Origin of the sequence: Rhodobacter sp. SY28-1 (assembly GCF_005222785.1) — a bacterium.
GTDB lineage: Bacteria > Pseudomonadota > Alphaproteobacteria > Rhodobacterales > Rhodobacteraceae > Tabrizicola.
The window spans coordinates 890337-945581 of the sequence record NZ_STGH01000001.1 but is presented as its reverse complement, the minus strand read 5'-3'; the positions used below and the strand labels follow the sequence as shown (position 1 = coordinate 945581).

At 66.1% G+C, this 55245-nt stretch carries 58 protein-coding genes (2 of these 58 running past the window's edge); 35 read left to right on the top strand and 23 right to left on the bottom strand.

Features of this window, described 5'->3' with window-relative positions; genetic code table 11:
• Nucleotides 1-616, bottom strand: the 5' portion of a protein-coding gene (locus E8M84_RS04630; RefSeq protein WP_137109988.1) for a phosphoribosyltransferase. The gene continues 62 nt to the left of window position 1, outside the view; the window shows 616 of its 678 coding nt (coding positions 1-616); it begins with the start codon at nt 614-616; its stop codon lies beyond the left edge, outside the window.
• 65 nt (nt 617-681) lie between these two features.
• Nucleotides 682-1998 (bottom strand): C13 family peptidase, encoded by a 1317-nt coding sequence (locus tag E8M84_RS04625; RefSeq protein WP_137109987.1) that lies wholly within the window; start codon nt 1996-1998, stop codon nt 682-684.
• 196 nt (nt 1999-2194) lie between these two features.
• Between E8M84_RS04625 and E8M84_RS04620 the strand changes: the two genes are divergently transcribed.
• The 3 genes from E8M84_RS04620 to E8M84_RS04610 all read left to right on the top strand — a co-directional run bounded on the left by E8M84_RS04620 (nt 2195) and on the right by E8M84_RS04610 (nt 5552).
• Complete coding sequence (locus tag E8M84_RS04620; protein ID WP_137109986.1) at nt 2195-4693, top strand: FAD-dependent oxidoreductase; 2499 nt, start codon at nt 2195-2197, stop codon at nt 4691-4693.
• A gap of 148 nt (nt 4694-4841) precedes the next feature.
• Nucleotides 4842-5168, top strand: coding sequence for a hypothetical protein (locus E8M84_RS04615; protein WP_137109985.1), 327 nt, complete (start codon nt 4842-4844; stop codon nt 5166-5168).
• A gap of 78 nt (nt 5169-5246) precedes the next feature.
• Nucleotides 5247-5552, top strand: coding sequence for a hypothetical protein (locus E8M84_RS04610; protein WP_137109984.1), 306 nt, complete (start codon nt 5247-5249; stop codon nt 5550-5552).
• On the opposite strand, the gene E8M84_RS04605 is transcribed toward E8M84_RS04610, so the two are convergent.
• Nucleotides 5549-5878, bottom strand: a complete 330-nt coding sequence (locus E8M84_RS04605) for a metalloregulator ArsR/SmtB family transcription factor (protein ID WP_137109983.1) — start codon at nt 5876-5878, stop codon at nt 5549-5551. The genes E8M84_RS04610 and E8M84_RS04605 overlap by 4 nt on opposite strands.
• A 193-nt stretch (nt 5879-6071) precedes the next feature.
• Between E8M84_RS04605 and E8M84_RS04600 the strand changes: the two genes are divergently transcribed.
• From E8M84_RS04600 to E8M84_RS04580, 5 genes are all read left to right on the top strand, one after another.
• Entirely contained in the window at nt 6072-6398 is a 327-nt protein-coding gene (locus E8M84_RS04600; protein ID WP_137109982.1) for an AtpZ/AtpI family protein, read from the top strand.
• Between the two features lie 2 nt (nt 6399-6400).
• Nucleotides 6401-7156: a F0F1 ATP synthase subunit A gene (locus E8M84_RS04595; RefSeq protein WP_137109981.1), complete on the top strand. Its 756-nt coding sequence runs from the start codon at nt 6401-6403 to the stop codon at nt 7154-7156.
• A gap of 40 nt (nt 7157-7196) precedes the next feature.
• Nucleotides 7197-7433 (top strand): F0F1 ATP synthase subunit C, encoded by a 237-nt coding sequence (locus E8M84_RS04590; protein ID WP_125325857.1) that lies wholly within the window; start codon nt 7197-7199, stop codon nt 7431-7433.
• 68 nt (nt 7434-7501) lie between these two features.
• Nucleotides 7502-8026: a F0F1 ATP synthase subunit B' gene (locus tag E8M84_RS04585; protein ID WP_137109980.1), complete on the top strand. Its 525-nt coding sequence runs from the start codon at nt 7502-7504 to the stop codon at nt 8024-8026.
• A 4-nt stretch (nt 8027-8030) separates the two neighbouring features.
• Nucleotides 8031-8585 carry a F0F1 ATP synthase subunit B gene (locus E8M84_RS04580; RefSeq protein WP_137109979.1) on the top strand — a complete coding sequence of 185 codons (555 nt, stop codon included), beginning with the start codon at nt 8031-8033 and terminating at the stop codon, nt 8583-8585.
• A gap of 146 nt (nt 8586-8731) precedes the next feature.
• On the opposite strand, the gene E8M84_RS04575 is transcribed toward E8M84_RS04580, so the two are convergent.
• From E8M84_RS04575 to dgcA, 5 genes are all read right to left on the bottom strand, one after another.
• Nucleotides 8732-9031 carry an AzlD family protein gene (locus E8M84_RS04575; protein ID WP_137109978.1) on the bottom strand — a complete coding sequence of 100 codons (300 nt, stop codon included), beginning with the start codon at nt 9029-9031 and terminating at the stop codon, nt 8732-8734.
• The gene (locus E8M84_RS04570; RefSeq protein ID WP_170971851.1) at nt 9028-9726 is read right to left on the bottom strand and encodes an AzlC family ABC transporter permease; all 699 of its coding nucleotides are present in this window, start codon (nt 9724-9726) and stop codon (nt 9028-9030) included. The genes E8M84_RS04575 and E8M84_RS04570 overlap by 4 nt, the downstream gene beginning before the upstream one ends.
• 144 nt (nt 9727-9870) lie before the next feature.
• Nucleotides 9871-10323 (bottom strand): YaiI/YqxD family protein, encoded by a 453-nt coding sequence (locus E8M84_RS04565; RefSeq protein ID WP_137109976.1) that lies wholly within the window; start codon nt 10321-10323, stop codon nt 9871-9873.
• 103 nt (nt 10324-10426) lie between these two features.
• Complete coding sequence (locus E8M84_RS04560; protein ID WP_137109975.1) at nt 10427-11290, bottom strand: D-amino-acid transaminase; 864 nt, start codon at nt 11288-11290, stop codon at nt 10427-10429.
• Nucleotides 11291-11294: 4 nt separating this feature from the next.
• Entirely contained in the window at nt 11295-12257 is a 963-nt protein-coding gene (gene dgcA / locus E8M84_RS04555; RefSeq protein ID WP_137109974.1) for an N-acetyl-D-Glu racemase DgcA, read from the bottom strand.
• Nucleotides 12258-12398: 141 nt separating this feature from the next.
• Here dgcA and E8M84_RS04550 point away from each other — a divergent pair, with 141 nt between their 5' ends.
• Nucleotides 12399-13355, top strand: coding sequence for an L-malyl-CoA/beta-methylmalyl-CoA lyase (locus E8M84_RS04550; RefSeq protein ID WP_137109973.1), 957 nt, complete (start codon nt 12399-12401; stop codon nt 13353-13355).
• Between the two features lie 3 nt (nt 13356-13358).
• On the opposite strand, the gene E8M84_RS04545 is transcribed toward E8M84_RS04550, so the two are convergent.
• The 5 genes from E8M84_RS04545 to trpS form a co-directional block, all read right to left on the bottom strand.
• Complete coding sequence (locus E8M84_RS04545) at nt 13359-14315, bottom strand: D-glycerate dehydrogenase (protein WP_137109972.1); 957 nt, start codon at nt 14313-14315, stop codon at nt 13359-13361.
• Nucleotides 14315-14650 (bottom strand): tRNA-binding protein, encoded by a 336-nt coding sequence (locus E8M84_RS04540; RefSeq protein WP_137109971.1) that lies wholly within the window; start codon nt 14648-14650, stop codon nt 14315-14317. Before E8M84_RS04540 ends, E8M84_RS04545 begins: the two co-directional genes overlap by 1 nt.
• The gene (gene proC, locus E8M84_RS04535; protein WP_137109970.1) at nt 14647-15459 is read right to left on the bottom strand and encodes a pyrroline-5-carboxylate reductase; all 813 of its coding nucleotides are present in this window, start codon (nt 15457-15459) and stop codon (nt 14647-14649) included. The genes E8M84_RS04540 and proC overlap by 4 nt, the downstream gene beginning before the upstream one ends.
• A 27-nt stretch (nt 15460-15486) precedes the next feature.
• Nucleotides 15487-15990 carry a YbjN domain-containing protein gene (locus E8M84_RS04530; protein ID WP_137109969.1) on the bottom strand — a complete coding sequence of 168 codons (504 nt, stop codon included), beginning with the start codon at nt 15988-15990 and terminating at the stop codon, nt 15487-15489.
• A 419-nt stretch (nt 15991-16409) separates the two neighbouring features.
• Nucleotides 16410-17465: a tryptophan--tRNA ligase gene (gene trpS, locus E8M84_RS04525; protein ID WP_137109968.1), complete on the bottom strand. Its 1056-nt coding sequence runs from the start codon at nt 17463-17465 to the stop codon at nt 16410-16412.
• Nucleotides 17466-17542: 77 nt separating this feature from the next.
• Here trpS and E8M84_RS04520 point away from each other — a divergent pair, with 77 nt between their 5' ends.
• Entirely contained in the window at nt 17543-18232 is a 690-nt protein-coding gene (locus E8M84_RS04520) for a rhomboid family intramembrane serine protease (protein WP_137109967.1), read from the top strand.
• Here the strand turns inward: E8M84_RS04520 and murJ are convergent.
• The 3 genes from murJ to E8M84_RS04505 are packed head-to-tail and all read right to left on the bottom strand — an operon-like array spanning nt 18223 to nt 23725.
• Complete coding sequence (gene murJ, locus E8M84_RS04515; protein ID WP_137109966.1) at nt 18223-19767, bottom strand: murein biosynthesis integral membrane protein MurJ; 1545 nt, start codon at nt 19765-19767, stop codon at nt 18223-18225. The genes E8M84_RS04520 and murJ overlap by 10 nt on opposite strands.
• A complete protein-coding gene (locus E8M84_RS04510) occupies nt 19764-22520 on the bottom strand; it encodes a [protein-PII] uridylyltransferase (protein ID WP_170971885.1) in 2757 nt (918 codons plus the stop codon). The genes murJ and E8M84_RS04510 overlap by 4 nt, the downstream gene beginning before the upstream one ends.
• Nucleotides 22521-22549: 29 nt before the next feature.
• On the bottom strand, nt 22550-23725 hold the full coding sequence (locus tag E8M84_RS04505; RefSeq protein ID WP_137109964.1) for a penicillin-binding protein activator: 1176 nt from the start codon (nt 23723-23725) through the stop codon (nt 22550-22552).
• A gap of 73 nt (nt 23726-23798) precedes the next feature.
• On the opposite strand from E8M84_RS04505, the gene rsmI reads away from it, so the two are divergent.
• The 3 genes from rsmI to gshB are packed head-to-tail and all read left to right on the top strand — an operon-like array spanning nt 23799 to nt 26091.
• The gene (gene rsmI, locus E8M84_RS04500) at nt 23799-24689 is read left to right on the top strand and encodes a 16S rRNA (cytidine(1402)-2'-O)-methyltransferase (RefSeq protein WP_240790282.1); all 891 of its coding nucleotides are present in this window, start codon (nt 23799-23801) and stop codon (nt 24687-24689) included.
• Between the two features lie 5 nt (nt 24690-24694).
• Complete coding sequence (locus E8M84_RS04495) at nt 24695-25093, top strand: YraN family protein (RefSeq protein ID WP_137109962.1); 399 nt, start codon at nt 24695-24697, stop codon at nt 25091-25093.
• A gap of 56 nt (nt 25094-25149) precedes the next feature.
• Complete coding sequence (gshB, locus tag E8M84_RS04490; protein ID WP_137109961.1) at nt 25150-26091, top strand: glutathione synthase; 942 nt, start codon at nt 25150-25152, stop codon at nt 26089-26091.
• Here the strand turns inward: gshB and E8M84_RS04485 are convergent.
• Together E8M84_RS04485 and E8M84_RS04480 are read right to left on the bottom strand one after the other, a co-directional pair.
• Nucleotides 26088-26981, bottom strand: coding sequence for a hypothetical protein (locus E8M84_RS04485; protein ID WP_137109960.1), 894 nt, complete (start codon nt 26979-26981; stop codon nt 26088-26090). The two genes, gshB and E8M84_RS04485, sit on opposite strands and share 4 nt — an antisense overlap.
• Before the next feature lie 334 nt (nt 26982-27315).
• Nucleotides 27316-28098: a CPBP family intramembrane glutamic endopeptidase gene (locus E8M84_RS04480; protein ID WP_137109959.1), complete on the bottom strand. Its 783-nt coding sequence runs from the start codon at nt 28096-28098 to the stop codon at nt 27316-27318.
• 224 nt (nt 28099-28322) lie between these two features.
• On the opposite strand from E8M84_RS04480, the gene E8M84_RS04475 reads away from it, so the two are divergent.
• The 7 genes from E8M84_RS04475 to E8M84_RS04445 all read left to right on the top strand — a co-directional run bounded on the left by E8M84_RS04475 (nt 28323) and on the right by E8M84_RS04445 (nt 36763).
• Nucleotides 28323-29018: a response regulator transcription factor gene (locus E8M84_RS04475; protein ID WP_240790281.1), complete on the top strand. Its 696-nt coding sequence runs from the start codon at nt 28323-28325 to the stop codon at nt 29016-29018.
• A gap of 67 nt (nt 29019-29085) precedes the next feature.
• Nucleotides 29086-30249, top strand: a complete 1164-nt coding sequence (locus E8M84_RS04470) for an FIST N-terminal domain-containing protein (protein ID WP_137109958.1) — start codon at nt 29086-29088, stop codon at nt 30247-30249.
• The gene (locus tag E8M84_RS04465) at nt 30246-32450 is read left to right on the top strand and encodes a PAS-domain containing protein (RefSeq protein WP_137109957.1); all 2205 of its coding nucleotides are present in this window, start codon (nt 30246-30248) and stop codon (nt 32448-32450) included. Before E8M84_RS04470 ends, E8M84_RS04465 begins: the two co-directional genes overlap by 4 nt.
• 60 nt (nt 32451-32510) lie before the next feature.
• Nucleotides 32511-33032, top strand: a complete 522-nt coding sequence (locus E8M84_RS04460) for a CoxG family protein (RefSeq protein ID WP_137109956.1) — start codon at nt 32511-32513, stop codon at nt 33030-33032.
• A 57-nt stretch (nt 33033-33089) separates the two neighbouring features.
• Entirely contained in the window at nt 33090-33575 is a 486-nt protein-coding gene (locus E8M84_RS04455) for a (2Fe-2S)-binding protein (RefSeq protein ID WP_137109955.1), read from the top strand.
• A gap of 10 nt (nt 33576-33585) precedes the next feature.
• Nucleotides 33586-35964: a xanthine dehydrogenase family protein molybdopterin-binding subunit gene (locus tag E8M84_RS04450; RefSeq protein ID WP_137109954.1), complete on the top strand. Its 2379-nt coding sequence runs from the start codon at nt 33586-33588 to the stop codon at nt 35962-35964.
• A 10-nt stretch (nt 35965-35974) separates the two neighbouring features.
• Nucleotides 35975-36763 carry a xanthine dehydrogenase family protein subunit M gene (locus E8M84_RS04445; protein ID WP_137109953.1) on the top strand — a complete coding sequence of 263 codons (789 nt, stop codon included), beginning with the start codon at nt 35975-35977 and terminating at the stop codon, nt 36761-36763.
• A 55-nt stretch (nt 36764-36818) separates the two neighbouring features.
• Here E8M84_RS04445 and E8M84_RS04440 read toward each other — a convergent pair whose 3' ends face one another.
• Nucleotides 36819-37466: a carbonic anhydrase gene (locus tag E8M84_RS04440; RefSeq protein ID WP_137109952.1), complete on the bottom strand. Its 648-nt coding sequence runs from the start codon at nt 37464-37466 to the stop codon at nt 36819-36821.
• Nucleotides 37467-37616: 150 nt separating this feature from the next.
• Between E8M84_RS04440 and E8M84_RS04435 the strand changes: the two genes are divergently transcribed.
• The 3 genes from E8M84_RS04435 (at nt 37617) to E8M84_RS04425 (ending at nt 40569) form a co-directional block, all read left to right on the top strand.
• Entirely contained in the window at nt 37617-37997 is a 381-nt protein-coding gene (locus E8M84_RS04435; RefSeq protein ID WP_137109951.1) for a hypothetical protein, read from the top strand.
• A gap of 295 nt (nt 37998-38292) precedes the next feature.
• A complete protein-coding gene (locus E8M84_RS04430; RefSeq protein WP_137110829.1) occupies nt 38293-39681 on the top strand; it encodes a M17 family metallopeptidase in 1389 nt (462 codons plus the stop codon).
• Between the two features lie 72 nt (nt 39682-39753).
• Nucleotides 39754-40569 (top strand): C40 family peptidase, encoded by an 816-nt coding sequence (locus tag E8M84_RS04425; protein ID WP_137109950.1) that lies wholly within the window; start codon nt 39754-39756, stop codon nt 40567-40569.
• 22 nt (nt 40570-40591) lie between these two features.
• On the opposite strand, the gene E8M84_RS04420 is transcribed toward E8M84_RS04425, so the two are convergent.
• Together E8M84_RS04420 and E8M84_RS04415 are read right to left on the bottom strand one after the other, a co-directional pair.
• Nucleotides 40592-40936, bottom strand: a complete 345-nt coding sequence (locus E8M84_RS04420) for a DUF2794 domain-containing protein (RefSeq protein WP_137109949.1) — start codon at nt 40934-40936, stop codon at nt 40592-40594.
• Nucleotides 40937-40966: 30 nt separating this feature from the next.
• Nucleotides 40967-41974, bottom strand: a complete 1008-nt coding sequence (locus tag E8M84_RS04415; protein ID WP_137109948.1) for an asparaginase — start codon at nt 41972-41974, stop codon at nt 40967-40969.
• A gap of 167 nt (nt 41975-42141) precedes the next feature.
• Between E8M84_RS04415 and E8M84_RS04410 the strand changes: the two genes are divergently transcribed.
• From E8M84_RS04410 to E8M84_RS04355, 12 genes are all read left to right on the top strand, one after another.
• Nucleotides 42142-42660 carry an invasion associated locus B family protein gene (locus tag E8M84_RS04410; protein WP_137109947.1) on the top strand — a complete coding sequence of 173 codons (519 nt, stop codon included), beginning with the start codon at nt 42142-42144 and terminating at the stop codon, nt 42658-42660.
• A 120-nt stretch (nt 42661-42780) separates the two neighbouring features.
• Nucleotides 42781-43956 carry a 23S rRNA (adenine(2503)-C(2))-methyltransferase RlmN gene (rlmN, locus tag E8M84_RS04405; RefSeq protein ID WP_137109946.1) on the top strand — a complete coding sequence of 392 codons (1176 nt, stop codon included), beginning with the start codon at nt 42781-42783 and terminating at the stop codon, nt 43954-43956.
• Nucleotides 43957-43986: 30 nt separating this feature from the next.
• On the top strand, nt 43987-44403 hold the full coding sequence (locus tag E8M84_RS04400; protein WP_394347396.1) for a DUF6173 family protein: 417 nt from the start codon (nt 43987-43989) through the stop codon (nt 44401-44403).
• Between the two features lie 160 nt (nt 44404-44563).
• A complete protein-coding gene (locus E8M84_RS04395) occupies nt 44564-44713 on the top strand; it encodes an aa3-type cytochrome c oxidase subunit IV (protein WP_137109944.1) in 150 nt (49 codons plus the stop codon).
• A gap of 14 nt (nt 44714-44727) precedes the next feature.
• Nucleotides 44728-45345 (top strand): hypothetical protein, encoded by a 618-nt coding sequence (locus E8M84_RS04390; RefSeq protein ID WP_346763679.1) that lies wholly within the window; start codon nt 44728-44730, stop codon nt 45343-45345.
• 74 nt (nt 45346-45419) lie between these two features.
• Nucleotides 45420-46007, top strand: a complete 588-nt coding sequence (gene mobA, locus E8M84_RS04385) for a molybdenum cofactor guanylyltransferase MobA (RefSeq protein ID WP_137110827.1) — start codon at nt 45420-45422, stop codon at nt 46005-46007.
• The gene (mobB, locus tag E8M84_RS04380; protein WP_137109943.1) at nt 46004-46495 is read left to right on the top strand and encodes a molybdopterin-guanine dinucleotide biosynthesis protein B; all 492 of its coding nucleotides are present in this window, start codon (nt 46004-46006) and stop codon (nt 46493-46495) included. Before mobA ends, mobB begins: the two co-directional genes overlap by 4 nt.
• Nucleotides 46488-47354, top strand: coding sequence for a molybdopterin guanine dinucleotide synthesis (locus E8M84_RS04375; protein WP_137109942.1), 867 nt, complete (start codon nt 46488-46490; stop codon nt 47352-47354). The genes mobB and E8M84_RS04375 overlap by 8 nt, the downstream gene beginning before the upstream one ends.
• The gene (locus E8M84_RS04370) at nt 47345-47932 is read left to right on the top strand and encodes a GNAT family N-acetyltransferase (RefSeq protein WP_137109941.1); all 588 of its coding nucleotides are present in this window, start codon (nt 47345-47347) and stop codon (nt 47930-47932) included. Before E8M84_RS04375 ends, E8M84_RS04370 begins: the two co-directional genes overlap by 10 nt.
• A gap of 149 nt (nt 47933-48081) precedes the next feature.
• The gene (locus tag E8M84_RS04365) at nt 48082-49527 is read left to right on the top strand and encodes an aldehyde dehydrogenase family protein (RefSeq protein ID WP_137109940.1); all 1446 of its coding nucleotides are present in this window, start codon (nt 48082-48084) and stop codon (nt 49525-49527) included.
• 141 nt (nt 49528-49668) lie between these two features.
• Nucleotides 49669-51645 (top strand): FAD-dependent oxidoreductase, encoded by a 1977-nt coding sequence (locus E8M84_RS04360; protein WP_137109939.1) that lies wholly within the window; start codon nt 49669-49671, stop codon nt 51643-51645.
• 122 nt (nt 51646-51767) lie between these two features.
• Nucleotides 51768-52313, top strand: coding sequence for a hypothetical protein (locus E8M84_RS04355; protein ID WP_137109938.1), 546 nt, complete (start codon nt 51768-51770; stop codon nt 52311-52313).
• 96 nt (nt 52314-52409) lie between these two features.
• On the opposite strand, the gene E8M84_RS04350 is transcribed toward E8M84_RS04355, so the two are convergent.
• Nucleotides 52410-53453, bottom strand: a complete 1044-nt coding sequence (locus tag E8M84_RS04350) for a serine protease (protein WP_137109937.1) — start codon at nt 53451-53453, stop codon at nt 52410-52412.
• A gap of 2 nt (nt 53454-53455) precedes the next feature.
• Nucleotides 53456-55245 carry the 3' portion of a caspase family protein gene (locus E8M84_RS04345; protein ID WP_137109936.1) on the bottom strand. 160 nt of this gene lie beyond the right edge of the window, so the window shows 1790 of its 1950 coding nt (coding positions 161-1950); its start codon lies off the right edge, out of view — the gene reads right to left on this strand; its stop codon occupies nt 53456-53458.

Genomic DNA, 55245 nt, shown 5'->3' with positions numbered 1-55245 from the left:
CCTCGTCATCCTGCAGCTGCGGGAACAGTGCATAATGCCGACCCACGGCGATGAAATCGGCGGGTGAGAAAAGGCACACGACCTCGTCGGCCAGACCGGTCAGCGCCACGACCACATCCGGCGGGGCAACGGGCGTTGCCACCACGACGCGGGCGGGCTCACCCGACCGGACCGCGGCGATCGCGGCCCGCATGGTGGCCCCGGTTGCAACCCCATCGTCCACCAGGATGACCGTCTTGCCCCGCACGGCCCCCATTTCCACGCCCCCACCCCACAGAGCCCGCCGCCGTGCCAGTTCCGCCCGCTCGGGCGCAGCCCTCGCCTCGATCCCCGCCGGCCCAAGCCCGGACCGCAGAACCAGCGCCTCGTTCAGGATCAGCGTTTCGCCCGCAGGCCCGGCGATGGCACCCAGCGCAAGTTCCGGATTCTCCGGCATGCCGATCTTGCGCACCAGCAGGATGTCCAGTGGCGCGTTCAGGGCCGTTGCCACCTCGGCTGCGACGGGCACTCCGCCGCGCGGCAGTCCAAGGACCAGCGTTCCTGGTCCTCTTAGATGCGACAACCGTGGCGCAAGCGCCTGACCTGCCGCGCGGCGATCCGGGAACCGGGCGTCCATCGCAATGCTCCCCACGAACCTTGGGCAAGACTGCACTCTGGCCGGGCGCGGTGCCTTGATCCCGGTCAATCGACCCCTGGCGTGGACAGCGCGCGTGCTGCCAGCACCCGGTCCAGCACTGCGCCGATCTCGGCGCCTTCGCTGACCTGCGGCAGGCTGGGCGTCAGCCCGTCCGCCGCTTCCTTCCGCGCCACGTCCTCTGCCGCAACCGGGAAGGCCTTGCGCGGGTCCGGGTCCGCCCGCAGCGCGCGGTCGAAGAAGGACTCGCCGAACTCGGTCCACTCCGCCCCGTCGCGGCAGCCGAAAGACGTCCGGTCCCCCCGCGCCGCGGTGATCACCAGCCTGTCGGGCGCTTCGATATCGTCGATGAACGACCCCGAGAAGCAGGCCGAAACGACAATCACCGCCGGGCCGATGCCGCTGTCGTCCAGCATTGCCTTGAACTCGTCGGAGGTCAGGTTCTTCGTCCCCGCCTCGTAGAACTCCAGCGCGAACTCGTCCTCGCGGCCATGCGAAGTGAGGAACAGGAAGGCCAGGTCCTCCTGCCCCTGCCGCGCGCCGATTTCGGACAGGGCACGGGCAAGGTTCGCCCGGTTCGCCAGCGGATAGCGGGTCGGATGGTCATGGCTGTTGGCCAGCCGCAAGGTCCGCGCCCCCGCGCCGTACTGAGTATCCAGGATGCCCGCGACACTCTCGACCTCGGTCAGGAACACCGACTGATCCGCCGTCCCGCCCAGGGCCAGCGCAAAGACATCCGGCTCTCCGGGCGCCCCGGGCGCAAGGGCAGCGATCTGCTCGCCCATCAGCCGATCTTGCGCCGCATACAGCGCCTCGACATCGACCGGAGTATAGTCGTCCGCCCAGGCCGCATCGGGGAAGACATAGAACTCATCGACACTGAACCAGCGCAGCGCGATTTCCTTGGCCCCCAGGAACACCACCGCCATCACCAGCCCCGCCCGCAGCCACTGGCGCAAGGGCGCACGCAGAAGCCAAACCAGCAGCGCGATCTGCACCAGATGCACGATGCCCCGGATAAGGCTGACTCGCGCCTCGGTCGCATAAAGCTGCGGCGCCTCGCGGAACAGGGTCCAGAGCAGCTGATTCAGCACCCCGCCCACAAGGAACAGGACCGTCACCGACCGGACCAGCAGGTCGAGCCGTCCGACCAGCGCCAGTGCGACCACCAGCCCGGCGACCACCACTGCGCTTTGTGCGACGGCAACCTGCAGACCCCAGGGTGAAAGCTCTCCGCCCGGGCCGAAGGTCGTGACCTGAGCGGCATATTCGGACAGCCAGTAAAGGACGATCGCCGCGAGGGCCACAAGGGCTGGGCGGGGGGAAGATACTGGCGGATGTGTGAACGATTCTGTCGATTCCATGGGGCCGGTTGAAATCCAAGAAACGGGCAAGACTTGGGCAAGGCGATGGAAAGCCCTGCCCGGCGTGCCGCTCTGTCGGCACGATCTGATGCAAGAGCGACAGCATGTCGTTTTCGGACCTCAAAGGTCGCGTAACTTTGCCCGCTTTCCCGCGCCTCTGGCACATAGGGGCAAACCTATTGCGGGAGTCCCTTCCATGAAAACCCATGTCAAAGCCCTGGTCGTCGGCGGCGGAGCCGTCGGCACCGGCATCGCCTACCACCTGGCGAAAGCGGGCTGGGACACCATGCTGGTCGAGCGGGACGAGCTGACCGCAGGATCGACCTGGCATGCCGCGGGCCTCCTGCCCCTGTTCAACATGTCCTACGCGACGACCCACATCCACAAGTACTCGGTCGACTTCTACAAGGGCCTGGAGGCGGAGACGGGCCTGAACCCCGGCTTCTACGTCGTCGGCAACCTGCGGATGGCGCAGCACCAGCAGCGGATGGACGAATACATGCTGTATTCCTCTGTCGCCGAAACCGCCGGGGTCTACCACGAGTTCCTGACGCCTAAGGAAATCAAGGACCGCTGGCCGCTGGTGCGGACCGAGGACCTGATCGGCGCGCTCTACCACCCGCAGGACGGCTACATCAATCCGGCCGACGTGACCCAGGCGATGGCCAAGGGCGCCCGCCAGTTGGGTGCCACCATCGAACGCAAGATCCAGGTCGACGGCTACCGCTGGACGGGGTCGGAATGGATCGTCTCCTGCACCCGGCTTGAAGAGAAAGGCGGCATGCTCGTCGCCACCGACGACAAGTTCGACATCACCGCCGAACACGTCGTCACCGCCACCGGCAACCACGCCCAGCGGACGGCGAAGCTTCTCGGCATCAAGACCCCCGCCGTCGTCGTCGAACACCAGTACATCGTGACCGAGCCCGACCCGGCCCTTGTCGAATGGCGCAAGACCAATCCCCAGCACCCGGTCCTGAGGGACGCCGACGCCAAGTGGTACGTCCGCGAAGAACGCGGCGGCTGGATCCTCGGCCCCTACGAAAAGGGCGCCCCCGCCCGCTTCCAGTACGGCGTCCCCGACAGCTTCCGCGCCGACCTCTTCCCGCTCGACCTCGAACGGATCGAGCAGGAATACATGTCCTTCATCCACCGGATTCCGTCGTCGGAAACCGTCGGCCTCAAGGACGACTACAACGGCCCGATCTGCTATACCCCCGACGGCAACCCGCTGGTCGGCCCCGCCCCGGGCCTGCGCAACATGTGGCTGGCGGAGGGCTTCTCCTTCGGCATCACCGCGGCAGGCGGCACCGGCTATTACCTCGCCCAGCTGATGACGCAAGGCGAGGCCGAGATCGACATGGCCTCGCTCGACCCCAAGCGCTTTGGCGGCTGGATGACCACCGAATACGCCTCCCGCAAGAACGAGGAGTGCTACGACCACGTCTTCATCCTGCACCACCCGGATGAGGAACGCGAAGCCTGCCGCCCCCTGCGGACCGCCCCCGCCTATGACCGCCAGAAGGAAATGGGCGCGCAGTTCGGCCAGGTGAACGGCTGGGAACGCCCGAACTACTACGGGCCCAAGGACGCGCCCGCCGACTTCGACCACAACGGCCGCAGCTTCCGCCGTGGCACCTGGTGGCCTTATGCGAAAGCGGAAGCGGAAGCCGTCCGCAACACCGTCGGCATTATCGACGCCAGCGCCTTCACCAAGCACCTTGTCCGTGGGCCGGGGGCGACGGCCTTCCTCGACCACTTCACCTGCAACAAGCTGCCGAACGTGGGCCGGATCAACCTGACCTATGCGCTCACCGACCACGGCACCACGCGGACGGAATACACCATCGTCCGCCTCAAGCAGGACGAATACTACCTGATCTCCGCCGGGGCCTGGACGGCCTATGACTATGACTTCCTGCAGAAAGCCGCCGACGACTGGATGGCTTCGGGCCGCGGCCACATCGACATCCACGACGTCACCACCCAATGGGGCGTCTATGCCCTTGCCGGCCCCAACGCCCGCGCGCTTCTGAAGGACATCGTCAAGGACGCCGACCCCGACACCGTCCTTGGCAACAAGCGCTTCCCCTGGCTGTCCTACCGCGACATCGAACTGGGCATGTGCCCCGTCCGCGCCGTCCGCGTCGCCTACACCGGGGAACTCGGCTGGGAACTCCACTACCCCATCGAATTCGGCCGCTACCTTTGGGACCTGATCTGGTCGGTCGGCGAAAGGCACGGGTTGAAAGGCGTCGGCGCCCGCGCCCAGAACTGGCTGCGCCAGGAAAAATCCTACCGCGCCTTCGGCTCCGAGCTTGGCCGCGACGCAACCCCGCTGGAAGCCGCACTCGACCGCTTCGTGGACCTGACGAAGGACTTCCGCGGCAAGCAGAAGATGCTCGACACCGGCATCCGGGCCAAGTGCGTCACCCTGCTGATCGACGGGCCGTCGGACACCGATCCGTGGGGCAAGGAAGCCATCATCCATGACGGCATCAAGGTCGGGCGCCTCACTTCGGGCGGCTACTCCGTCGCCTTCGGCAAGCAGATCGGCATGGGCTATGTCCCCGCGGCGCTGGCGGAACCCGGCCAGAAGCTGAAGGTCAAGATCCAGCTCAAGGAATGGGACGCCGTCGTGACCGAGGACAGCCCCTTCGACCCCACAAACGCCCGCATCCGCATCGACGGGTAAGCGATTTCCTCGAAGACATCGTATCGGAGCCTTCAAGGGCTCCGGTTCGACATCTTCGAGGATCTCGGTGCGCCGAACGACGGGCGGATTGCAGCCTTGGCCGCTCTGCCCGTCTTGAAGCACGACACGGACAACCCATCTCTATTCGATGGCCGCCAAACAAAGACGGGAACGCCGGTTCCAACGACAGTTCGACGCGCTGGGACGGTTGGTCCCGGTCCTGCGCGGTCCGATGTCGACCCTGCGGAAGGACAGCTGGTTCCCGATCCGCTTTCCCATTGCGATCATGCTGATCATCGGGGGGCTTCTGTCCTTTCTACCGGTCCTTGGTATCTGGATGCTTCCCCTTGGCCTCCTGCTTCTGGCCGTTGACCTGCCGGTGCTGCGCGGCCCGATCTCCGTGCTTATCATCCGCACGCGCCGCAAAGGCAAGCTGTGGCTTCGGCGCTGGCGGCAGCGCCATTCAGGGCATTAGGCCTGACCGCGCGGCAAGATCGACTGTCGCGCGCCTGTCGCAGTTCCGGCGCATGATCGCGGGAGAGGACGCCCCCGCATGTCACGACGCGAGCGCAGGTTTCATCGGCAGTTCCACGCGCTGGAACGCCTGGTCCCGCCATTGCGCGGGCCGCTGACCCATCTGCGCCGGGGCCACTGGTTTCCCATCCGCTTTCCGCTTGCAGTCCTCCTGACCATCGGCGGACTTTTCTGGTTCCTGCCGGTCCTCGGCCTCTGGATGCTGCCTGCGGGGCTCCTCCTCCTGGCCATCGACCTGCCCCACCTGCGCGGACCGATCTCGGCGGCGATCATCCGGGGTCGCCGGTCGGCGCAACGCTGGCTCCGGCGCTGGCGGAGACGCTAGTCTTCGTCGGACAGCTCCTGCTCCAGAAACCGCTCGAAGGCGTCGAGGTCCAGCGGATCGACCTGTCCGAAGGCCCGCATCCAGACCGAGGCCTCGCGCATCGCCTCTGGCTCCAGCTTGCACCAGATCACCCGGCCCCGCCTTTCCCGGCTGATGAGGCCCGCATCGGACAGGACAGCCAGGTGCTTGGAAATCGCCGCAAGGCTCATGGCAAAGGGTTCGGCCACATCGGTAACCGCCATGTCGTCTTCCAGCAGCATCGACAGGATCGCCCGCCGTGTCGGGTCGGACAGTGCGGCAAAGACGGCGTCCAGGCGATTGGTCATGGCGCAACTATTCAGCGGCCCCCGACAATCGTCAACCACGGGGTTGAATATGCAGAACCGCACCAAAGCGGCCTTCGGCCCCCGGTGGCGGCATTGAAATCAAGCAATTCCAGCATCTTACGCATCAGCCAGCGCACTTGACTCTGCACCCCCCGCTCCGTAGAACCGCGGCGACCGTGAAAGGACCTGTCCGATGGCGTCCGAACCCGATCCTGACCGTCTGAAGGCTCTCGAAGAGAAGCTGCAGAAGGTAAAAGGGAAGGAACCGCCGCCGCAGACCAACACGGCCAAGGGTTTCTCGCAGGGCGAGGTGGCCTGGAGGATGGTGATCGAACTGGCGACCGGCATCATGCTGGGAACTGCCATCGGTTACGGGATTGACGCGCTGTTCGGCACGCTCCCGATCTTCCTGGTGATCTTCTCGCTCTTCGGCTTCGCGGCAGGCGTCAAGACGATGCTGGGGTCCGCGAAGGAACTGGGACGAAAGGCGGAAGCAGCCGCCAAGAACGAAGGGAACTGACGATGGCGACGGAAGAGCACGCTGGCGGACTGCAGATCCACCCGATGGATCAATTCGTGGTCAAGCCGCTGTTCGGCGACGGCCCCATCGAGTGGTACACGCCCACCAACGTCACCCTCTGGATGGGCATTGCCGTCCTCGCGATGATCGCGCTGCTGGTCCTGTCGACCCGCCGCCGCGCCATCGTCCCCTCGCGCGGGCAGTCGGTGGCCGAGTTGTTCTACGGCTTCATCCACAAGATGGTCGAAGACGTCGCCGGCCACGAAGGCCTGAAGTTCTTCCCCTACATCATGACGCTTTTCATGTTCGTCTTCCTGTCGAACATGCTGGGCCTGATCCCGATGTCCTTCACCACCACCTCGCACATCGCCGTCACGGCGGTCCTGGCGCTCCTGGTGTTCCTGACCGTCACGCTGGTCGGCTTCTACCGCAAGGGTATCGGCTTCCTGTCGATGTTCTGGGTCTCCTCGGCGCCCCTGATCCTGCGCCCGATCCTCGCGGTGATCGAACTCATCTCCTACTTCGTGCGCCCGCTCAGCCACTCCATCCGTCTTGGCGGCAACCTGATGGCCGGTCACGCCGTGATCAAGGTCTTCGCAGGGTTCGCTGGCGCCATGGGCGTGGCCTCGGTCGTCCCGATCGCCGCCATCGCCGCGATCTATGGCCTCGAACTCCTCGTCGCGGCCGTTCAGGCCTACGTCTTCACCATTCTGACCTGCGTCTACCTTCGTGACGCGGTGGGCGACGCCCACCACTAAGGTCCGGACAACAACCTCAGCATTCCAAAGGAGAGACATCATGGAAGGCGATATCGCAGAAATGGGCAAGTTCATCGGCGCCGGTCTGGCAACGATGGGTCTCGGCGGCGCCGGCATCGGCGTGGGCCACATTGCCGGCAACTTCCTGGCGGGCGCCCTGCGCAACCCGTCGGCTGCCCCCGGCCAGATGGCCAACCTCTTCGTCGGCATCGCATTCGCGGAAGCTCTCGGGATCTTCTCGTTCCTGATCGCTCTCCTGCTGATGTTCGCCGTCTGATCCTTTTGGGCTGACTTCCGGGCCGGGCAACAGTCCGGCCTTGGTTCCAAAAGTTCAGGAGAGGCCACATGGCAACCGAAGCACATGGCGAGGCGGGACAGGCGGTTGGGATGCCCCAGCTGGACTTCTCGACCTGGCCGAACCAGATCTTCTGGCTTCTGGTCACGCTGGTCGTGATCTACTTCGTGCTGTCGAAGATCGCCCTGCCGCGCATCGGCGCGGTGCTGGCGGACCGGAAAAGCACGATCACCAACGACCTTGCCGCAGCCGAAGAGCTGAAGCAGAAGGCCGTCGCCGCCGAAAAGGCCTATAACGACGCGCTTGCGAACGCCCGGACCGAGGCGGCCAAGATCGTGGCCCAGGCCAAGGCCGAGATCCAGAAGGACCTCGACGCCGCGACGGCAAAGGCTGACGTCGAAATCGCCGCCAAGGCGGCAGAGTCGGAAAAGTCGATCGCCGAAATCCGCGACGGCGCTGCTGCGGCAGTGTCCGAAGTGGCCAAGGACGTTGCTGCCGAACTGGTCGCAGCACTTGGTGGCGCGGCAGATGCGAAAACCGTGACGGCTGCCGTCACCGCACGGCTGAAAGGGTAAGGCGATGAAGAAGCTCTCCATCCTCCTGACCCTTCTGGCCTCGCCCGCAATGGCGGCCACGGGTCCGTTCTTCTCGCTCCAGAACACCAACTTCGTGGTTCTGGTGGCCTTCATCGCCTTCATCGGCATCCTGATCTACATGAAGGTCCCGGCGAAGATCACCGGCATGCTCGACGCCCGCGCGGCGACGATCAAGGCGGAACTCGACGAAGCCCGCGCCCTGCGCGAGGAAGCCAAGTCGATCCTCGCGACCTACGAACGCCGCCAGAAGGAAGTCCAGGAACAGGCTGACCGCATTGTCAGCGCTGCCCGGGACGAGGCTCTGGCCGCGGCTGCGCAGGCGAAAGAGGACCTCAAGGCCTCTATCGCCCGCCGTCTGGCTTCGGCGACCGAACAGATCGCCTCGGCCGAAGCCGCTGCGATCCGTCAGGTCCGTGAACAGGCCGTCTCGGTGGCCATCGCGGCTGCGGGCGACGTGCTGTCGAAGCAGATGACGGCAGATGCCGCCTCGGCCTCGATCGACGAGGCCATCACCCAGGTCGAAGCCCGGCTGCACTAAGCCGTAGTGGTCAACACCTCCAAGCCGGCGGTCCCGCAAGGGCCGCCGGTTTTGCTTTGTGGCAGCGCTCGTCGGACCCTGTGCGGGCCCTCCTCGCTGACGGTCACCCACGACGAGACGCCGAAGGCGCACGAGGAGCCGCTGCGCTAAATCCCCGCCCAGCGCAGCACAGCCACCACGACCACCCCCAGCAAGGCCGCTGCCACGTCACTCCGCAAGATCAGTGTCAGCCCCACGACCGACGCCAGCGCCAGTCCCTCTGCCAACCCGCCCGCCTGAACCGCCAGCGCCGTGATTCCCGCCATCACCGCCAAAGGGGTCGCCCGCAGCGCCGCCTCCACCCGGGGCGAAACCGGCACGAACCGCATCAGCGTGAAGCCCGCGACCCGGCACAGGAAGGCCGCCGCTGCCATCACCGCGAGGAGGACAGGAAAGCTCTCCGTCATGCCGCCTCCCGGTGCACCGCCGCCGCCACCGCAGCACCCGCCAGCCCCGCTGCGATGATCGCCGGTGCCGGTCCGACCAGATAGGCGACGACCAGCGCCGTCCCCGCGCCAACCACCACGGGCAAAAGGTCCGCCCGCGCCTTGACCATCGCCGTCATCATCCCCGCCGCAAAGCAGGCGAGCATCATGTCGAACCCGAGCGCCTCTGGCCGGGGGAGCACGCTAACCGCTCCCGCCCCCAGCGCCGTCCCGGCCAGCCAACCCAGCGTGATCGGCAGGCCCGTGCCCGCCAGATAGGCCCGATCCACTTCGCCCGCCCGAATGGCTCGCATCGTCATCAGCCAGTTGGCATCGCCCAGCAGAAGAAGGCTGCTATAGGCCCGCAAGGGCCCCGCCGACCACAGCCATGGCTGCAGGGTGGCGCCGAACAGCAGATACCGTGCGTTGATGACCAGGATCGTCGCGAACAGCGCCCACAGCGTCGCCTCACCGGTCTGCAACAGGTTCACCGCTGCCAGCTGCGCCGAGCCGGAATAGATTGCCGCGCTGGTGACAACTGCCTGTCCGACGCCAAACCCGGCCTGCGCCGCGACCAGCCCGAACCCGACGCCGTAGGCAATGATCGACAGCGCCAGCGGCACCCCATCCCGCGCCCCGCGCCGGAACCCGTCGAGCGAGAACAGCGCTCGCGTCATCGTACCCGTAGGTCGGGGTTCACCCCGACTCCTCGCCCTGCCACCCGCGCACCCGCGAAGCCCCACCGCAACCCCATCGCAAGGTGCGCTAAAGCGCACCATCCGCACGCTCAACCCGCGTCCTCGCATCCGGCTCCGGGCCACTCACGCCCCCCGCGCCGCCGCGCGCAGCACCCGGTCCAGCACATCCAGAAACCGGCTCCGGTCCGCCTTGGAAAACATCTTCCCGCCCCCCTGCCGGAACGGATCGGCCGACCGCAAATCCTGCATCAGGTCCCGCGTCGCCAAAGCCATCCCGACATTGGCCGCCGTCAGCTCCTCGCCATTGTGCTTGACCACCCGTGCCCCCGCCGCCACGCATTTCGCAGCCAGCGGAATGTCCCCGGTGACGACCACATCCCCCGGCCCGCAAGCCTCGGCGATCCACTTGTCGGCCTCGTCCGGCTCGCTGGAGACGAAGACGCTCTCCACCAGCGGGTTCTGCGAGGGCCGGATGCCCCCGTTCGACACCACAACCATCCGCACCTTGTGCCGGGTGGCGACCGTCTCGGCCTCGGCCTTCACCGGGCAGGCATCGGCGTCGATATAGATCGTCATCCCGCCCCCAAGGCCCCTTGGACAGGTGTTAAGAAACCCCTAACGGAAAATCGCAAGCCCTTGATCCCAAAGGAAACGCCGCGTTTGTCCACCGTGGACACCGTCAGATCGCCGCCTTTCGCATCTCGTCCAGATAGATCTCCCGCAGCCGGACCGCGACCGGCCCCGGCTTGCCGGTTCCCACCGGCTTGCCATCCACTTCCACGACCGGCATCACGAAGATCGACGCGGCGGTGGAGAATGCCTCATCCGCCCCCTGAGCCTCGGCCGGTGTGAAGGCCCGCTCCTCCACCTCAAACTGAGCCTCCGCCGCAAAGCGAAGCACAGCCGCCCGGGTGATCCCGTGCAGGATATCGTTGCCCAGCGCCCGCGTAATGATCCGGTTCCCCTTCACGATATAGGCGTTGTTCGAGGTCCCCTCGGTCACCGCCCCGTCTTCATCGGTGAACCAGCTGTCATCCACCCCCGCCTTCTTCGCCGCCATCTTCCCCATGGAAGGATACAGGAGCTGCACCGTCTTGATATCGACGCGCGACCACCGCAGGTCCGGGATGGTGATGACTTTGAACCCGGTCTTCGCTGCCGGAGCATCCGCGAGGTTCGGGATATTCTGGGTGAAGGCCACGACGGTGCCCGGGACCGAAGCATCGGGGAACATGAACGACCGGTCCCCCGGATTGCCCCGCGTGACCTGCAGGTAGATCATCCCCTGGTCGATCCCGTTCAGCCGGACCAGCTCCCGATGCATCGCCAGCAACTCCTCCGCCCCGATCGGGCAGGTCATCTCAAGCTCCCGCAGCGACCGCTCCAGCCGCCGGATGTGGCCGTCGAAGTCGATCAGCTTGCCATCCAGCACCGAGGTCACCTCATAGACCCCGTCGGCCATCAGGAAGCCGCGGTCGAAGATCGACACCTTGGCCTCGCCCTCGGGCAGGTAGTCGCCATTCACATAGACAGTGCGGGTCATGCTGTTATCCCCATAAAAGCGCCGAAGCCGGGTGGATGTGGCGGTCATCATAGACAACCGGATGGTCGCGGTCCTGCGCCATGTCGGCAGGGCCGTCAAGGTCGGACCAGTCGGCCCCCTGCGCGACCAGCACCGCCGGGGCCATCGACAGCGAGGTCGAGATCATGCAGCCCACCATCACCCTCAACCCCAGCCGCCGCGCCTCACCCTTCGCGCGCAGGGCCTCGGTCAGGCCGCCGGTCTTGTCGAGCTTCAGGTTCACCACGTCGTACTTGCCGAGAAGTCCGGGCAGCGAGGCCGCGTCGTGGGCGCTTTCATCCGCGCAGACGGGAAGCGGTCGGGCGATCTCGGCAAGCATGTCATCCTGACCTGCGGGGAAGGGTTGTTCCACCATCTCCACGCCCAACTGAATTAGATGCGGCGCAAGGTCGGTGTAGACCTCGGGGGTCCAGCCCTCGTTCGCATCGACGATCAGGCGGACCTTGGGGGCACCCGCGCGAACCGCCTCGATCCGCGGCATGTCCGAAGGCGTGCCAAGTTTGACCTTCAGGACCGCCCGATGGGCATTCCGCGCCGCCGCCTCCTGCATCTTCTGGGGCGTGTCGAGCGACAGGGTGAAGGCGATCTCGACCGGCTTCGGCTCGGCCAGCCCCGCAATCTGCCAGACCGGCCGACCCAAGGTCTTCGCCTCCAGATCCCACAGCGCGCAGTCCACGGCATTCCTTGCCGCCCCGGGCCTCATCGCCTCTTGCAGGGCGGTCCGGGTGATCGCCTCGGGCAGTGCCCGGATGGCGGCAACGGCGTCCTCCACCGTCTCGCCATAGCGGGGATACGGCAGACCCTCACCCCAGCCGCGATGACCATTCCGGGTTATGGTGCAGGTCACCACCCGCGCCTCGGTCTTCGACCCGCGCGAGATGGTGAAGGGGTTGCGAAGGGGAAAAGTCTCGGCCTGGGTAGTAATCATGGGCCGGACTTTAAGAGGCCGGGCAGCGATTGGAAAGGCAGGAGACTTGCTGCAAGCGCAAAAGCGATGTTGCACCGCGGCACGCAACAATATAACCGTGATGCAGAACCACGAGCAATATCCTTACCCACAGGAATTCCCATGAGCTTCCGCCTGCAACCCCCCGCCCCCGCCCGCCCGAACCGGTGCCAGCTTTTCGGCCCCGGCTCTCGGCCGGAATTGTTTGCCAAGATGGCAGCCAGCGCGGCGGACGTCATCAACCTCGACCTCGAAGACTCGGTCGCCCCTGCCGACAAGCCGCAAGCGCGGGCGAACATCATCAAGGCGATCTCGGACATCGACTGGGGCCGCAAGACGCTGTCGGTGCGGATCAATGGCCTCGACACGCCGTTCTGGTACCGGGACGTGGTCGACCTTCTGGAGCAAGCGGGTGAGCGGCTGGACCAGATCATGATCCCCAAGGTCGGGTGCGCGGCGGATGTCTATGCTGTCGATGCACTGGTTACGGCATGTGAGGCGGCGGCGGGGAGGACGAAGCGGATCAGTCTTGAGGTCATCATCGAGACGGCGGCGGGGATCGCGCATGTCGAGGAAATCGCGGCCTCCTCTCCGCGCCTGCAGGCGATGAGCCTGGGGGCGGCGGATTTCGCGGCGAGCATGGGCATGCAGACTACCGGCATCGGCGGCACGCAGGAAAACTACTACATGCACCGCGAGGGGGCGAAGTACTGGTCAGACCCCTGGCACTGGGCGCAGGCGGCGATCGTGGCGGCCTGCCGGACGCATGGGGTGCTGCCGGTGGACGGGCCGTTTGGGGATTTCAGCGACGAAGAGGGCTTCCGGGCGCAGGCACGGCGGTCGGCGACCTTGGGAATGGTCGGGAAATGGGCGATCCATCCGAAACAGGTCGCACTGGCGAACGAAGTCTTCACACCGTCCGAGGCGGCAGTGACCGAGGCGCGCGAGATCCTGGCGGCTATGGAGGCGGCGAAGGCCGCTGGCCAGGGGGCTGCGGTCTACAAGGGGCGGCTGGTCGACATCGCGTCAATGCGGCAAGCCGAGGTCATCGTGCGGCAGGCAGAACTGATCGGGGTCTGACCCTTACGCGTTGACCAAGTTCGGCGGCACACGGCCCTCGGCCCAGGCGATCAGGTTGTCGACCGCCATCATCCCCATGTTCTCGCGCACCTCCAGGCAGGCGGTGCCGAGATGGGGGAGAAGGGTCACATTCTCCATTGCCATCAGGGCGACAGGGACCTTCGGCTCGAACTCATAGACGTCCAGACCCGCGCCTGCGATCCGGCCCTGCTGCAGGGCGTCGATCAGCGCGTGTTCGTCGACCACGTCACCGCGCGAGATGTTGATGAAGATGCCGGTCATCTTCATCTGCCCCAGGGCGGCGGCGTCGATCAGGTGGTGCGTGGCCTTGCCGCCCGGTACTGCGACGACAACGAAATCTGCCCCCATCGCCTCGGCCATGTCGACCTGTTTCGCAGGCAGTCCCGGGTCGGCCACCGGAGAGCGATTGTAGAACACCACCTCCATGTCAAAGCCGTAGTGGCAGCGCTTGGCGATGGCCTTGCCGATCCGGCCCATACCGATGACGCCAAGCCGCTTGCCGGTGACGTGGGTGCCCAGCATCTGGACCGGATGCCAGCCTTCCCATCCTCCCGACCGCAGAAGCCTTTCCCCTTCGCCAAGGCGCCGGGCCGTCATCAGGATCAGCCCAAGCGCGATATCGGCCGTCGCATCCGTCACCGCCCCGGGCGTATTGGAAACGGCAATTCCAGAGGCCTTGGCAGCCTCGGCGTCGATGTGGTTGTAGCCGACGCCGAAGTTGGCAAGGATTCTGGCCCGAGGCGCTGGCACGACCGCGAAGACATCGGCCTGGAAGCGGTCACCCAGGGTGGGCAGGACCGCATCGTAATCGCGCAGGGCCGCGCGGAGTTCCTCGGGCGTCAGAACATCGGTACGGTCGCGCAGGGTGACGTCAAAATGCGCGCGGGCGGCGTCGAGCACGCTGTCGGGCAGGCGGCGGGTGATCAAGAGCTTCTGCATCAGAACAGTTTCCCCCCAAGTGGAACGTCGTGCCCCGGCCCGATCAGCACGACCGCGCCGTCTTCATCCGGCAGGCCAAGGATCAGGACCTCGGACAGGACCGGGCCGATCTGGCGGGGCGGGAAGTTGACGACGCCCAGCACCTGGCGACCGATCAGCTGGTCGATGGTGTAGTGTTTGGTGATCTGGGCCGAGGAGCGTTTCTCGCCAATCGCGGGGCCGAAATCGACCCACAGCTTGTAGGCGGGCTTCCGTGCCTCCGGAAATGGCTCGGCCCGGGTGATGCGGCCGACGCGGATGTCGACCTTCTCGAAGTCGGCATAGGTGATGGTCATTTGCCAAGCTCCCGTCCCCGGTCGGCGGCGGCCTTGACGGCGCGTTTGAGGAGCGCGGGGAAGCCGGTCTCTGGGTCCATCAGGACGCCCAAGGCGGCGGCGGTGGTGCCGCCGGGGGAGGTGACGTTGATCCGCAGTTGCGCGGCGGTCTCAGAGCTTTGGAAGGCCAGCTCCCCTGCTCCGCAGACCGTCGCGCGGGCAAGCCGCATGGCGACGTCGGCAGGCAGGCCCTCGGCTTCCCCGGCGGCGGCCAGCGTCTCGATCAGGTGGAAGACGTAGGCGGGGCCGGAGCCGGAAACGGCGGTGACCGCGTCGATCTGGTCTTCGCTGGACAGGTCCACCACCTGCCCCACGGCAGCCATCAGGTCACGGGCAAGCGCCAGGTCGGCGTCCGGAACATGGGCGTTGCGGCACAGCGCAGTGATCCCCCGGCCCACCATGGCGGGGGTGTTCGGCATGGTGCGGACGATGGGGGTGCGGGTGCCCAGGACGTCCTCGAAGGTTGCGATCTTGGTGCCTGCGGCGATGGAGACGAAGAGGGTCGTGCCGTTCCCAAGGGCCTGGAGGGAGGGGAGTGCGGCCCCCATCATCTGCGGCTTCACGGCAAGGAGTGCCACGGCGGGGGCCTTCGGGACACCCTTGTTCAGATGGACGCCGCTGGCTTTCAGCCAGTCGGTTGGATTGGGCTCGATCACCCAGACGGAGCCCGGTGGCACGCCTGCGGCCAGCCAGCCCGTCAGGAGCGCCGTTCCCATCTTGCCGCAGCCAAGCAGCACCAGCCCATCCCGGGCCACGCGTTCCAATGTCATGAAATCCCCCTTGAACCGGGGGAGAGGTTAGGCGCGGCCGTAGGCCTCGGCAATGGCGACTTTCATCGCTTCGGCCGGGGACTGGTCGCCCCAGGAGACGAGTTGGAAAGCGGGGTAGAAGCGTTCCGAGGCGCTGACCGCGCTGGCGATCAGCCGGTCGATCTGTTCCGGCCCGGCCATCTGGCCGCCGGACAGCACCAGGCCATAGCGCCAGACCATCAGCTTCTGCTCGGCCCACCAGGTGAAGGCCCCGGACCAGACCATGTCGTTGCAGCGGTTCAGCACATCGTAGAGCGCTGACAGCTTTTCGGCAGGGGGGTCCATCTCGAAGGTGCAGATCAGGCGGAGCGTCTCGTCCTGCTCGCTCCATGCCAGAGTCAGGGAATAGGAGCGCCACTGGCCTTCGACCGCCATGGCGATCTGGTCATCGGTGACGCGGTCGAATTCCCAGGCGTGATGCTCGGCCAGGGTTTCGACGATGTCGATGGGATGGAGGTCTTCCATCGCAGCGTAGTCTTCGGAAAGCGACATGCCCGGCCTCATTATGAAGCTTCTAAAGGGCCGAAACCCACTAGAAACTGGGTATCTGGCAAGGGTCTGCGTTTGCCCGACACATCCCTTACTAGATATGGTGGGACACGAGCGAAAGCCTGTAAAGCGATTTCTTCCGAAAATAGCTGTGGAAAAGCGGATTTCTTTGCCGGGAGAGTCTGTAGAGTCAAAGACTTGCCATTTCAGGACTCGTCCGGCGCGAGGGACACACGCGGGGGAAGAAAAAACCCCCGTGCGCGGGGGCACACGGGGGTATGTCGGGCAGGTCCAGGCCGTTCAGGGGCAGACTGGCCGGACCGGGCGATGGGGACAGATCGCATCTCCGAACGGGTTCAGACTGGCCGAGAGCTGAATCGGAAATGTGACAGGACCCCGCGAGGACGCGGGAATCCTGTGGATCATTTTCGGCGCGAGCGGATCATTCCGGTGATGTCGAACACCTGTTCGAGGATGGGCTCGGCGATGGCCGCCGCCCGGTCGGCCCCGTCGCCGAGGATGCGGTCGATCTCGCCCGGGTCGGCCATCAGGCGGTTCATCTCGGTGGTGATCGGGGACAGTTTTGCCACCGCCAGATCGGCCAAGGTGGGCTTGAACGTGCCGAACTGGGCACCCGCAAAGTCACGGATGACCTGGTCGACAGAGTGTCCCGCCAATGCCGCATAGATGTTCACCAGGTTCCGCGCTTCGGGCCGGTCTTTCAGACCTTCAACGCTTTCAGGCAGCGGCTCGGGGTCGGTCTTGGCCTTGCGGATCTTGGCGGCGATGGCGTCGGCATCGTCGGTCAGGTTGATCCGGCTTTGATCCGAAGGGTCGGACTTCGACATCTTCTTGGTCCCGTCCCGCAGGCTCATCACCCGGGTCGCGGCGCCTTCGATCAGCGGATCCACCACGGGGAAGAAATTCACCCCGTAGTCGTTGTTGAACTTGATCGCGATGTCGCGGCAGAGTTCCAGATGCTGCTTCTGGTCATCCCCGACCGGAACCATCGTGGCGTGATACAGAAGGATGTCGGCGGCCATCAGCGACGGATAGGCGAACAGGCCCAGCGAGGCATTCTCGGCGTTCTTGCCGGCGGTCTTGTCCTTCCACTGCGTCATCCGGCTCATCCAGCCCATGCGCGCGACGCAGTTGAAGATCCAGCCCAGTTCAGCATGGGCGCCGACCTGGGACTGGTTGAAGAGGATCGAGCGTTTCGGGTCGATCCCGGCGGCGATGAAGGCGGCTGCCCCCTCACGCGTCTGGTGGCGCAGCTTTTGCGGGTCCTGCCAGGTGGTGATCGCGTGCATGTCGACCATGCAGTAGATCGTCTCGATCCCCTCGTCCTGCTTTTCGACAAAGCGTTTCAGGGCGCCGAGGTAATTGCCAAGCGTCAGCCCGCCCGAAGGCTGGATGCCCGAGAAGATGCGCGGCTTGAAGGCTTTCGGCGTTTGGACCGCCGAGACCGGGGAGGACATGGGAAGGCTCCGACTGGATTAAGCTTGGCAATCCGCGTAATCGAAGGGGAAAGAACCGTCAATCAGGCAGCACAGGCATGGACCAGGACAGAAACGCCCCCCCGCTGAACCCTTTGCCACCGATCGTCTGGGTCCTGGCCCTCCCGCTGATCGCGATGGAGGTGGTCCTGTCGCTGGCGGAACGCGGGCTTGTCGGCGGCCCGCGGGGCGCGGGATGGCGGCTGCAAGCGGTGGAGCGCTTTGGTCTTTTCCCCGAACTGCTGAAATACCAGTGGGAGACCGGCGGCCATCCGCTGGCTGAACTGCATCGGCTGGTCAGCTGTATCCTTGTCCATGGCAGCTTTACCCATGCGATCTTTGCCGTGGTGATGCTGCTTGCCCTGGGCAAATGGGTGGGTGAGGTGTTCCGCTGGTGGGCCGTTCTGGTCGTGGTGCTGGGTTCGGCCGCAGCTGGGGCGATCTGCTACGGGCTGCTGATCCCCGGTCTGAAAGTGCAGCTTATAGGGGCCTACCCCGCCGTCTACGGCCTGATCGGGGCCTTCACCTTCATGCTTTTCACCAACCTGTCGCGGGTCGGCGCGAACAAGTTCCGGGCCTTTTCGCTGATCGGGTTCCTGCTGTTCTTCCAGTTCGTGTTCGGGATGCTGTTCGGCGGGACCTGGGACTGGGTGGCGGATGTCACGGGCTTTGCCTTTGGCTTCCTCGTGTCCTTCGTCGTCAGCCCCGGCGGCTTCGGCCGGGTGATGGAGCAGCTGCGTCAGCGCTGACGGCGGAGCGCCTTCAGGTCGGACAGCCGGACGGCCCTTAGGCCGAAGGCGGCGATGGCATAGCTGACCATGCCAAGCGCGACCAGAAGGACCAGAGCGAGGACGCGGTAGGCGCGGGCCTCAAGCATCGGCTGAAGCAGCATCCACCCGCCCCAAAGTGTCGCGCCCATCAGGGCCGAGGCGAGCACGATGCGCCAAAGGCGCGACAGGAAGCGGGCGTCAAAGCTGGCCTCCTCGCCCAGACGGCGCGCGCCCCACCAGAGCTGGATCACCATGACCCAGGCCGACAGCGTGGTGGCCCAGGCGGCGGCGGAGAAGCCGATCCAAGGCATCAGGCCGAAGGCGAGGGCGGCATTGATCGCCATCGACCAGACGGCATAGCGGAAGGGGCTGCGGGTGTCCTCACGCGCGTAGAACAGGGGTTGGAGCGCCTTTTGCAGGACGAAGGCGGGCAGGCCCAGACCGTAGATCGCCAGGGCAAGTGCCGTGGCCGCCGTGTCTTCGGGCCCGAAGGCGCCGCGCTGGTACAGGACTTCGGTGATGGGGAGCGCGATGACCACCAGCGCAACGGCTGCGGGCAGGGTCAGGAGGAGCGCGAACTCGGTGCCCCGGTTGTAGGCCTCACGCCCCCCGGCGCCGTCCCCGGCCTGCAGGCGGCGCGACAGTTCGGGAAGCAGGACGGTGCCGACGGCGATGGCGACGACGCCGAGAGGGAGTTGGTAGAGACGGTCGGCGTAGACCAGCCACGAGATCGCGCCCTCGGTCCCCGATGCGACCTGGCGTGAGACGAGGAGGTTGATCTGGACGACGCCTCCGACAAGGAGTGCCGGCCCCATGTTGACCATCAGGCGGCGGAAATCGGGGGTCAGGCGGGGGAGCCGCAGGCGGGGGATGAACCCGATGCGGCGGGCGGCGTAGAGGGTCCAGAGAAGCTGGGCGATGCCGGTGATCGGCGTGGTCCAGGCCAGCGTCAGGCCCATGTCCCAGCCCTGATAGTGGGCCAGCATCATCGCGACGATGAAGACGAGGTTCATCATCACCGGCACGGCCCCGGCCTCGGCGAAATGACCGTGGGCGTTCAGGATGCCGGAGAGGAGCGCGAAAAGCGAGATGAAGCCGATGTAGCAGAAGGTGATGCGGCCGAAGTCGACGGCCATGTCAAAGCGCCCGTCGCCAACGAAGCCGGAGGCCATCGCCCAGACGAGGAGCGGCATGGCCAATGTGCCGATCAGGGTGAAGACGATCAGGAAGGCGGTCAGGCCGGAGAAGGCGTTCTGCGCGAAGTCCTCGGCATCGGACCCGGCTTCGAGTTTTTTGGAATAGAGGGGCACGAAAGCCTGGTTGAACGCGCCTTCGGCGAAGAAGCGACGGAACATGTTCGGCAGGCTGAAGGCCACGTTGAACGCATCGGCCACCGGCCCGGCCCCCAGATAGGCGGCCATCATCAGCTCGCGCACCAGACCCGCGCCGCGGGAGACCAGCGTCCAGCCGCCAAGGGTCACGATGTTGCGGATCATGCCGCGAGAGCCGCTCATGCGCTGGCCCTTTCGGCCCCTTCCGCGATGGCCTGCCGCAGCTTTTTCTCCAGCGCTTCCTGTCGGTGCTTCTGGTGCAGCTTCAGGCCGAACATGTCCTTGACGTAGAAGGTGTCGACGACCTGCGCGCCATATGTCGCGATGACGGCCGAGGCGATGTAGATGTTGTTGACGGCCAGCGTCCGCGTCAGGTCGAACAGCAGGCCGGGCCGGTCGCGGGTGTCGACCTCGATGATCGTGTAGATGTCCGAGCCTTCGTTGTCGAAGATGATGTGGGTCGGGAAACGGAACTCGCGTTCGCGCTTCTTGATCTTGTCGCGGTCCTTCAGCGCCTCGCGCGCGACCACTTCGCCCTTCAGGGTCTTGTCGATCATCTGGCGCAGGCGTGGCAGGCGGACGACCTCGTAGGGGTGGCCCTCGATGTCCTGCACCCAGAAAACGGCGGTCGCATAGCCGTCCTTCGACGTATAGGTCCGCGCGTCCACCACGTTTGCCCCGACCAGCGCAAGCGCGCCCGCCAGACGGCTGAAGATGCCGGGATGGTCGGCAAGCGCAAAGCAAGCGCGGGTGGCGTCGCGGTCAGGATCGGGGTGCAGGTCGATGCGGATTTCATCGTCGCCGATGCCCTGCAAGAGCCGCGCGAACACCTCATGCGTATCGGTGGACAGACCCTGCCAGTAGGGCGGGTAGTGGCGCGTGGTCTCATGCTCCAGCGCCGCCGGGTCCCAATCGACCAGACGTTGGCGCAGGGCCCGGGTCGCGTCACCCTGCCGGTTCTCGCGGTTCAGCGATTCAAGCCCGCCTTCCAGCGCCTCGGCGGTCTGCTTGTACAACTGCCGCAGCAGCATGGCCTTCCAGTTGTTCCAGGTGCCGGGTCCGACGCCCCGGATGTCGCAGACCGTCAGCACCGTCAGCAGGTCCAGCCGCTTGCGGGTCTTCACCGCCTTGGCGAAGTCGCGCACCGTGCGCGGGTCGCCGATGTCGCGCTTTTGCGCCATGTCGGACATCAGAAGGTGGTAGCGGACCAGCCATTCCACCGTCTCGGATTCCTCGGCATCCAAACCAAGCCGCGGGGCGATCCGTCGCGCCATCTGCGCCCCGATGATGGAATGATCCTCGGGCCTGCCCTTGCCGATATCGTGGAGAAGAAGCGCGATGTACAACACGCGCCGGTTCACGCCCTCTTTCAGGATGCCGCTGGCCACCGGCAACTCCTCGACCAGCGCGCCGCGTTCGATCTGCGCGAGGCAGCTGATCGTCTGGATGATGTGCTCGTCGACCGTATAGTGGTGGTAGACGTTGAACTGCATCATCGCGACGATGTGCTCGAATTCGGGAATGAAAGCGGACAGGACCCCCAGTTCGTTCATCCGCCGCAGGCTGCGTTCCGGGTTCCCGTGCTTGAGCAGGAGGTCCAGGAAGATGCGCTGCGCTTCGGGGTCCTCGCGCATCTCGTCGTCGATGAGGTCGAGGTTCGAGGTCACGATCCGCATGACGTTGGGATGGAGAAGGTACTTGGTCCGCAGACCCTCTTCGAAGACGCGCAAGAGGTTCAGCTTGTCCTTCAGGAATTCTTTCGGGTCTTTCACGTCAAGGCGACCCTGCACCAGCTTGTAGCCCGGCTTGACCTGCTTGGTCCGCTTGAAGATCCCGAACAGCGATGCCTCGCGCTTGGCATGGCGGGCTTCAAGTTCAGTCAGGAAGATCCGGGTCAGCTCGCCCACACGGGTCGCAAGGCGGAAATAGTCCTGCATGAAATGCTCGACCGCGCGCCTGCCACCCGAGTCACGATAACCCATCCGTGCGGCCACCTCGACCTGCAGGTCGAAGGTCAGGACATCGGTCGCACGGCCGGTGATGTAGTGCAGATGGCACCGGGCGGCCCAAAGGAAATCTTCAGCCCGGGCGAAGCTGTCGAACTCTTCGCGCGACAGAAGGCCCGCCGCCACCAGACCCTCGGCCGATGGCACGCGGTTGAGGTATTTGCCGATCCAGTAGAGCGTCTGCAGGTCGCGCAGGCCCCCCTTGCCCTCCTTCACGTTCGGCTCCAGCACATAGCGCTGGCCGCCCTGCCGCTTGTGCCGTTCCGAGCGCTCCAGAAGCTTCGCCTCGATGAACTCCGGGCCGGAGTTCTTGAACAATTCGCCCCAGAGCTTCTCATCCAGTTCGACCGCCAACGGCCGATGACCACAAATGAAGCGATGCTCCAGCAGCGCGGTCCGGATCGTCACGTCCTCCCGGCCCAGACGGATGCAATCCTTCACCGTCCGGCTGGAGTGCCCGACCTTCAGCTTCAGGTCCCACAGCATGTAAAGCATCGTCTCGATGACGCTTTCGGCCCAGGGCGTGATTTTCCAAGGGGTGAGGAACAGCAGATCGACATCGGACTGCGGTGCCATCTCGGCCCGGCCATAGCCGCCGACGCCCAGTACAGCGATGCGTTCGGCTTCGGTCGGATTGGCAAGCGGATGCAGGCGCATGGCGGCCGCGAGGGTCACCTCGACCAGAACGTCGGTCAGTGCCGCCTGGGCCGAGATCAAGGCCCGGGCCTCGCGCGGAGAGCGACTGAACTCGGCTTCGAAGGCAGCACCCGCCTCGGCCTTTGCGGCTTGCAACTCGCGCACCGCGCGCGCCCGGGCGACTTTCCCGTCCTCGTCCGGACGCAGGCTTTCAAGGACCCGCGCCGTCAGCGCCTTGGCATCGGGAACGGGAAAGGCGGTCCCGGCTGAACCCTCTGCCGCCGGAACCGCCAGACTGTCTTCCACGATCACGCGACCTGTCGTCAGAATCCGGCGCCGCCAAAGCTGCGCGGTGCGGCATCGACCACGACAACCTGGTTGCCCCGGATCTGCGCGATGGCCAGGCCACGCTGGTTGGTGCCGTTCGGCAGAAGCCGGAAGATGCCCGAGACCCCGGCAAAGCCGGCCGACTGGGTCAGGTCCGCCTTGCCGATGGGCGCGCCGCCGTTGACCCGCCCGGCCAAGGCGCCAATCGCGGCGATGCCATCATAGGCAAGGCCCGCAACCGGCACCGGCTGGCTGCCATAGGCTGCCTCGTAGCGTGCGCGGAACTGCGCGGTCAGGCCCGGATCGGGCATCGCGAACCAGCCGCCCTGCACGCCCGGCAAGGACAGGGTCTGGGGCGGAATGTCCCAGCGTGTCAGGCCAATGAACTGGGTGGTATTCCGGTCGATCCCGTTGTCGACCAGAAGCTGGCTGAGGAGAGGCAATGCACCCGCGGTGTCCGCCGTCAGGAACAGCGCCGTTGCGCCCGAGGATTTCGCCGTGCCGACGATGCCCGAGGCCGCCTGGACGATACCATTCTGCGAGAATTCGTAAGAGGTGACGCCCACGACCGACCCGCCCGCCGAAGCCACGCCGCGTTCGATGGCGGCCTTGCCGACTTCGCCCGCAACATTGCGGTCATGCACGATCAGGACCTTCGACTTGCCGTTTTTGACGGCAAAGCGGGCAAGCCGGCTGGCCGTGACATCGAAGGTCTGGCCCAGCACGAAGACGTTGCCGCCTGCGATGGCGGCGTTGTTCGAGAAGGCCAGGACGCTCACGCCCGAGTTCGCCACCGCAACCCCGGCGGCATTGGCCTCTTCCGAGTAGAACGGCCCGAGGATGACCTGAGCGCCTTCATCCACCGCCTGCTTGGCCAGGGCCGAGGCCTGGGCCGGGCTGCCGCCGGTGCGATAGACCCGCAGGTCGATCTTCACGCCCGACAGGTCCGCCATCGCCAGGCGCGCGGCATTTTCAAGGTTGGAACCGAACAATTCGTCCTGCGACTGGCCCGAGCCCGAGGGGACCAGAAGCGCAACCTGAACCGAGCCTCCATTGCCCGGAGCGACGGTGCCGGGTCCGGAGTTCGGAACGCAGGCGGACAGCACCACGGCGCCCAAGGCAAGACAGACCTGACCCAGCGACTTGCGGGCCCGACGAATAACGGACAACATGGTGGTTCCTCACTGTTGCAGTGCGACTGCGATTGCGGGCCAAGGTAATGGGTTCGATGCGGGAAGTAAACTTGTGAGGCAGACCACCGATACCCCTGATTCCGCGTGGAAACGCGACCTGCGCGCCATTCCGCCGGGGCTGCACTTCGTGTCGACGCCGATCGGCGCCGCGCGGGACATCACGCTGCGGGCACTGGATGTGCTGGCAGGGGCGAATGTGCTGGTGGCCGAGGATACGCGGACGCTGAAGCATCTGATGGAAATCCACGGCATCGCGCTTGGGGGGCGGCCGCTGATCGCCTATCACGACCATTCGGGCGAAGGGCAGACCCAGCGGCTCTTGGCGCTTTTGGTCGAAGGGAAGAGCCTTGCCTATGCCTCGGAGGCCGGGACGCCGCTGATCTCCGACCCGGGGTTCGAGCTTGCCCGGGCCGTGGCGGCGGCTGGCCTGCCGATGACCGCCGCCCCGGGACCCTGCGCTGCGATCTGCGCGCTGACCCTGTCGGGCCTGCCCTCCGACCGCTTTCTGTTCGCAGGCTTTGCACCTTCGGCAGGATCGGCACGACGGTCGTTCCTGGCGGAATTGGCAGGGGTGCAGGCCACGCTGATCTTTTACGAAAGCCCGAAGCGGTTGGCCGACCTTCTGGCTGACATGGTCGCGACACTGGGACCGACGCGACAGGCGGCGGTCTGCCGCGAGCTGACCAAACGCTTTGAAGAGGTGCTGCGCGGGCCGTTGGACGATCTGGCCGCTCAGGTCGCCGACCGCGACATCAAGGGCGAAGTCGTGGTGCTGGTCGACCGGGCCGTCCCTGTCGAAGCAACCGAAGACAGCATCGCCGCGGCGCTGGACGAGGCGTTGCAGATCATGTCCGTTAAGGATGCTGCAACTTTTGTGTCGCAAACTACGGGAACGTCCCGCAAGATTGTGTACCGGATAGCTCTCGACCGCAGCCAAGGATAGGCAAGATGCCCTTCGATTTCGTCTCCAGCCCGGCGCAGCGGACCCGCAAGGCACGGGGTCTCACGAATTATCTTGCCGGTCACGCCGCAGAAGCCTCGGTTGGTCGGCACTACGAAGACCGTGGTGTCACGATCTGCGCGCGGAACTGGCGCGGAATCACCGGCGAGATTGACCTGATCGGTCGCGATGGTGACGTCGTCGTCTTCGTCGAGGTGAAGCAAAGCCGCAGTCACGACATGGCTGCCTCGCACATCTCGCAGGCGCAGATCGGGCGGATCTTCGCGACGGTGGATGAATTCCTGGCCGGGGAACCGAAGGGTCTGCTGACCGATGTCCGCATCGACCTTGCACTGGTCGACGGTATGGGTCGGATCGAGGTTGTCGAAAACGCCTTCGCGGGCTGAATTGCATCTTGCCTCGGCTTCGGTCATCACTCACTTCCGCATGACGGAGTGACGCGATGCCCCTCAAGGTTGCCCTGCAGATGGACCCGATCGGGTCGGTCAACATCAACGCCGATTCCACCTTCCGCATCGCGCTTGAGGCGCAGGCGCGCGGGCACCGGCTGTTCTTCTACACGCCCGACCGGCTTGCCTTTGTCGAGGGGAGGGTCATGGCGCGTGGCTGGCCGATCGAGGTCAGGCGCGAGGTCGGGAACCATGTGACCTACGGTGAGGAGACCGAGGTCGACCTGGGCGATTATGACGTGGTCTGGCTGCGGCAGGACCCGCCGTTCGACATGGGCTACATCACCACGACGCATCTGCTGGAGATGATCCATCCGAAAACCCTGGTCGTGAACGATCCGTTCTGGGTGCGGAACTCGCCCGAGAAGCTCTTGGTCCTGCGCTTTCCCGAATTGACGCCCCCGACCGCCATCGCCCGCGATCTGGCCACCATCCGCGCCTTCAAGCACCGGCATGGCGACATCATCCTGAAGCCGCTATATGGCAATGGCGGCGCGGGCGTGTTCCGTCTGGACCCGAACGACCGCAACCTGTCCTCGCTGCATGAGCTGTTCATGGGCATCAACCGCGAACCGCTGATCGTGCAGAAGTTCCTGCCCGCCGTCGAAAAGGGCGACAAGCGGGTGATCCTTGTCGATGGGGAACCGGTTGGCGCGATCAACCGCGTGCCGCAGGCCGGCGAAACCCGGTCGAACATGCATGCCGGGGGGCGACCGGAAAAGGTGGGCTTGACCGAGCGCGACTTGGAAATCTGCCGGACCATCGGCCCCACTCTGCGCGAGAAAGGCCAGGTCTTCGTCGGTATCGACGTCATCGGCGATTGGCTGACGGAGATCAACGTGACCTCTCCCACCGGTATCCAGGAGCTCGACCGTTTTGACGGCACGAATACCGCCAAGCGGATCTGGGAAGTGATCGAGGCGAAGCGGGCCTAGGCGAAACCGCTGTCAGGATAGGCCCGCAGCACGTCCCAGACCAGCGCCTTCATCCAGTCGGCCTGCTCGGCCGTCGGCCAGCCCAGCTCGCCGCGCAGGTTGGGAAGCGTCCGGGGATCCCGGCCGTAGATCACCCCGAAATGCGCCAGCGCGATTAGGAAGGCACCCTTGGCGTTGGGGTGGATCGTGTCCTCGAACAGGTCCTGGATAGATGTCAGGCCCGGCGCAGTCCCGGCCGCGATCGCATCCAGCACCGCAGCGATGATCTTCGGCCCCGGGATCACTCGCATCGGGGGGCTGCCCGCCGGGCGAGCGGCGTTCACCTGGTCGGCCACGTCCTGCCAGGATCCCATTTCCAGATCCAGCCGTTCCCGCAACGGAATCACCCGCTCATCCGGCAGGTCGTAGCCATCGTCATTCCCCGGCCCGCTGCGGATGTCGACCCAGGAGGCGTAGTAGATTGTCTCTGCCCCCTTGCCGCCGTTCCCCTTGGTCCAGGCATGGTCGAACCATTGCTGCGTGTACTCGACCGCCTCTTCCCAGCCGATGGCCGAGCGGACGGGCACGCGTTCGGTCAGCACCAGAACATCGAAGCCCGCGATGTCGCGGCGGGCGTCGACGGGCAGGTCAAGGTCATGAACCCAGCGCAGCTTCGCCGTGCTGCCGGGGATGGTGGAGCGTTCGATCACCATGCCGCGCGACGCCGCCCCGCCCGCCGCCTGCACCAGGATCGACAGGGGATGCGGGAGCGGATCGGTCAGGCTGTGCCCCGACATGACGACGCGCAGGTTGAAGGGGCGCTCCTGGCCGGTGTTGGCCAGCACGGATTTCGCCGCGCCCACCAGCGGCAGGCAGGCAAGTCCACCAAGAACATCGCGCCGATCGACCATCCTGAAACCCCCGAACCGCTTGCTGGACAGGCCGAAGCCTACAGCCCGCACATGGGCAGCGAAAGGGACTGAAGCAAGGCTTCTTCCGTGAGCCCGGGTGATTTTCATCCCAGATGATCGGACCTGAATCAGATCGCGCCTTCTGGACGGGCGGCAGCCTGTCTTGCATGTCCCGTGCGGGTCGGGGCTGGAGGGTGCCCGGCGGCGGCGGATCCTGGGCAGGTGTCCACGGTGAACATTTCCGGAAAACCATTACGAGTCATAGGCTTGCTTGTGGCCGTTTACCTTTTGGCAATACCCTTCCCGAGGCGCTTTCGACCCCTTGGCGGGGCGATCACGCGGGGGTTTGCCGGGTCTTCCGCAAGAGGAACAGCGCGTAAAAGAGGTTCGGCATCACGATGGCCATGCCGACGAGGACTGTCTGTGGGGTCGTCGGCGGCGCCGGCTGCGAATGACTGGCCGCCTCGAACGAGACGAGGATCAAGCCAAGGTTCCAGAACGTGTGCAGGACGATGGATGGCCAGATCGAACCGCTTCGGATCAGGAGCGCCCCGAGAAGAAGCCCGGTCATCGTAGCGGCGACAGCCTGCACCGAGGACTGTGACAGGCTTGCATAGGTGAAGCCGTTCAGGACGTGAATCGACCCGAAGATGACCGATGTGAGCAGCAGGGCAGGCCAGACCCGGCGGCGGGCGGCCATGGCGCGAAAGAGGATGCCCCGGAACATCCATTCTTCGGACAGCGCGACCAGGATGGCGTTCAGTGCCAGAAATCCAATCGCGGACAGGGGAGGCAGGCCGATGGCAAAGGCGAGTGCGAAGATCGGCAACTGCATCAGCGCGGGAAACCACAAGAGGCGCAGGGCAAGCCAGAGGGGCGGCGGGCGAAAGCCCAGGTCGGTCCAGCCAAAAACCCGGGTGGCGACGGCCAGCACCGCGAGGGAGAGCAGCAGGTTCCAGGCGACGCCCTGGGACATGAGCGCAATCAGTTCGGAAATCGAGGACAAGCGGTCCTGACGCAGCAGCAAGCCGATCCCGAGCGTTGCGAACAACCAGAGGACCAAGGTCAGCAAGGCTTGCCGCAGCCGGATGTCCGTCGTCGCTTCTGGTCTGTTCATCCCGTGCCGTTCCGCCGTTTGTGGACCCCGCGCGCCTGCTGCGACGGAGCCGTCCGGTTCCCGCGAAACCGCAGTTCCCTGCGACCATAGGGTGGTCCGGGTCTGACGCAAGTCAAACTCTCAGGCTTTGGGGCTGCGGCCGCGCGCATCCGGATCATAGGACTTTTGGCCTGTATCGGCCGGGGGCTGGGCGCGCTAGACTTGGACGTGGGTTTTGAAGGCAGATGACCATGGTTCCCGCTACAGACCTCCGCCCGATGCACTCGGCGCTGATCGTGGATGACCACCCACTGTTCTGCGATGCCCTGTCGATGACCCTGAAGTCGGTAGCGGGGATCGACCAGATCGAGACGGCGGACCGGCTGGAGACGGCGATTCACCGGGTAGACCTGAGCCCGGCGCCGGATGCCATCGTGCTGGACCTGAACCTGCCGGATGTGAACGGGATCGACGGGCTGATCCGGTTGCGGCAGGCGGCGGGAGAAGTGCCGGTGCTGGTGGTGTCCTCGCTGGCGGACAACCGGGTGATCGGGGCCTGCCTTGCAGCGGGGGCGGCGGGGTTCGTGCCGAAACATTCCCGGCGCGAGGTGTTCCGGGCGGCCTTTGACGCGCTGCGCGAGGGCAAGCGGTTCCTGCCCGAAGGGTATGAGCCGGTGCCGGAGGGCAAGACCAAGGGCACAGCGAAGGAAGAAGCCATCAGTCGGCTGGCGCTGCTGACCCGGCAGCAGGCAAAGATCCTGCAACTGATCTGCGAGGGGCTTCTGAACAAGCAGATCGCCTATGAATTGTCGATTGCCGAGACCACGGTGAAGGCCCATGTCACCGCGATCATGCGCAAGCTTGGGGTGCAGAGCCGGACCCAGGCAGTGCTGATCGCGCGGGAGACGAACTTTTCCAGCCTCATGCCCGAGGACGGCTGAGCGCGCCCCAAATCCCTTGCCCTGATCGAAGACCGCGCCGTAGCATCGGCCCCGGGAGAAGGACCAGATGATCGCGCCCGAGAGCTTGGCCCCCGCCGAAGCCGCTTCGGTGATGCCGCGCGCCCATGCCGGGGCGCGGGACCCGGAGGCCTTGGCAAAGCTTGCCCGCGACCTTGGGCCGGGGCCATTTGCAGCGGTGATCCTGTTCGTCTCGCCCGAGGCTGACCGGACGGCGCTGGAGGCGGGACTGCCGACTGCCTTTCCCGGTGTCACGGTGATCGGCTGCACGACGGCGGGCGAAATCTCGCCGGAAGGGTATTCGGAGGGCGAGATCGTCGCAGTCGCCCTGCCCCGGTCGAGTTTTGCGGTGGACTGCCTGGGGATCGACCTTGGCACGCTGGACGGGCAGGAACTGATCGGGCGGCTAATCCGGGCGCGGGCGGGGCTGGCGCGGCTGCATCCCGGCTGGGAGGACGAGTTCGCCTTCGTGATGGTGGACGGGCTGTCGATCCGCGAGGATGAGCTGACGGGGGCCCTGGGGCCGGGACTGGGGCCGGTGCCGTTGTTTGGCGGCTCGGCCGGGGACGGGACGCGGTTTTCGCAGACCTTCGTGCTGCAGGACGGGCAGTTCCGGCAGGGTTGGGCGGTGCTGATGCTGGTGCGGACGGCCTGCAAGGTGCGCGTCTTCAGCCTGAACCATCTGACCCCGACGGATCGGCGGATGGTGGTGACCGGGGCGGACCCGGCGCGGCGGGTGGTGCATCAGATCAACGCGGAACCGGCGGCACAGGAATATGCGCGGCTTCTGGGCAAGGACCCGGCGCAGCTGACCACCTTCACCTTCGCCGCCCACCCGGTGGTGGTGCGGATCGGTGGCAGCCACCATGTTCGGGCAATCCAGCGAATGGCCGACAATGGCGACCTAGTGTTCTTTTCGGCCATCGACGAGGGGTTGGTGCTGACCCTGGCCGAGCCGCAGGACATGGCTGTGCATCTGGATCGGGTCCTGACCGGATTGTCCGAAGGTGGAGAACCGGCAGCGATCCTGGCCTGCGACTGCATCCTGCGGCGGATGGAGGCGATGGAGAACCAGAAGTTCGGGGCGGTGTCGGCGCTTTTGAAGCGGCATGGTGTCGTCGGGTTTTCGACCTATGGCGAGCAATTGAACTCGATGCACGTCAACCAGACGATGACCGGGGTGGCGATCTACCCGCCGAAGGGCCCGGCATGATCGAGACGCTGATCAATCCGGCGGACAGTGCGGAACGCCGGGCCGAGAAGTTGCTCACCATCGCCGAGGCGCTGATGCGGCGGGTGGAACAGGCGACGGACGACAGCGGTGCGGCCTATGCCCAGTTCCAGCGGGCGGCGCTCTTGGAGGACCAGGTGCGCGAGCGGACGCAGGATCTGGGCCGGGCGTTGGACCTTCTGAACGATTCGAACGCCCGGCTGGCCGAGGCGATGCGCGAGGCCGAGACGGCGCGGCAGAACCTGTCCAGCGCGATCGAGACGGTGCAGGAGGGCTTTGCGCTGTTCAACCGCGAGGACCGGCTGGTGATGTGCAACAGCCGCTTTGCCATGCACATGCCGGACGTTCATGCGCAGTTGCAGCCGGGGCTCGCCTTCCCGGACTATGTGGCGATGGTCAGCCGCTCGCCACATCTGGCGCTGGAGGGAGAGACCGCAGCCGATTGGGCGCAGGGCCGGATGCGGCGGCACAAGGATCGGCACGTCATCTTCAACGTGCGGATGGCGGGCGACCACTGGGTGCAGGTCAGCGAACACCGGACGGCCGATGGCGGCACGGTGATCCTGCAGACCGACGTGACCGACATCATCCTGGCCGAACGGCACGAGCGCGGGAAATTGCTGGACGACCAGGCGCGGATGATCCGGGCGACGCTGGACCACATCAACCAAGGCGTCGGCATCTTCGACGCGGAGGCGCGGCTGGTGGGCTGGAATCAGCGGCTGGGATCGCTGTTGTCGTTGCCGCTGGGACGGCTGCGGATCGGGGCGTCCTTCGAGGCGCTGTTCGGACGGCTGCGGGCCGAGATGCAGTTTGATGCCGGGATGACGCAAGGGGCGCTGATGGGTTGGGTGGCGTCGGCGGCCCGCCCCCCGCTGGAGTTTGCGGTGCGGCGGGGCGAGGAGCTGATCCTCGACGTCTTCGCGCAGGGGATGCCGGACGGGGGGTTCGTTCTCAGTTTCACCGATGTGACCGCAGAGCGGGCCGCCTTGCAGGCGCTGAGCCGTGCGAACGAGACGCTGGAGGCGCGCGTCATGGAGCGGACGCTGGAGCTGGAGGATGCACTGGCCCATGCCGAGCGCGCCAACGCCAGCCGGTCGCGGTTCGTGGCGGCGGCAAGCCACGACCTGTTGCAACCCTTGTCGGCGGCGAAGCTTTTCATCAGTTCCATCGGTGGCGAGGGGCTGGAGCCGGGTGCGCAGGTCGCGCTGGAGAAGGCGCAGAATGCGCTTCTGTCGGTCGAGGGGCTCTTGGATGCTCTGCTCGATATCTCCAAGCTGGAATCGGGGAAGGCGGCGGTCAGCGTCGGGGCAGTAAGCCTGGAGCGCCTGCTGCGGACGCTGGCCGAAGAATTCGCGCCGATGGCGGCGGCGAAGGGGTTGCGGCTGGTGGTCGTGCCCTGTTCGGTAACGGTGGAGAGCGACCCGGCTTACTTGCGGCGCATCCTGCAGAACCTGATCGGCAACGCGATCCGCTATACGTCGCAAGGCCGGGTGCTGGTCGGTGCGCGGCGCCACGGGGCAGTCGTGCGGCTTGAGGTCTGGGATACCGGGCCGGGCATACCGGAAGACGCTCAGAACGATATCTTCAAGGAGTTCCACCGCCTGAACGCCCGCGCCTCGGCAAGCGAAGGGATGGGGCTGGGCCTGGCCATCGTGGAACGGGCCTGCGCGCTGTTGGGGCATCCTTTGGGACTGACGTCGGAGGTCGGGCGGGGGACCTGCTTCATGGTGCAGGTGCCGCTGTCCGAAGGCTCCGACGCAAGCCACCGGGTAGAAGTTCCGGACCGGAAGCGCGGGCCGGTCGCGGCGGACAAGATTGCGTTTCTGGTGGAAAACGACGCCGAATTGCGCCGCGCGCTGGGGCTTTTGTTGGAAAAGTGGGGGATGTCGGTGCTGGAGGCGGCCTCGGGCGAGGAGGCCTTGGCCTTGATCGAGGAGATCGGCATCCTGCCCGACATCTTTATCGTCGATCACCAGCTGGGCGAAGGGATGACCGGGATCGAGCTTCTGTCCCGGCTTCGCGCCGGACATGGCCGGGTGCCTGCGCGTCTTATCACCGCCGACCGGAGGCGGGACGTGCAGGAACTGGCGGCGCTGGCGGGGATCGAGATCCTCTACAAACCGATCGACCCGCGCGCGCTGGAGGCGGCGGTCGGTCAGTTGCAGGACACTACGACTTAGGCAGCATAGCGCCCTGCCCCTTGGCCCCCTAGTCTTCCGGTCCAAGAGGGGGAGTTTTCCATGCTGCTGAGCGATATCCGCGAGATCAAGGCGGACCCGAAAACGGTCTGGGACGCGATCCTGAACCCCGAGGTGCTGAAGGAATGCATTCCCGGTTGTGAAAGTCTGACAGGGTCGGTGGCCGAGGGCTATGAGGCCGTGGTCAAACAGAAGGTCGGCCCCGTGTCGGCCACGTTCACGGGCCTCGTGCAACTGTCCGACATCGTCGAGGGCCGGTCGCTGAAGATTTCCGGTGAGGGCAAGGGTGGTGTGGCAGGCTTTGCCAAGGGCGGCGCCAACGTCAGCTTCGAGCCGATGGGGGGCGGCACGCGGCTGACCTACGAGGCCGAGGCCAATGTCGGCGGCAAGATCGCCCAGTTGGGCAGCCGGATCATCGACAGTTTCGCCAAGAAGCTGGCGGACGAGTTCTTCACCCGCTTTCAGGCTGCGGTGGAGGAGCCGGAAGACGAAGTTGTGACCGAAGAAGCTGTTGCCGATTCGGGGGAAAAGAAGAAGGGTTGGTTCAAACGCCTGCTCGGCTGAACCGGCGGCCCGCGACCAACAGACGCGAATACCTAGGACGACCCAGGGAGGAAAAGAATGACGAAGGTCTCGATGACCGTGAACGGCAAGGCCGTTTCCGGGGAAGTGGAAGGGCGCACGCTGTTGTCGTCGTTCCTGCGCGAGGGGCTGGGGCTGACCGGCACCCATGTCGGTTGCGACACCAGCCAGTGCGGCGCCTGCGTGGTGCATGTCGACGGCAAGCCGGTGAAGAGCTGCACCGTATTCGCGGCCGATGTCGCGGGGGCTTCGGTCAAGACCATCGAAGGGATGGCCAACGCGGACGGGTCCCTGTCGGTGATCCAGCAGGCGTTTCAGGACCATCACGGGCTGCAGTGCGGCTTCTGCACGCCGGGCATGGTGATGTCGTCGGCGGCGCTGCTGGCCGAGAATCCCAAGCCGACCGAAGCCGAGGTGCGGCACTACCTAGATGGCAACATCTGCCGCTGCACCGGCTACCACAACATCGTCAAGGCCGTGATGGCTGCCTCGGGGCAGGACGTCAGCGCTTTGGCCGCCGAGTAAGGGGGGAAAGATGCCGAAGGATCATGGGATTGGCGCGTCCACCAAGCGCCGCGAAGATATCCGCTTCCTGACGGGACGCGGGGTCTACACCGACGACATGGCGTTGCATGGACAGACCTTTGCGGTCTTCGTCCGCTCGACTGTCGCACATGGGCGGATAAAGTCGATCAACACCGCAAAGGCGGCTGGGATGCCGGGCGTGCTGGCGATCTTCACCGGCGAAGATTTCAAGGATGTCGGCGGCAACCCGGCGGGCTGGCTGATCAACAGCCGCGACGGCACGCCAATGCGCGAGCCGAAGCGCCCCGTTCTGGCGCATGGCAAGGTGCGCCATGTGGGCGACGCTTATGCGGCGGTCATTGCCGAGACCTATGCGCAGGCACGCGATGCCGCGGAACAGCTGGCCGAGGATTCGGTCATCGAGGAACTGCCCGCGATCATCGACATGAAGGCCGCCGTGGCCGATGCGTCGAACCGCGTGCATGACGAGATCCCGGACAATCTCTGCTTTGACTGGGGCTGGATCGAGGACAACCGCGCCGCCGTCGATGCGGCGATGCAGGCCGCGCCGCACAAGGTGACGCTGGAGCTGGTGAACAACCGGCTGGTCCCGAACGCGATGGAGCCGCGGGCGTCCATCGGCGAGTACAACCCGGGGACGGGCGACTACAAGCTGACGACAACCAGCCAGAACCCGCACCTGACGCGGCTTCTGGTGGCGGCCTTCGTGCTGGGCATCCCGGAGAACAAGCTGACAGTGGTTGCCCCGGACGTGGGCGGCGGGTTCGGCTCGAAGATCTACCACTACGGCGAAGAGGCGCTGGTGCTGGCTGCTGCGAAGAAGCTGGGCCGCCCGGTGCGCTGGACGGCAGAGCGCAGCGAGTCCTTCCTGACCGACGCCCATGGCCGTGACCATGTGACGAAGATCGAGCTTGGCTGCACCAAGGACGGGCAGATCCTCGCTATCCGGACCGAGACGCTGGCGAACGTGGGCGCGTATTTGTCGAACTTCTCGACCGCGACGCCGACCTTCCTGCACGGAACGCTGATGGCCGGGCCCTACAAGGTGCCGCATGTCTATGTGAACGTGAAAACCGTTTTCACCAACACGGCGCCGGTCGATGCCTATCGCGGCGCGGGTCGCCCCGAGGCGACGTTCAGCCTGGAGCGGGTCATCGACAAGATGTGCCGCGAGCTGAACCTTGATCCGTTCGAGGTGCGGCGGAAGAACCTGCTGACGCCGGACCAGTTCCCCTACACGACTCCGGTCGGGCTTGTGTATGACACTGGCAACTATCAGGCCACGCTGGACAAGGCGATGGCGATGGCCGACGTCTCGGGCTTTGCCAAGCGGGCGGCGGAATCCAAGGCGCGCGGCAAGCTGCGTGGCATGGGGCTGTCAACCTGGATCGAGGCCTGCGGGATCGCTCCGTCGCATCTGGTGGGCATCTTGGGGTCGCGCGTCGGGCTTTATGACGCAGCGACAGTGCGGGTGAACGCGACCGGGAACATCTCGGTCATGGTCGGCGCGCACAGCCACGGCCAGGGGCACGAGACGGTGTTCCCGCAGATCGTGGCGGAAAAGCTGGGCATCCCGGAGTCTTCGATCGAGATCGTGCACGGCGATACCTCGAAGATCCCGTTCGGGATGGGGTCCTATGGGTCACGCTCGCTTGCGGTCTGCGGCACGGCGATGGCCAAGGCGGTGGACAAGATCATCGCCAAGGGCAAGAAGATCGCCGCCCACATGCTTGAGGCCAGCGAAGGTGACATCACCTTCGAGGACGGCAAGTTCCAGGTGGCGGGGACCGACAAGGCCAAGACCTTCGGCGAGATCGCCTTCTCGGCCTATGTCCCCCACAACTATCCGCTGGAAACCCTGGAACCGGGACTGGAGGAGACGGCCTTCTACGACCCGGCCAACTTCACCTATCCCGCAGGTGCCTATATCTGCGAGGTCGAGGTGGACGAAGGCACCGGCAAGGTCGACGTGGTGGCCTTCCACTGCGCGGACGACTTCGGCAACGTGATGAACCCGCTGATCGTCGAAGGGCAGGTGCATGGCGGCGTGGGCCAGGGGATCGGTCAGGCGCTGTGCGAGTTCACCGCCTATGACGAGACCGGCCAGCTTCTGACGGGGTCCTACATGGACTACCCGATGCCGCGGGCCGAGGACGTGCCGTTCTACAACGTCGACTACAGCTGCCAGACGCCCTGCACGCACAACCCGCTTGGGGTGAAGGGCTGTGGCGAGGCAGGGGCCATCGGGTCCCCTCCGGCAGTGGTCAACGCGGTGATCGACGCGTTGCAGCGCGGGGGGCACACACACGTCACGCATATCGACATGCCGGTCTCGCCGTCGCGGGTCTGGTCGGCAATCAACGGTTAAGGGGGACATCATGCACAACTTCGATTTCGCAAAGCCCTCGACGATTGCCGATGCGGCCAAGGCTTTGGGGGCTGATGGCGCTCAGGCCCTGTCGGGCGGGCAGACCCTGATCCCGACGATGAAACAGCGGCTTGCCGCTCCGGGAGTATTGGTCAGCCTGACCGGCATCAAGGAGATGCAGGGCGTCTGCATGGGAGACGGCGGGCTACATGTCGGCGCGGCCACGCCCCATGCCGTTGTCGCCAAGGAAGCCGTCGCGCATTACCCGGCGCTGGCGGCTTTGGCCGGCGGCATCGGCGACCCGGCGGTGCGGTCGCGTGGCACCATCGGCGGGTCGATTGCCAACAACGATCCGGCAGCGTGCTATCCTTCTGCCGTGCTGGCTTCAGGCGCGACGGTGGTGACCAACAAGCGCAAGATCGCGGCGGATGACTATTTCCAGGGCCTGTTCACCACGGCACTGGAGGAAGGCGAGTTCATCACCGAGGTCGTCTTCCCGATCCCGCAGAAGGCGGCCTATGTGAAGTTCAACCAGCCCGCCAGCCGCTTTGCCTTGACCGGGGTCTTCGTCGCGAAGTTCGCGAACGGGGTCCGGGTGGGGGTTACCGGCGCAGGTAACGACGGCGTCTTCCGCTGGAAAGAGGCGGAGGCCGCGCTGTCGGCGAACTTCTCGGCCTCGGCGATCTCGGGGCTGACGGTGGACGCAGGCGGCATGAACACCGACCTGCACGGGTCCGCCGCCTATCGGGCGAACCTGGTCAAGGTGCTGACCGGGCGCGCGGTGACGGCAGCGGGCTGACCCGGCTTCGGTAAAGATAGGGCCCGGTGGAGCGATCCGCCGGGCCTTTGTCGTTTCAGACCGGAACGAACCCGCCACGCTGCGGGTCGTAGGTTTCCAGCCCGCCTTCCCCGGTGTCGTTCCAGAGCCCGTGCAGGGTCAGGCGGTCGTCTTCCACGGCGGCCTTGACGAAGGGGAAGGTCATCAGGTTCTCCAGACTGGTCAGCACCGCCTGCTTTTCCAGCGCCTGAAGGATCTCGGCTTCCGGCAGGTGGGCGACCTTGTCGAAGCCGGGACGCAGGATGTCCATCCAGCGCCCGACGAAGCTGGTCTTCTCCTCAAGCGCCGGGGCATGGCCACGGCACATGTCGTGGCAACCCTTGACCCCACCGCAGTTGGAATGGCCGAGGACGACGATATGCGCGACGCCAAGGCTGGTCACCGCATATTCCACCGCGGCCGAGGTGCCGTGGTATTCACCATCCGGGTTGTAGGGCGGAACCAGGTTCGCGACGTTGCGGTGGATGAAGAATTCCCCCTCGTCCGCCCCGAAGATCGAGGTGACATGCACCCGGCTGTCGCAGCACGAGATCACCATCGCCCGGGGATGCTGGCCGCTTTCGGCCAGACGGCGATACCAGGCGCGGTTGTCCTGATAGGTCGTGGCGCGCCAGCCGTGGAAGCGCTGGACCAGATAGGTGGGGAGCGGGCGGATAGGGGTCATGCGCGAGCGTCCTTGCTGGGTGTCCCTGCCTATGCTGCATTTGCGGAAAATTCGAGAGGCAAAATCCGGCGCCAATAGGCGCGGCGCAACCAATTCTTCAGCATGGTCGCGCAGTCTGGTTTCGGGTGTGTTTGATTTTGGGTGTATGCGATGGGGGAGGTTTCCACTCTCAGGCCGCGCGAAGTCGTGCGTCAGGATGTCGAGGCGATCGCGGTGATCTACCGCAATCTTGGGGCGCCGGTGGCCGAACAGATGGTGACGCGGGCCTTGGGCGAACTGGCGCTGACGATGGCGGGGATTGCCGAGAAGGTCCGATCGCAGGAGTTGCGCGATCTGGCGCGGCAGTTGGGCAGGCTGACGCGGCTGGCCGGGGACCTGGGGCTGTCCAGCCTTGCCACAGTGGCGGGCGATGCGAAGACCTGTCTGGAACGCGCCGACAGCACGGCATTTTCCGCGGTCTGGGCCCGGCTGATGCGGGTGGCCGAGCGGTCTTTGGTCATCGAGGCAGAGCCCGCCGATCAGTTCAGGTAGCCGGGCCCAGGCAAAGGTCCGCGCCAGATATCGGACGGCATGCAGGCGGGCCGGTGAAGCGTGCGCGGGCATCCGGGGCGAGTCGCACAATGTCCGGTTGAATGGCGCAAGCCGGGCGCAATCGCCTGCCAAGGCCTGCATTTCCTGGCATGCGACAGTGCGGATGGCTTGGGGTGGTTTTGCAGAACTTTGTTCGGGATTCGGCTGCAATCCCGCGCAAATGCTTGATTTCCGGTCGGGAACCGCGGCATCTGATGGGAACTGCGTTCAGACCTTTCCAAGGATGTCCCGTCGCGTGACCTTTGCCTTTGCCGATCCGTCGCCTGCCGCCAAGCCCCTGCATGTCCTGCGCCCGGAAGACCTGCCCCTGTTCCTGAACGGACCGGGCGCGCCTTGGGCCGGATGGCTGCAGGCCTCCGGGTTCGAGGCCGGTCTGGGCGAGGTGCGTCTGCTGCCTGCCGCAGACGGCAGCGTCGCGGGCGCGGTGGCGGGTTACGGCACGGCAGCGGCACGGCGCAGGCTGAGGTTCGGGCTGGCCAAGGCGGTGGCAGGGCTTCCGTCGGGGGACTGGCAGCTGTCGGGCACGCTGGACGGGCTGGAGAAGACCGAGGCGGCGCTCGCCTGGCTTTTGTCGGGCTATCGCTTTGACCGCTATCGGCCGGGCCGCAAGCCCGCGGCGCGGCCCCGGCTGGTCTGCCCCGAGGGCGTGAACCCCGCGCGGCTGATCGCGATGGCCGAGGGTGAGGCGCTGACCCGCGACCTGATCAACACCCCGGCCGAGGATATGGGCCCGGCCGAGCTGGAAGCGGCGATGGCGGCGCTTGCGACCGAGTTCGGGGCCAGCTTCGACGCGATCCGCGGCGAGGACCTTCTGGCGCGAAACTTCCCGATGATCCATGCGGTTGGTCGGGCCAGTCCGCGCGCGCCGCGGCTTCTGGACCTGCGGTGGGGCACCGCGGGGCCAAGGCTGACGCTGGTCGGCAAGGGGGTCTGTTTCGACACCGGCGGGCTGAACCTGAAGCCCTCGTCCGGCATGAACCTGATGAAGAAGGACATGGGCGGGGCGGCCACGGTCCTGGGTCTGGCGCGGATGGTCATGGCGCTGGGGCTGCCGGTGCAGCTGCGCGTGCTGGTCCCGGCGGTGGAAAACCTTGTGGCGGGCAACGCGATCAAGCCCAAGGACATCCTGACCAGCCGCAAGGGCCTGACGGTCGAGGTGAACGATACCGACGCCGAGGGGCGGCTGGTGCTGGCCGATGCGCTGGCCCACGCCTGCGAAGCGGCACCGGATGTGCTGGTCAGCATGGCGACCTTGACGGGCGCTGCCCGGGTGGCCGTGGGGCCGGACCTTGCGCCCTACTACACCGACGATCCCGGGCTGGCGGCGGCGCTGGAGACAGGGGCGAAGGCGGGATTCGATCCGGTCTGGCGGATGCCGTTCCACGATCCTTACGAAAGCGTCATTGAGCCGGGGATTGCCGATCTCGACAACGCGCCGGGCTTCGGCTTTGCCGGGTCGATCACGGCCGCCCTGTTCCTGCGCCGCTTTGTCGAGGGACCGCGCTATATTCATTTCGACATCTATGGCCACACCCCGACCGACCAGCCCGCGCGGCCGAAAGGCGGGGTGGGACAGGGTGCCCGCGCCCTGCTTGAGGGTTTGGCGGAGATGATGCAGCTTTGAACCCCTGCCGTTCGGGGGCGACAGTGACCCGGTGACCAGTGCGACGTGACAGGACGAGTTGAGGAGCGTGTGATGGACAGAAGGCTGACACCATATTCCGGGCGGGTGGCGCATGTCTCGCTGTCGGGCGTGGTCAATGCGACGCTGACCGAAGGATTGCAGGCCCAGGTGACGGTGCCGGTCGCGAACCTGTGCGACAGCCCCGGCGGGCCGCGCGACCGTCAGCTTCTGCTGGGCGAGGCGGTCACGGTGATCGACCGCGACCGGGGGCATGCCTTCGTCATGGCGGCCAAGGACGGCTATTGCGGCTGGGTGGCGGAAAGCGATCTGGGACAGGGCCCGGCACCGACGCACTGGGTCGCATCGCCGGGGACGCATCTCTATTCCGAGCCGCAGGTCCAGGCGCCCGAGCGGATGGCGCTGAGCCTGGGCTCGCGGCTGACGGTGGTCGGGTCCTGGGGCGCCTGGGCCAACACGCCGCACGGCTTTGTGCCGCTGCGCCATCTGCGCGCGCTTGGCGATTGGGCCAGCGATCCGGTGGCGGTGGCCGAAAGCCTGCTGGGCACGCCTTACCTCTGGGGCGGAAATTCGCGGTTCGGGCTGGATTGTTCCGGCCTTGTGCAACTGGCGCTGCAGGCCTGCGGCCTGCCGTGCCCGGGCGACAGTGACATGCAGATGTCCCTGGGTCGCCAGATCGCCGCCAACGAGCCGATGAAGCGCGGCGACCTGATCTTCTGGAAGGGGCATGTCGCCATGGTCGTCGACCGCGACCGGATGATCCATGCCAATGGACACACGATGTCGGTGTCCTACGAGGGCATGAAGGAGGCGGTTGCCCGAATCTCGGCCGGGGGTGGCGGGCTGGTGCAGACCCGGCAGCGGCTTTAGGGCGCCCGTTCGAAAGGGTCGGTCAGACCGGACCGATCAGGCGGCGTTCCAGCACCTTCAGCACCTGGTCAAGGTCATGGCCCCGGCGCAGGACGCGGCCGTCCATGCCGACCACAGCATAAAGACCCTGACGCGCCCGCAGCTTCGGGCGTTTCTCGATCCGGTACAGTGGCGTTTCCGCGGTGCGCCGGAAGACGGCGAAGACTGCAAGGTCGCGCATCGCGGCGATGGCATAGTCGCGCCATTCCCCGGCGGCGACCATGCGGCCATAGACGCGCAGGATCTGGTTCAGCTCTTTCCGGTCAAAACTGACCTCATCCGCGATGCGGTCGGCCTGCGGAAAGGGGATCGGCGCCTCGGCGTTCATGGCCAAAGCTTACGCACCTGCCCCCCAAAATCAACCGGGAAAGCCCTGGGCCAGGCGGTAGAACCCGGTCTCCAGTCCGCGCCAGTTGCGCTGGACTCCGGCCATGCGCTTGACCGCCGCCGGATGCGCGGGATCAAGGACGCCGATTTTCGACAGCAGCGCCGCAATGGCCGCCTCGGCCCCGCGGTAGCCGCCGTCGACGATCTTCAGCGCGATGCCAAGGCCCTTTTCCGGAACGATGGCGACATAGAACGCCTCGGCCCCGCCCTTGATCGCGACCTTGCCGCCCATCGCGCGCATCAGTTCGGTGCAGGTCTCACCCTCGCCCGAGACGAGGTGCGGATGGGCGGCCATCGCCCGGGCAAGTGTGAACATCGCATCTTCACGCGCGCCGTGGCCTTCGCGGGCGGTGGCAAATTTCGCCATGCCGCGGGCCATCGCGCCGACGGTCATCGCGAAGTTCGGGGCCGAGCAGCCGTCGACGCCCCAGCCGGCCACGGACTCATCAATGACCTCTTCGGTGGCGGCGCGGATCGCCTTTTGCAGAGGGTGGTCGATTTCGACATACTCCGGTCCAGCCTTCAGGTGCTGGGTCACGGTCAGGAAGCCGGAATGCTTGCCCGAGCAGTTGTTATGCAGCTGGCAGGGTCTTTCGTGTGTCTCGATTAGGCGGTCGCGTTCGGTCTTGTCGCCGGGTTCGTGCGCGCCGCAGCGCAGGTCGGACTCCTTCAGGCCCAGGTCGGAAATCCAGCGCCCCGCCAGTTCGACATGGACATGCGCGCCCCTGTGGCTGGCGCAGGCAAGGGCAAGGTGCTGGCTCGACAGCCCTCGAGCGGCGGCGGCACCGGTTTCCAGCAGCGGCAGCGCCTGGATCATCTTGGCCGAGGAGCGCGGGAAGATCACCGCATTGGGGTTGCCCCAAGCCGCAACAACGCCCTTGGCATCGCAGATCACCGCATGGCCCTGATGGACACATTCCAGCAGTCCGCCACGCCAGACTTCCAGCATGGGAACCGCACCTTGACTGATGCTAGCCATTGATCCTCCGTCACATATGCGCGAATTGTCGCCCACAGGGCTTTCGTCGCCGGGCGCTTTTGATTATGGCTGCAATATCGGGTAGAACGGCGCCGCGCCAGTCAAAAGGGCCACACAGGCAGGCCGGGACGGCGAGGCACGAAGACAGCTTGGAGGCTGCGTCAACCATGACATCCCTTTTCGGTCGCACGCTTGCAATCGCCGCGATCTCGCTTGCCGGGGCTGCGGCCCAGGCTCAGGAATCGACCAATCGCGTCGCGACGATGACTGACTGGAACGTCTTCACCGAGGAAAGCCCCAAGGAGTGCTGGGGTGTCTCGAAGCCCAAGGAAACCGTGAACACCCGCGACGGCCAGCCGGTTTCGGTGCGGCGCGGTGACATCCTGTTGTTCGTGACCTTCCGCCCCGGCAAACCGGGTGAGATCAGCTTTACCGGCGGCTATCCCTTCGCCGGCGGCTCGACCGTCGATGTCAGCGTGGACGGCACGAGCTATCAGCTGTTCACCGACGGCGAATGGGCCTGGCCGGGCAGTGCGGAAGAGGATTCCAAGCTTCTCGCAGCGCTGAAGGCAGGCACCACCGCTACCCTGACGGCGCGGTCGGGCAAGGGGACGCAGACGGTCGACACCTTCAGCCTGCGTGGGTTCACCGCCGCGATGGAAGACGCCGAGAAGCGCTGCCAGTAATCGGCGCCGCACGGCACCGGGCGCCCCCATCGCGGGGCGCTTTTCTTTTGGCGTGACCTCGCCTATATCCGCCCGACATCCAGATCGCCTGTCGCAAGGCCCAACTCAAGGATCTGCCAAATGACCACCCCGATCACGCAAGACGTGCTGACGATCTCGCGCAAGCTGCCAGCGTCGGACAAGACCAACATCGTGGGCCTGACCCGCGCGGCGTTGCGCGAGGCCCTGATCGCCGCGGGCACGCCCGAAAAGCAGGCCAAGATGCGCGTGGGCCAGGTCTGGCAATGGGTCTACCACTGGGGCGTCCGAGACTTTGCGCTGATGACGAACCTGGCCAAGGACTACCGCGCGCTGCTGGCCGACAACTTCACCATCGAGATCCCCGAGGTGGTGACCCGCCAGATTTCCGAAGACGGCACCCGCAAATACCTGGTCCGCATCGCGGGCGGGCATGAGGTCGAGGTGGTCTATATCCCGGAAACCGACCGGGGCACGCTGTGCATCTCATCCCAGGTAGGCTGCACGCTGACCTGCTCCTTCTGCCACACCGGCACGCAGAAGCTGGTCCGCAACCTGACGGCGGCGGAAATCGTCGGCCAGGTGATGATGGCCCGCGACGATCTGGACGAATGGCCGGTGCCGGGGGCTCCGAAAGAGGAGGTGCGGCTGGTTTCGAACATCGTCCTGATGGGCATGGGCGAGCCGCTCTACAACTTCGAGAACGTCCGCGACGCGATGCAGATCGTGATGGACGGCGAAGGCATCGCCCTTGGCCGCCGTCGGATCACGCTGTCCACCAGCGGGGTTGTGCCGGAAATCGCCCGCACCGCGACGGAAATCGGCTGCCAGCTGGCGATCAGCTTCCATGCGACGACCGATGAAGTCCGCGACGTCCTGGTCCCGATCAACAAGCGGTGGAACATCGCCACCCTTCTGGAGGCGCTGAAGGCCTATCCGAACCTGTCGAACAGCGAGCGGATCACCTTCGAATATGTGATGCTGGACGGGGTGAACGACACCAAGGAAGACGCGCACCGGCTGGTGAAGCTGCTGGAGGGCATCCCGGCCAAGGTGAACCTGATCCCGTTCAACGAATGGCCCGGCGCGCCTTACAAGCGGTCGTCGGGCAACCGCATCCATGCCTTTGCCGACATCATCTACCACGCGGGCTATGCGACCCCGATCCGCACCCCGCGCGGTGAGGACATCATGGCAGCCTGCGGGCAGCTGAAGTCCGCTACCGAACGCGCGCGGAAGTCGAAAGCCCAGATCGAGGCCGAGGCGGGGCTGTCCTGACCCCTTGCGGGCGACGGGATATCTGGTTCTCTGGGCAAAGCCCAAGGAAGGACGCTGCCGATGGCCACTACCAGGAAACCTGCCGCCAAGAAGGCCCCCGCCAAAGCGAAGAGCCCCGCCGAATGGGCGCATGACCGGCTGGTGGCTTACATCCGCCAGTTCGAGGCCGAGCTGGATGCCAAGCAGGAAATCGCGATGGGGTTTGCCGGGGACGAAACCGGCGTGCTGCGGATCGAAGGCCTGGGCTATTTCGACCCCGACATCATCACCTTCTACGGCCGGGACGAAGCCGGGGCGAAGACGCAGCTGATCCAGCATGTGACGCAGTTGTCGGTGACCTTGCGCGCGGTGCCGAAAGAGGAGGAAGCCGACACTCCGCGCCGGATCGGGTTTCAGTTGGACGCAGGCTGGCTTGGGGGTGATTCCGGTGACGGCTCCGTCGGATAGTCCTACCGGGGGCGGTCGCTGTTCCTGATAGTGACTGGCAAGACGGCACCGCCGCACGAGACGCACCGGACGATGTGTCGCGCCGAAGTCGGACCCCGTGACAGCCCGCCGAGAATCCGGTATCAGGCTGTCAAACACCAGCATTCAAGGGAACGCGACCATGGCCGATCATCACAACGCAGACCACGTTCATGGCTCGATGGACATCCGCGCGCAGGAGAAGACCTTCGCGGGCTTCATCCGCATGTCGATCTGGGTGGCCTGCATCGCGATCGGCGTCCTGATCTTCATGGGCCTCGTGAACGCCTGAGCCACTGCATCGTGGTGGGTCGCCTGCTTCGCCTTCTGTCCTGCCTTGTCCTCGCCTTCGGCCTTGCCGCTTGCGGGGCCGAGCCGAAATGGGCGCCCCAGGACCATGTCGACGCTGTCCGCTACTTTTCGGAACAGCCGCCGTCGATCACGCTGTACACAGTGGTGAACACGCGGACCGGGTCCGGCGCACATTCGGCCATTCTGGTCAATGGCTCCGAGCGGGTGATCTTCGATCCTGCGGGAACCTGGTATCACCCGAAGCTTCCCGAACGGAATGACGTCCATTTCGGGATGACCGACAAGGCGGTGGCCTTCTATCTCGATTACCATACCCGCATCACCTACAACACGATCGAGCAGACGATCTACGTCTCTCCGGAGGTGGCCGAACTGGTGATGCAACGGGTCAAGGCCTATGGGGCGGTGCCGAAGGCGATGTGCACCCAGGCGACTTCGTCAATCCTGCGGGGGGTTCCGGGATTTGAATCGCTGCCGCAGACCTTCTACCCCAAGAAGCTGTCCGATGCCTTCGGCCGCCTGCCGGGTGTTTCGACCCGGGTGATCACCGACGACGATGCCGACGACAATCACGGTGTCCTTCTGGTGCAGCGCGACGGGACCCCGCTTTAGCGGGCGGCGCTTGCTTGAACCGGGCGCGGGATGCGGTAGGGTGCGCCTCCGTGACCATTGGGAAGGCTGGCGCAGTGCGCATCTTCGGGGTAATCCTTGCAGGCGGTGAGGGGCGGCGCATGGGGGCTGACAAGGCGCTGGTCCGTCTGGCCGGGCGCCCGCTGATCGCCCATCTGCTTGACCGGCTGGAGCCGCAGGTCGAACGGGTGCTGATCTCGGCCAACGGCGATGCGTCACGGTTTTCGGGCTTCGGCTGTCAGGTGGTGGCCGATGCCGCCCCGCAAGGCCCGCTGTCCGGCATCCTTGCGGCCTTGACCGCCGCCGCCCGGATGGGGGCGACGCATGTCGTGTCCACCCCCGTCGATACACCCTTCCTGCCGGGGGACCTCGTGCCACAACTGCTGCTGGCTGCCGAGGCCTCGCCCTCTGGGCTTGCACTGGCCGCAGATCCTACCGGCGACCACCCCGCGACGGCGCTTTGGCCGGTGGGTCTGGCCCCTGCCCTTTCGGCGTACCTTGCCGAAGGTCAGGCGAAGGTCACCCGCTTTACCGAGACCCACCACGCCGCCCGCGCGCAGTTCCCCGACCCGCGCGCCTTCCTGAACCTCAACACGCCCGAAGACCTGGCCCAGGCCGAGGCCATGCTGAAAGGCGCGGCATGAAGGTCTATGGCGTGATCGGCTGGAAGAACTCGGGCAAGACCAGCCTGATGGAACGGCTGGTGGCCGAGATCACCGAACGGGGGTTCAGCGTGTCCACCGTCAAGCACGTCCATCACGACGTCGACCTGGACCAGCCGGGCAAGGACACCTGGCGGCATCGCCAGGCGGGGGCGCGCGAGGTCGTGCTCGCCTCGGCGGACCGTCTGGCGATCCTGGTGGAACACCGGGGGCCGGAACCGGAACTGCCCGCCGTGCTGACCCGGCTGGCCCCGGTCGATCTGGTGCTGGTCGAGGGCTACAAGCGCGACGCCCACCCCAAGGTCGAGGTCTGGCGCGAGGAGACCGGCCAGCCGCTGATCCAGCCCGGCGATCCGCTGGTGCGGGCGGTGGCGACGGATGCGGTGCTTACGCTGCCCGTGCCGGTGCTGGACCTGAACGACACGCGGGCCGTGGCGGATTTCATCCTGCGCGAGGCGGGGCTTGTTTGACCGGGTGATCGTGGTCGACTGGTCGGCGGCGAACCTGCCCACCAGCCTGACCAACCGGGCCAATGCGGTCTGGATCGGCTGCCACGACGCCGAGGGCGGGGCCGAATGGCACCACCGCACCCGCGCCGCTGCCGAGGCACAGCTGGTGACCTTGATCGACACCGCCAGCGCCGCCGGCCAGCGCCTTTTGATCGGCTTCGATTTCGCGATGGGCTACCCGGGGGGGTTCGCCGCGCGCTTGACAGGTGAAGCGCGGGCCGAAGCCGTCTGGCACTGGCTCTCCAGGGCGATCACCGATCAGGACAACCGCAACAACCGCTTCGAGGTCGCCACCCGGATCAACGCCGCCTTCCCCGAAGGCCCAGGACCATTCTGGAGCCATCCTTCCGGGCAAAGCTGGCCCGGCCTTCCCTTCCGCCGCGCCGGGATCGACTACGCCGCGCTTGGCCTGTCGGAAACCCGTGCCGCCGAGGCCGCCGTGCCCCGGGCGAAATCCCCCTGGATGCTGTTCAATCCGGGTTCAGTCGGCTCGCAAAGCCTCTTGGGTCTGCCGATGATCCATCGGCTTGCCCAGCTTCCCGATGTCGCCGTATGGCCCTTCGCTGCCCCAGATGCCCCGGTGGTACTGGCCGAAGTCTACCCCTCTCTGCTGGCAGGGCCGGTGGCGATCCTGGCGAACGCGGAGGGACTGACCGCCGACCAGGCGCAGGTGCGGCTTCTATCGCGAGCGCTGTTTCAGCTGGCGCGGGCGGACCGGCTTTCGCCGCTGTTCGAGGCCCCCCCGGAGGCGGCCGAGGAAGGGTGGATCCTTGGTGCCCACCATGCTCCCCTTCTGGTCGAGGCCTTGACATGGCCGTGACCGTTTTCCGCGGCCTCCACCCCGAGCTTCGCCCGCAGGCCGCACGACTGTATTGGGAGGCGTTCGGCGGCAAGCTTGGGCGGGTGCTGGGACCGGATGAGCGGGCGTTGCGGTTCTTCGAGCGGGTGATCCGAGGTGACCTCTGTTTCTCGGCCGTGGGGGACGGGGGCGAGCTGATCGGAATCGCGGGCTACAAGACCCCGGCGGGAAGCTTTGCGGGCGGGTCGTGGGATGACCTGACCGAGGTCTACGGAAGGGTCGGAGGCAGGCTGCGGGGCAGCATCCTCTGGGCGCTGGGACGGGAGGTCGACAACGACCGGTTCCTGATTGATGGAATCTGCGTCTCGAAGGCCCATCGGGGCAAAGGGGTCGGCTCCAGGTTGCTGGCGGCGCTGTATCAGGAGGCGGCGGAGCGAGGCTATGGGGCGGTCCGGCTGGACGTGGTCCAGGAGAATTTCCGAGCGCGGGCGCTGTATGAACGGCAGGGGTTCCGGGCGGTGCGGACCGAGGAGCTGGGGGTGCTGCGGTTCCTGTTCGGATTCGCGTCCTCCACCACGATGGTTCGGCCCTTGGAGTAGGCTGTCCACTGTGGACGGAGTTTCGCAGCCTTTGCAATCAATGCGTTACCTGCGGACCTTAGGGATTTGTCAAGCTTTGTCCCTGCCCTTGTGGCCACGGCCCGCACCTGTCAGAATATGATCAAATTTCACCCCACCGGAGGCCAGCCATGATCGTGAAGCGTGAGTTCTACATCGACGGTAAATGGGTCGCTCCGCTGGTTCCGAAGGATTGTCCGGTCATTGACCCCTCGACCGAAGACGTCTGCGCGGTGATCTCGCTGGGGTCCGAGGCGGATACCGACCGTGCCGTCGCTGCGGCGAAGGTGGCATTCCCGGGCTGGGCGGCAACCGATCCGGCCCAGCGCCGCAAGGTCGTGGAGGGCATTCTCGACCAATACAACAAGCGCAAGGAAGAGATGGCCCAGGCCATCAGCATCGAGATGGGCGCCCCCATCGACATGAGCCGCAATGACCAGGCGGAATGCCTGCCCTGGCATCTGAAGAACTTCCTGAAAGCCTTCGACCACATGGAATGGGTGCGCCCCCTTGGACCGCACGCGCCCGACACGATGATCGCGCTGGAGCCGATTGGCGTCGTTGGGCTGATCACGCCTTGGAACTGGCCGATGAACCAGGTGACGCTGAAGGTGATCCCGGCGCTGCTGGCCGGTTGCACTTGTGTGCTGAAACCGTCCGAGGAATCGCCGCTGTCCAGCATGCTTTTTGCAGAATTCTGCCATGACGCAGGGATTCCGCCGGGCGTGTTCAACCTGGTGAACGGCGACGGGGCCGGTGTCGGCACGCGGCTGTCGAGCCACCCGGATGTCGAGATGATAAGTTTCACCGGCAGCACGCGGGCGGGCCGCGCGATTTCCGCCGCCGCAGCGCAGACCCTGAAGCGTGTGACGCTGGAACTGGGCGGCAAGGGCGCCAACCTTGTCTTCGCCGATGCCGACGCCCGCGCGGTCGAACGTGGCGTGCGGCACATGATGAACAACTCGGGCCAGTCCTGCAACGCGCCGTCGCGGATGCTGGTGGAGCGGGGGTTCTACGACCGGGCGGTGGAGATTGCGGCGGAGGTGGCGAACGGCATCAAGGTCGGTCCGGCCAGCCAGCCGGGAAAGCATATCGGGCCGGTGGTGAACAAACGCCAGTGGGACCAGATCCAGGGTTACATCCAGAAGGGCATCGACGAAGGCGCGCGGCTGGTGGCCGGGGGTCTGGGCCTGCCCGAGGGGATGAACAAGGGCTACTACGTCCGCCCCACGATCTTTGCCGATGTGAAGCCGGGCATGACCATCGAGCGGGAAGAGATCTTCGGGCCGGTGATGTGCATGATCCCCTTCGACAGCGAAGAGGAAGCGGTGCGGATCGCCAACGACACGCCCTATGGGCTGACGAACTACGTCCAGTCGCAGGACGGCGCGCGGCGGAACCGGCTGGCCCGGCAGCTGCGGGCCGGGATGGTCGAGATGAACGGCAAATCGCGTGGGGCGGGCGCTCCGTTCGGGGGCGTCAAGGCCAGCGGCCGGGCGCGGGAAGGTGGCGTCTGGGGGATCGAGGAGTTCCTGGAGGTCAAGGCGATTTCAGGCTGGGACGTCGCGGCGGAGTAAGGGGCTACGGTCGGGCCGGGGCCAAATTCCTTCGAAGGAATTTGCAATTTTCTTCGAAGTAAATTGGTCCCGGACGCACCCGCGCGAGAAACTTGACACAACTGTCGAGATTGGCTGACATGGGCCGGAATGGAGGCCGCCATGACCCAGCATCCCCGCCTGATGTCCCCGCTGAAACTGCGCGACCACACCTTGCGCAACCGCATCGTCTTCGGGGCACATACCGCGAACATGTCGGATCAGGGGATTCCGGGGCCACGCTTCGGCAAGTACCTGCTGGAGCGCGCCCTTGGCGGGGCGGCGATGGTGGTAGCCGAACCCGTGCCGGTGCACCGGACTGGGGTGCTGACGCGGGGCAACTTCCTTCACTCTGATGATGCGGTGATCCCGGCCTTTCGCACCATCACCGACGAGGTGAAGGATGCGGGCGCGGTCATCATCCAGCAGCTTTACCACATCGGCGCGCATGGCGATTCCGACCTGAGCTTCGCGCCGCATTGGTCGCCCTCGGGCGGGCCGTCGTACCATGACAGCGATGGGTCGCATGCGATGACTGGGGCGGAGGTCGAGGAGCTGTTGGACGCCCATGTCGCGGCGGCGGTGCGGGCCAAGGCGGCGGGGTTTCAGGGGGTTGAGGTCTGGGCGGCCTATCACTCGCTGCTGGATCAGTTCTGGACGCCCTGGTCGAACCAGCGGACGGACCAGTGGGGCGGGTCGCTGGAGGGCCGGACGCGGTTCTCGCGTGAGTTGATCGAGCGAGTGCGGCGGGCCTGTGGCGAGGATTTCGTCGTGGGGCTGGCGGTCAGCTATTCCGAGGCATACGAGGTCACGCTGGGGGCCGAGGCGCTGTGTGAGATCCTCGATCTGCATGACCGGACGGGACATGTGGATTATGTCACGGTGGGGGCCGGGTCGTACCTGGAATTCGAGGCGATCATCCCGCCCTTCACGCATGGCGAGAAGCTGACGACGCCTTTGACTGCGCAGCTGAAGGGGGTGCTGAAGCATGCTGTCGTGACCTCGGAGGCGGGGGTCAGGACGCCGGAGAACGGCGAGGCGATCATTGCCTCGGGGCTGGCGGATCTGGTGTCGATCGTGCGCGGCCAGATCGCCGACCCGCATCTGGCGCGGAAGGTGGCGGAGGGGCGGCCGGAAGACGTGCGGGGGTGCATCTCGTGCAACCAGATGTGCTGGGGGCGGCGGTCGCGGGACTACTGGATTTCCTGTCTCATCAACCCGTCGGCGGGGCGGGAGTTTGAATGGGGTGGGGATCGGTTCTCGGCTGCCGTCGAGCCAAAAGATGTGCTGGTGGTCGGCGCGGGGCCTGCCGGGCTGGAGGCGGCGCGGGTCGCGGCAGAACGGGGGCATCGGGTGGAGATCGTGGAGGCCTCCGGCGTCGTCGGGGGGCAGTTCCGGCTGGCGGGGATGCAGCCGCGGCGAGGGCAGATCCTGGAGCTGCTGGATTGGTATGAGCGGCAGTTTGACCGGCTGGGCGTGCGGCTGCGGCTGAACACGTTTCTGGAGGCGGAGGAGGTGGCGGGGCATCCTGCCTCGGTTGTGATCGTGGCGACGGGCTCGCTGCCAGATGAGACGGGGTTCCAGCGGTGGGTTCCGCAGGAGGCAAGCCTGCCGGGGATCGAGGCGGGGGGCGTGTGGTCGCCCGAAGCGGTCATGCGGCGGGAGGCGCGGCTGGGCGACGCGGTGGTGGTCTATGTTGAGGGCGGCAACTGGCGCGGGGTTGGGACGGCCTGGGCTTTGGCGGAGGCGGGTCGGAAGGTGACCATCGTCACCCCAGAGGCCTTCGTGGGGAAGGAGCTGGCCCGGACGGCGGCGGATGGGGTGGTGCGGCGGCGGCTGGGGGCCTTGGGGGTGCGGATGCTGGCGGAGCATCGGCTGGTCAGGTGGCACGGGAACGGGGTGACGGTGCGGAGTTTCCTCACAGGGGAGGAGGAGGTGATCCCCGCCTCGGGCCTGGTGATGGCGACGACGAACCGGGCGTTCGATGTGCTGCCGGAGAGCCTGCCGGGGAAGGTGATGCACCGGGTGGGGGACTGCACGGCGCCGAGGCTGGCAGCCTATGCCTTCCATGAGGGGCGGAAGGTGGGGATGGGGATCTGAGGGGGGTGTCCACGCAGGACAGCTTGGCCTTGCGCCATTAAATCAATGGGTTAATTGTGGACTTTCATCATCGGTTAATCAGTTCTGTCGCGACTCCAGGCAGGGTCTGCACCACAGCGCTGGTGGCGCTTAGCCTTTCAGGACCGGTGCAGGGGCAGGAGTTGGAGGCGCTTGTCGGTGCGCTTCTCTCGGGGGTCCAGCAAGATGGACGTCTGGACCTGACGCGCTTTGACTGTCGGCAAGCCTTGAATGTCGATAACTCGATCCACGAATGCCGCGATCCGGTCTCTGGTCTGGGGTTCCTTCACATCCGCGACGCGGAGGGCGATGCCATGTCGGTCAGCGTGGACAAGGGTCCGGCTGGCCCAACCGATACCGGACTTGCCGTGCCCGACCGCGCGACATTCGATCGGCTTGAGGCCGAGTTCAAGGCTCTCGAACACTCGGAGACGCTGCGGGGCCTGACGCGTTGCGCTCGACCGGAATCGGCCACCAGGCCGGGGCTGATTGTGAAGGCCAAGCCTTCGGGGCAAGTGGTGGCACTGGGCTTCGGCGGATTGGACGACGCTTCGGAGGCTGACCTTGATGCGCCGGGAAAGGATGGGGCGATCCTGGCTGCCATCGTGGTCCCGGTCCTCACCACGTTCGACTGCTTGCCAGAGGATTGAGGCGCGTCGTCTTCCCGAAGGCAGCGCACTCGGCATGTCTGGCACCGCCTTTGCCGCGCGGCGGGCAAGAACTGCCCTGAGCTCCGCCACCGGCCCCTACGGATTCCCCTCGATCACCTCGTTCAGCCAAGGCACGAACTTCGAGATGTTGGTGTAGGCGGAGAAGAGCGCCGTTTCCTCGCAGCCGCGGCCGGTAGTGGCGGAGAGGCCCCAGCTGACGATGCCGGCCTGGATGTAGCCGCCACCCTCGACCGGCACAACTAGGGGGCCGCCCGAGTCGCCGTTGCAGGAGGTCTTGCCGCCCTCGAAGGTGCCGGAGCAGATCATGTTTTCGGACACGGGTTTCGGGGCCTTGGCCATCAGCTCGTCCCAGATCGCGTAGGCGTCCTGTTCGGCGACGCCGAGGGTCTGGACGGCATAGCCGAAGCCACCCGCCGCATCTTCGGCGCGGGCTTCCAGCATGGCGGTGTTGCAAAGCTCGCGGTCGAGGACCTGGATCTGGGCCTGACGCAGTTCCGGCGTGGGTTGCGCGCCTTCGGTCAGGCCCCAGCCGGTGACGATGGTGGTGACGCCCTGCTGGTTCAGGAGGTCGCCGTATTCGGCGTCGGGGACCTCGATGGTCTGGAAGGGGACCTGGGGGGCGCGGGATAGCTTGATGAGGGCGATGTCGAAGTCGAACTGGCCGCCGGAATAGGAGGAGTGGCGGAAGACCGCCTCGACCGGGATCAGGTCGCCGGTGCCTTCGGTCAGGGTGTTGGTGCCGACGAGGATGGAGACTTCGGTCGGTTTCAGGTCGGCGAAGCTGCCGTCGGCCTGCGGCATGTGGATGCAGTGGGCGGCGGTGAGGACCCAGCGGTCGAGCACAATGGAGCCGCCGCAGAACTGGGCGTCGGTGGAGACAGGGGCGCCGCCGACAAGGAGGGCGACCTGCCAGGGCCAGGCGCCTTCGGCTGCGACCTCGCCGCCGATGACCTTGGCGCCGGCTTCGGTGGCGTGAGTGGCACGTGCGGCCTTGGCACCGGATTTGGCGTAGAGGAAGGGTGAGGACGTGACGGCTTCGGTCGGGGCGAAGGGCGCGTCCTCGGCCAGCGCGGGAGCGGCGAGGAGGGCCAGAAGCGCGGCGGCGCGGCGGAGGGTCATCGTCAGTTCTCCATGGTCGGGTCGGGGGGTGGATCGCCCGGTGTCAGGCGCAGGACCTGGCGCAGCATCGTCAGGGGGGCGGGTTTAAGTGTAAAGCCCCGGCTGGTGGCATCGGGGTCGAGGCGGGCCTCCAGCCAGGCGGTCATCGGGTCGGGGGGCGTGGCGCGGGTTGTGTCGTTGGTGGCCAGCCGGGTCAGGTCGACGCGGGGGGCATCGGGGGTGGCGGGGACGGCCAGGGTCCAGATTTCCTCCAGCCCGGCCGTGCTGTCAGGTTCGATTTGCAGGCCGATCCGGGTGGTCTCTCCCGGGGCCAGGCGGTTCGAGAGGTTCTGGGTGGGGTAGATCGGCTGCACGCGGAAATCGGCGGTGAAGTAGAGGACGGAGACGTCCTGCGCCGTGCCGGAGGCGTTGGTTATGGTGAGCCAGAGCTGGTCGCAGGGGGCGACGGGCTCATCCGGGTCGAAGGGGGTGGCGGGGCCGGGCTGGTCGCATGATACGGCGGCGCGGCGGTCGATGGTGACAGCGAGGGGGGCCTTGCCGGTGAGGCTGCGGCCGGTGGCCCCGGCAAGGGTCTTTCGGATGGCGAGGCCGTGGGCGGCCTGGGTGAGGCTGCGTTCGACGGCATCGGCGGGGGTCTCGCCGGGCTCAAGCCGGAGGCGGGGGGTGGAGCCGGGGCCTTGGGGGTCCAGAGTGCCGTCCGGTCCGGCGAGGGCCAGGGTGTCGTCGGTGAGGATCGGGACGAGGTCGGGGGTTGCGCCCGGTTCGGGCAGGGCAGCGGTCCAGGCGGAGTAGTCGTGCGGGTCGCCGGGATCGGCCAGGACGGGGGCGGCGAGGGTCAGGGGCGCGGGGGCCGGGGCGGAGGTGAGTTCGGCCCATTGCGCCCTGATGGGCGGAGGGGCGGAGAGGGTCGCCTCACGCGCGGTGACGTTGGTGAGGGTCATGGTGGCGAGGGGATCGCCGCCGGTGGGGGTGGCGAAAAGGGTGAGCTCGGCGCCTTCGGTCAGGCCGTCGAGGAGGCCCGCGGCGAGTTTGCCAGCTTCGAGGGGGAAGCGGGTGGTGGTCGGGCCGGTGCCGAAGACTTGCGCCGTCAAGAGCGGCCCTTCGCCGTCGGGCATCTGGCGGGCGGGGCCTTGCACCATTGCCTCGGTGGTTGCGGAGAGGATCTGCGCCCAGGAGGCCGACGGCGCGGCGCGCAGGGTTTGTGCAAGCCGCAGGGTGAATTCGCCGTGCCAGGTGCCGTCTGGCATCGGATATTCGAAAGACCGCTGGTCGGACTGCGAGGAGTAGAGGAAGACGAAATCCCCAGAGAGCGGCGGGGCGGGGGTTCCCGCAACGGGGACCACGTCGTCTGGGATGCCGAGTTGCGCTTCGTCGATGACCTTGGCAACCCCCTGCCCGCCCACGGCGCGGAAGCCGGTGGCGGAGTGGCAGGCGTCGATCAGGCCGATGACCTGGATGCCCTTGGCAAGGGTCGCTTGCGCCCAGGCCTGAAGGTCGTCGTCGATGATTGCGTTTTCGACGGACCCGATCGCGCCCTTCCAGCCTGTGGCGTCAGCGGAGAGGAGAAGCTCATCATAGCCGCCGCCTTCGTCGCCGGAGAGGTCCGGGGCCTGGGCGCCGTGGCCGGAGAAGGTGAAGACGACGGTGTCGCCTTTGGTGGAGGCCTCGGTCGCCGTTTCGAGCGCGCCAAGGATTTCGGCGCGGGTCGGCTGGCCGGTCGTGATGCCGGTGGGCAGGTCGGTCGGGTCGGAGGTGAGAACTGTGATCGCGGCTGGGGAGACGCCGCGGGCGA

Coding starts and splice junctions, on each gene's coding strand:
- E8M84_RS04480 (WP_137109959.1), bottom strand. CDS start 28,098: ATGAACAGACCAGAAGCGACGACGGACATCCGGCTGCGGCAAGCCTTG.
- E8M84_RS04365 (WP_137109940.1), top strand. CDS start 48,082: ATGATCGTGAAGCGTGAGTTCTACATCGACGGTAAATGGGTCGCTCCG.
- E8M84_RS04370 (WP_137109941.1), top strand. CDS start 47,345: ATGGCCGTGACCGTTTTCCGCGGCCTCCACCCCGAGCTTCGCCCGCAG.
- E8M84_RS04420 (WP_137109949.1), bottom strand. CDS start 40,936: ATGAACGCCGAGGCGCCGATCCCCTTTCCGCAGGCCGACCGCATCGCG.
- E8M84_RS04455 (WP_137109955.1), top strand. CDS start 33,090: ATGACGAAGGTCTCGATGACCGTGAACGGCAAGGCCGTTTCCGGGGAA.
- E8M84_RS04445 (WP_137109953.1), top strand. CDS start 35,975: ATGCACAACTTCGATTTCGCAAAGCCCTCGACGATTGCCGATGCGGCC.
- E8M84_RS04415 (WP_137109948.1), bottom strand. CDS start 41,974: ATGGCTAGCATCAGTCAAGGTGCGGTTCCCATGCTGGAAGTCTGGCGT.
- E8M84_RS04625 (WP_137109987.1), bottom strand. CDS start 1,998: ATGGAATCGACAGAATCGTTCACACATCCGCCAGTATCTTCCCCCCGC.
- E8M84_RS04600 (WP_137109982.1), top strand. CDS start 6,072: ATGGCGTCCGAACCCGATCCTGACCGTCTGAAGGCTCTCGAAGAGAAG.
- rlmN (WP_137109946.1), top strand. CDS start 42,781: ATGACCACCCCGATCACGCAAGACGTGCTGACGATCTCGCGCAAGCTG.
- E8M84_RS04450 (WP_137109954.1), top strand. CDS start 33,586: ATGCCGAAGGATCATGGGATTGGCGCGTCCACCAAGCGCCGCGAAGAT.
- E8M84_RS04605 (WP_137109983.1), bottom strand. CDS start 5,878: ATGACCAATCGCCTGGACGCCGTCTTTGCCGCACTGTCCGACCCGACA.
- E8M84_RS04475 (WP_240790281.1), top strand. CDS start 28,323: ATGACCATGGTTCCCGCTACAGACCTCCGCCCGATGCACTCGGCGCTG.
- E8M84_RS04435 (WP_137109951.1), top strand. CDS start 37,617: ATGGGGGAGGTTTCCACTCTCAGGCCGCGCGAAGTCGTGCGTCAGGAT.
- E8M84_RS04615 (WP_137109985.1), top strand. CDS start 4,842: ATGGCCGCCAAACAAAGACGGGAACGCCGGTTCCAACGACAGTTCGAC.
- E8M84_RS04470 (WP_137109958.1), top strand. CDS start 29,086: ATGATCGCGCCCGAGAGCTTGGCCCCCGCCGAAGCCGCTTCGGTGATG.
- E8M84_RS04440 (WP_137109952.1), bottom strand. CDS start 37,466: ATGACCCCTATCCGCCCGCTCCCCACCTATCTGGTCCAGCGCTTCCAC.
- E8M84_RS04495 (WP_137109962.1), top strand. CDS start 24,695: ATGCCCTTCGATTTCGTCTCCAGCCCGGCGCAGCGGACCCGCAAGGCA.
- mobB (WP_137109943.1), top strand. CDS start 46,004: ATGAAGGTCTATGGCGTGATCGGCTGGAAGAACTCGGGCAAGACCAGC.
- E8M84_RS04610 (WP_137109984.1), top strand. CDS start 5,247: ATGTCACGACGCGAGCGCAGGTTTCATCGGCAGTTCCACGCGCTGGAA.
- E8M84_RS04460 (WP_137109956.1), top strand. CDS start 32,511: ATGCTGCTGAGCGATATCCGCGAGATCAAGGCGGACCCGAAAACGGTC.
- E8M84_RS04395 (WP_137109944.1), top strand. CDS start 44,564: ATGGCCGATCATCACAACGCAGACCACGTTCATGGCTCGATGGACATC.
- E8M84_RS04540 (WP_137109971.1), bottom strand. CDS start 14,650: ATGACCATCACCTATGCCGACTTCGAGAAGGTCGACATCCGCGTCGGC.
- E8M84_RS04410 (WP_137109947.1), top strand. CDS start 42,142: ATGACATCCCTTTTCGGTCGCACGCTTGCAATCGCCGCGATCTCGCTT.
- trpS (WP_137109968.1), bottom strand. CDS start 17,465: ATGTCCTCCCCGGTCTCGGCGGTCCAAACGCCGAAAGCCTTCAAGCCG.
- E8M84_RS04545 (WP_137109972.1), bottom strand. CDS start 14,315: ATGCAGAAGCTCTTGATCACCCGCCGCCTGCCCGACAGCGTGCTCGAC.
- E8M84_RS04360 (WP_137109939.1), top strand. CDS start 49,669: ATGACCCAGCATCCCCGCCTGATGTCCCCGCTGAAACTGCGCGACCAC.
- E8M84_RS04580 (WP_137109979.1), top strand. CDS start 8,031: ATGAAGAAGCTCTCCATCCTCCTGACCCTTCTGGCCTCGCCCGCAATG.
- E8M84_RS04565 (WP_137109976.1), bottom strand. CDS start 10,323: ATGACGATCTATATCGACGCCGATGCCTGCCCGGTGAAGGCCGAGGCC.
- E8M84_RS04505 (WP_137109964.1), bottom strand. CDS start 23,725: ATGTTGTCCGTTATTCGTCGGGCCCGCAAGTCGCTGGGTCAGGTCTGT.
- E8M84_RS04620 (WP_137109986.1), top strand. CDS start 2,195: ATGAAAACCCATGTCAAAGCCCTGGTCGTCGGCGGCGGAGCCGTCGGC.
- proC (WP_137109970.1), bottom strand. CDS start 15,459: ATGACATTGGAACGCGTGGCCCGGGATGGGCTGGTGCTGCTTGGCTGC.
- murJ (WP_137109966.1), bottom strand. CDS start 19,767: ATGAGCGGCTCTCGCGGCATGATCCGCAACATCGTGACCCTTGGCGGC.
- E8M84_RS04595 (WP_137109981.1), top strand. CDS start 6,401: ATGGCGACGGAAGAGCACGCTGGCGGACTGCAGATCCACCCGATGGAT.
- E8M84_RS04530 (WP_137109969.1), bottom strand. CDS start 15,990: ATGTCGCTTTCCGAAGACTACGCTGCGATGGAAGACCTCCATCCCATC.
- E8M84_RS04590 (WP_125325857.1), top strand. CDS start 7,197: ATGGAAGGCGATATCGCAGAAATGGGCAAGTTCATCGGCGCCGGTCTG.
- E8M84_RS04465 (WP_137109957.1), top strand. CDS start 30,246: ATGATCGAGACGCTGATCAATCCGGCGGACAGTGCGGAACGCCGGGCC.
- E8M84_RS04425 (WP_137109950.1), top strand. CDS start 39,754: ATGGACAGAAGGCTGACACCATATTCCGGGCGGGTGGCGCATGTCTCG.
- E8M84_RS04520 (WP_137109967.1), top strand. CDS start 17,543: ATGGACCAGGACAGAAACGCCCCCCCGCTGAACCCTTTGCCACCGATC.
- E8M84_RS04550 (WP_137109973.1), top strand. CDS start 12,399: ATGAGCTTCCGCCTGCAACCCCCCGCCCCCGCCCGCCCGAACCGGTGC.
- dgcA (WP_137109974.1), bottom strand. CDS start 12,257: ATGATTACTACCCAGGCCGAGACTTTTCCCCTTCGCAACCCCTTCACC.
- E8M84_RS04575 (WP_137109978.1), bottom strand. CDS start 9,031: ATGACGGAGAGCTTTCCTGTCCTCCTCGCGGTGATGGCAGCGGCGGCC.
- E8M84_RS04585 (WP_137109980.1), top strand. CDS start 7,502: ATGGCAACCGAAGCACATGGCGAGGCGGGACAGGCGGTTGGGATGCCC.
- E8M84_RS04485 (WP_137109960.1), bottom strand. CDS start 26,981: ATGGTCGATCGGCGCGATGTTCTTGGTGGACTTGCCTGCCTGCCGCTG.
- E8M84_RS04560 (WP_137109975.1), bottom strand. CDS start 11,290: ATGACCCGCACTGTCTATGTGAATGGCGACTACCTGCCCGAGGGCGAG.
- E8M84_RS04350 (WP_137109937.1), bottom strand. CDS start 53,453: ATGACCCTCCGCCGCGCCGCCGCGCTTCTGGCCCTCCTCGCCGCTCCC.
- E8M84_RS04570 (WP_170971851.1), bottom strand. CDS start 9,726: ATGACGCGAGCGCTGTTCTCGCTCGACGGGTTCCGGCGCGGGGCGCGG.
- gshB (WP_137109961.1), top strand. CDS start 25,150: ATGCCCCTCAAGGTTGCCCTGCAGATGGACCCGATCGGGTCGGTCAAC.